The following is a 57,299-nucleotide window of genomic DNA, read 5'->3' as shown; positions in this document are numbered from 1 at the left end:
CCGCGGGCAGCCGTCCGCCGATCACCCCGCTGAAGATCACGTCGGTCGCGCGGCCGAGCAGCTTCGGCCCGATGACGGAGAGCACCACGCTGACCACGGCGAGGGCGATCACGGCCATGATCCTCGGCCGTTCCGGGCTCAGCCGCCGCAGCAGCCGCCGGGCGGAGGGGCCGAAGTTCAGCGACTTCTCCGCCGGCATCTGGCCGCCGCCGAAGGGCCCGAAACCGCCGCCTCCCGCGGGGCGGGGCCGTGCAGGTGCCGTGGGCCGCTCGCTCATGCCGCACTCCCCGCGGTCAGTTGGGACTCGACGATCTCGACGTACGTCGGGCAGGAGCCGAGCAGCTCCTCGTGGGTGCCGATGCCGGCGACGACGCCGTCGTCCAGGACGACGATCTGGTCGGCGTCCGCGATGGTGGAGACCCGCTGGGCGACGATCACCACCGCGGCGCCGGCCGTGTACGGGCGCAGCGCGGCCCGCAGCCGGGCGTCGGTGGACAGGTCGAGGGCCGAGAACGAGTCGTCGAACAGATAGATCTCGGGTTTGGCCACCAGCGCCCGGGCGATGGACAGGCGCTGCCGCTGCCCGCCCGACACGTTGGTGCCGCCCTGGGAGATCGGCGCCTGCAGGCCCTCGGGCATCGCCTCGACGAAGTCGCGGGCCTGGGCGATCTCCAGCGCCTCCCACAGCTCCTCGTCGGTGGCGTCCGGGTTGCCGTACCGCAGGTTGCTCGCGACGGTGCCGGAGAACAGGTACGGCTTCTGCGGCACCAGGCCGATGCGTGTCCAGAGCATCCGGGGATCGAGCTCGCGTACGTCGACCCCGTCGATCAGCACCGCGCCGGACGTGGCGTCGAACAGCCGGGGGACCAGGGAGACCAGGGTCGTCTTCCCCGATCCGGTGCTGCCGATGACGGCGGTGGTCTGTCCCGCGGTCACCCGGAAGGAGACGCCGGACAACACCGGCGCCGCCGCGCCCGGGTAGCGGAACCCGACGTCGCGCAGCTCCAGGTCGGCCCGGCGGTCCACCTGGCGCACCGGGCGCTCGGGCGGGCGCACCGACGACTCGGTGTCGAGCACCTCGACGATGCGCTCCGCGCAGACGGCGGCGCGCGGGATCATGATCGAGATGAAGGTGGCCATCATCATCGACATGAGGATCTGCAGCAGGTACATGAGGAACGCGGTGAGGGCGCCCACCTGCATCTCGCCGCTGTCCACCCGGGCGGCGCCGAACCACAGCACGGCGACGCTGGAGGCGTTGAGGATCAGCATCACGGTGGGGAAGATGAGCGCGGTCAGCCGCCCGACGCGCAGCGCCGTACCGGTCAGCGCGTCGTTCGCGGCGGCGAACCGGCGGGTCTCCTCGCGTTCGCGGACGAAGGCCCGCACCACGCGGATGCCGGACAGCTGCTCGCGCAGCACCCGGTTCACCTCGTCGATGCGGGTCTGCATGGCACGGAACTGGGGGACCATGCGGAAGACGATCAGCCCGATCGAGACCAGCAGCACCGGGACGCAGACCAGCATGAGCCACGACAGCCCGACGTCCTGACGCAGGGCCATGATGATGACGCCGACCCCCATGATGGGCGCGGCGACCAGCATCGTGCAGGTCATCACCACGAGCATCTGGACCTGCTGGACGTCGTTGGTGTTACGCGTGATCAGCGAGGGCGCCCCGAACTGGGCCACCTCACGCGCGGAGAAGCCGCTCACCCGGTGGAAGACCGCCGACCGGACGTCCCGGCCGAACCCCGCCGCCACCCGCGCGCCGTAGTAGACCGCCGCGATCGAGCAGGCGATCTGCACGAAGGACACGGTCAGCATCCAGCCGCCGGTGCCCAGGATGTAGCCGGTGTCGCCGGTGGCCACCCCCTGGTCGATGATGTCGGCGTTCAGGCTCGGCAGGTAGAGGGAGGCGATGGTGCCGACCAGCTGGAACAGCACCACCGCCGTGAGCGCGGGTGAGTAGGGCCGCAGGTACGTGCGGAGAAGCCGGGTCAGCACGGCTGTGGTCCAGGGCGGGCGGCGCGTCGCTGGAGGGGCAAAATCATGCGGAACACGGTATATGAGCAGCTAGCTTGCTCACCCATGATTTTCGGGTCAGCCGCGGTGGCGATGCCGCCGTCCGGGAGCGTGCCCCCGGCGTGCGGTTCAGCGCGGGGCCGGAGCCGGCACGGGTTGAACGGCCGGGTCCGGGGCGGGTCGAGCGCCCGGGTCCGGGGCGGTGGTGCGGCCGGGAGCGTGGCCGGTCAGGGGATGTGGGGCGAGGTCGGCTGTGCGGCCGGTCGGCAGGCCGGGAGCGTGGCCGGTTGGGGAGTGTGCGGCGCGGCCGGTTGCGGGGTGTGGGGCGAGCTCGGTCGTGGGATGTGCGGCGAGTTCGGTTGTGGAGCGTGGGGCGAGCTCGGTCGTGGGATGTGCGGCGAGATCGGCTGTGGGGCGTGGGGCGAGGTCGGCCAGGGCGACGACGCCGACCGGGTGCCCGTCCACCACCACGGGGAGCTGCTGCACGTCCTTCTCGCGCATCAACCGCGCGGCCTCCACCACGTCCTGGTCCGGGCCGACGGTCACCACGTCACTGGTGCACAGCGTCGCCAGCGGAGTGGTGGCGAGGTCCCTGCCCTCCGCGACCGCGCGTACGACGATGTCCCGGTCGGTCACCAGACCGCGAAGCCGGCCGTCCTCGACCACCAGTACGTCGCCGATCCCGCGGTCACGCATCAGCTTGGCGGCTTTCACCACGGGGGCCTCCTCCGGCAGAGTCACCGGATCGCGCGTCATGACCTCTTCCACCTTGTGTGGCATCACGGCCTCCTCAGGGGTCCGGGGGACGGACCGGGTTCGCGGCGGGTCTCGCGGGAGGGGCTCCCGCGAGACCTTCGTACCCGTCGCGGCCGCGATTCGGTAGGGGAGAAAGGCTGATGGCGAGAGGGCCGGGGTCAGCGACGGACGCGTCCGCCGCGCCAGCCGCCGCGCCAGGAGTTCACCCCGGCGGTGCCGACACCGGCCTGGTGCAGGGCGAGCAGGCAGAGACCGAGGGCGATCAGCGCGGTCATGCCGATGCCGATGCTCGCGTTGAGGAGATCGAGGAGGAAGGCGATCCCGAAGACGACCGCCGCGGCGATGGCGAGCATTGTTACCTCACTTCCGGGTCAACTGGGCTAGTAACGCGTGGTACTCGTGCAGGGCCAGGCGCAGCGCCTCGGTGTCGCCCCGCTCGTTGTCCTTCCACTGGTCGAGCAGCGCCTGGCGGCGGGTGGTGAAGGCCGACAGGGCCTCCTCCACGAGCGCGTCCGCCTGTTCGATCGAGTGACGGGGATCGTCGACGAAACCCGACTTGATCTCGCGCCACCGGCCTTCCAGCGTCTCGTCCAGGACGGAGGCCGCGCCGGAGGCCGCGGTCGTGGTGGTGGCGGGGTAGGCCACGGGGCCGTCCACGGAGGGAACGGCAGAGGTGCCGGCGGTGGTGTCCGTGGTGGTGTCCGCCGTGGTGCCGGTTCCGGTGTCGCCGTAGGCCGTGGTGTCGGCCGTGGTGTCGGCCGTGGTGTCCGCTGTGGTGTCCGCTGTGGCGTCCCCGGCCGCCAGGCCGTCCCGGGCGTACCCGGTGCCGGCCGTTCCGGCGTCGGCATCCCGGACCTCGTACGCGCCGTCGGCGGCGTTGTCGTAGGTCCGGCCGCCCTCGTCGTCGTCGTCCACGCGGCGGCCCGCGACGAGGCGGTCGCCGTCGGCCGTGTGCCCGCCGCCGGTCCGGGGCGACGTGAGGACGTCGTCGCCCGCCTGGCCGTACGGCTCACGGAAGCGGCGGCCGTCGCCGTCCGCGTCGGCTGTTGCGTCCGCGTACGCCTGGTCGCCGGTGTCCCGCGCCGTGGCGTCGGCGTAGCCGGCGGTGTACGCGTCGCTGGCCTCGCTGGGGGAGTAGACCGGGCCGGGACCCTCGTGCTCGTCCCGCCCGGCGTCCGCGAGAGCCCTCTCTCTGCGCGCCTCCTCCTCGAGAGGCTCGGGGGTCTCGGGAGTCGGCTGCTCGGCGACCTCGCCGCGCTCGTGGTGCCTGTTCATCCGCATCGTCATCGCCTCGCCTTCCGCACGTCCGCGTGGTGACCGTTCATCGAGGCGCCGTCGTAGCCGTCGGCGGTGTACGCGGCGCCGTTGACGTGGTCGTCGGGAGAGACCTCGGCGCCGTCACCGAGAAGCTCCTGGAACAGCGCGCGGTAATGGACCATCGCCTGACGCAGCTCCTCCGTCGTGGCGTCCTGCCGGGCGGCGCGGCTGCTGATGTCGTGGGCCTTGCGGTAGTGGTCGAGCGTGGCGGCGTGGGCGACCGACAGGTCGCTCAGACGCTGCTCGAACTCGTCCGTGGGGTAGCCGCGCTCCGCCATCACTGCGGTGACCAGCGCGTCCGCCTCGGTCACGGCGAAGCCGGGAGCGTCCACGAACCGCTCCTGAACCTCGGTCCACTTCCTCGCGTACTGGTCCCGGGTCTGCGGGGCGAGCGGGCGGATGTCCAGCTTGGCGTGGCGCTCCTCGCGGGCGAGCAGTTCCTGCTCGGCCTCCCTACGGCTGTCGCTCTCCCGCACAGTCCGTTCGTATTCGGGCCCGAAACGGTCGCGCAGGTGGCGCCGGCGGTTGCTTGCCGACACGAGGTAGCCGACTGCCAGGATCACCAGCACGGCGACGATCACGACGGCCACCCATGCTACGGCGTTCATATCTGCCTCCAGGGGTGAGTGCGTTGTTCATCCGCACTGCCCGGGAATGCGGCCTTCACGCCTTGCGTAATCGTGGATTCTGGGGGTAAAGGGCGGTTGACCAGCAGAGGAGGTAGCCATGGGCTTCGGGGCCAGTCTCGCCTTCATCGCGGTCGGCGCGGTTCTCGCGTTCGCCGTCAAATGGGACGTTCCTGGAATCGACCTACAAATGATCGGCTGGATTCTCATGCTTGTGGGAGTCGTCGGCATGGTGCTGACTACTCGCTACACGCGCCGTCCGCGGACGGCCGAGGAGACGGTGGAGACGATCGAGCCGGACACGATGTACACCGTGGACCCGGCGGCCGAGCCGCACGTCCACGTCCAGGAAACCGAGTCGCACACCGCCGTCCATCCGGGCGAACGCCACGTGCACGTACGCGAGGAGACCAGGCCAGTGCCCCGCGACGGTGTGTGAGCCGTACGGTCAGGGACTGGTGCCCGCCGCGTCCGTGGCGGCACGGGCCTCGGCGAGGACCCGGGCGACGTGAGAGTCGTCCCCGGCGGGCACCTCATGAAAGCCTTGCTCGGGGTCGTAGGCGATGTCGAGCCCGTTGTCGACCAGCCGGCTCGCCCACCGTAGGGCGGTGTTGAGCCTGTCCTTGGGGACCCGGCGGCCCTGGGACGCGGCGGAGAGGTTCCGGAGGTTGGTGGCGGGGCCGCTCTGGCTGTGCTCGCGCCGGAGCTTCCACGGCAGGGCGCGGCTGTGGTCCGTCATCGGCTTGGACAGACCGGCCGCGCGCTTCGCCTGCAGGACGCCCGACTCCGTGACGCCGAAGTGCTCGGCGAGGCGGGCGTTGGTCCATCCCTCGCCGGCCAGCCGGACGAGTTCTTCCTGGTCGATCCGCGCCTTCCTGCCCATGATCGCCAGCCTAGGCCCACCGGCGCGGTTCGTGTACGCACGAGAGCGGAAACTGCGCTAAGGTTTGGATGTGCCCCGGGAGACCAGGGCAACGGGACGTAGCGCAGTTTGGCAGCGCACTTGACTGGGGGTCAAGGGGTCGTGGGTTCAAATCCCGCCGTCCCGACACTGTTCTAGCAGGTCAGAGGCCTGATCACTCTCCAAGTGATCAGGCTCTTTTGATGTCTGACCGTCGTTTGACCGTGAAGCGGAACGTGCCGACCGCTCCCGACCGGTACCCATCAATACCGGAGCTGACCAGGGGATCCACGGTCAACGAGGGTGCGCTGCTGCGGTGTGTTCAAATGACCTGCCCGAAGCCCGGTCATTTGGTCACGGGTCCTCCGGTTCGCTTGAGTGACCGTTGAGAAATCTACGGCGTAAAGGACGTGGGTTGAGACATCCGCAGACAGCGCCCCACGCGCCGCCACCGTTGAAGGTAGGTCCCCCGACGTGGGGCCGACTCGGGGGTTCACCTCCCAGTACAGGTAACCAGTCGAGAACAGGACCGGGGCGGCAAACTACTTCGTCCACCATGGAGCGATCGCAGCGAGGTGGGCGCGAACGGCATCGGTGAAGGCCTCTTCTAACGGCGTCAACGACGAGAGGTCGATGACCGCCGGCGGAATATTCATCGCCGCGTCGTCGATGATGGGCTCGGCCAACCACGCCTCGCGCATCGCGCCCCCAGCTACCTTGCGCAGCTCACGCACGAGCGCGGCATAGGCATCGCCCACGGCTCCGGACTCGGCGGCGGTCCACACGGCGAAGTAGCTCAGCTGGCTCTGGATCTCCCGTGTGGTCTCCGACAAACGGATGCGCTCAGCGGCCGCGTCATCATGGCGGCGTCGACGGATCGCATACGGCATCTCCTTGTACGCCGCGTACGCCTGGTACGCCCTGGCGAACAGGTCGCGTTGCCGGGCGCGTTCCTCCTCGCGGCTCTTGCGCCGCGTGGTCCACACCGCGGTACAAGCGGCGACTGTCGCGCTGATTATTGCCGCAATCACCGCCGCGGACAGCACTGCCGCCGTCACCGAGTTCGAGGCCGGCGACAGCTGTGCGCCCGGAGCCGCCGGGACCGGTGAGGCAGTGCCGGTCACTGACACGACGGTTGGGTTGCTCGTCGGCATAACCGGAGGCGCGGCGCTGGATGGAGTCGATGCGGGGCTGGCCGATACCGTCGGCGATGGGGTAGGGATCACTCGTCCTCCTGACCGTCCTGAGCAGCGTGGGGCGCCTCCTCGCCGACCCACTCACCGGTGCGCCGCCACCATTCTTCCCGCACCAGATGCGCGACGATCTGGCCGAGCAGCGCCGCCCCGCCGTCGCGGCGTAGCCACCGCCGCTCCGGCCCGTCGAACGGCCACCACATGCACAGCTCCCCGCCGGAGTAGCGGTGCGGCGACTCTGTCGGTCCGTCTGCGAACACGCGGGGGACCTCCGGTGAGCCGACGGAGAACACGATCGTCACCTGGCGCGGTTCGACACCCGGCGGGATAACGGTGCACCGAACGGCGAATCCGCCTCGGAAACGCTGAGGCGGGCGGATCACCCGGACCGGCACACCGGTCCCGGCGAGCTCGGAGACGAACCGCAGGCGGAAAGCTGGCCTGGCGAACCAGGCCGGCTCCCGCCGGGGGACACGGGTCACAGCAGCGACCGGCCACCGTACGCGCGGGTCGGCACGACCAGCGCCGCCGCGCCGCCGAGGCCCAGCGCTGTGGTGGGCACCGGTCGGCGCTGCCGCAGCAGGTCTGCGGTTCTGGCCAGCCCACCGCCAGTCGGGTCGTCGATGTACTTCCAGAACATCTTGTGCAGCGCCATCTGCACTGCGACCTCGTCGGTGTCGTGCTCGATCGCTTCGGCGACCGCGTCGGCGGCCTTGCGTAGCCGGCTCGCAACGATTTCGCGGCCGAGCAGCAGCTTCAGCGGAGCGGATACTCCTGCCGGATCCGGCGTGGCGTACCCGCGGCTGATCCGCGTGGCGGCTCGGTCGAGCACCGTGTGCAGGGCAGTCGGCACGCCCAAGCCGCTGACTATGAACTCCCAGGCGAGAGCCGACAGGTGGAAGGAGGACATACCGGGGCTGCTGTACTGCTTGTTCCAGGCCTTCAGTAACCGGATCACAATGCGGCGGGTCTGCCGCAGTGAGGCCGGGCCGGCGTTGAAGAGGGCGACATGCCCCTCCGGATGCGATGCCTCCCACCTGTCCTTCTCCAGATTGGGGATCCAGAGGCCGTCACCGTCGCGGCGGGTCAGCGCCACAACCAGATCCACCGTCGGGTCCTGGCCGTTGACCGGCGCGTTGAACCACAGCTTCGGACCGCGCTTCGAGGTGCCGCATCGCGCCTTCGGGTACATCTCGCGGATCGCCGGGCCCAGCAACGCGCAAAGCTCCCCGGCCACCTCACTCGGGGTTTCGTTTCCACCCTCCGGGCCAAGCCTCGGATAGCAGCGGCGGTCCAGCACCAGCCCGCCGTCCCCATCGGTCACGGGCCGGTTCATCGTGTGGTGGGCCAGCGAGCCGCTGGCGTAGGTGCGCAAGGAACCAGGGAAGCCCTCGGCGACATCGCGGACCAGTTGAAGCCGGGTGCGGGCTTCCTTCAGCGGTACGTCGTCGGCGTCGATCTGCGTACGGACGCTGGACAAGAGATCGGCAGTGTGCCCCATGTAGTGGCCCCCCATTCCCGCGCTGGCCCCGGCACAGCGCATCAGTGGCAGCACCCTGGCCGGGTGCCGTAGGACTGTCGGTAGCCCTCACCAACCCCTGACGACGCATCCCGCGATCTGTCCAACAGGCCAGCGGCGGCAGGTCAGAGGCAGTCCCGGCAGATAGCCCCGTTGCCCGGAAACATCGCGGGACCGTACGTCAACTTGCACCGCTCGCAGTGCCGCTCTCGACGCAGGCTGCACTCGCAGTGCCCGGACGGGCAGCGCGGTTCACCGCAGGTGCCGCAGATGTCGGTCACCTCGTAGGAGTTGACGCACACCTGGCACTCGGCCCACTGCGGCTGCCGTGACGGGATGATGTCCCGGGGTGGGGAGAAGGTCCGCCACGGTGCGTGGTGCTCCACCAGGACCGCGACCAGATAGCCGTCACACCAGGTGGCCTGCCCGTAGAGCGGGCCGCTGGCGTGCCCGGACCGGTACCGGATCCTGGTGTCATCGACGGTGAACGGCATCCCGTCCGCGCGGCTCGGGTCGCGCAACGCCGCCGCGACCAGCGCCGTCTGTGACTGGTCGCTGCCGCGGGCCGGCGGGTAGACGCTGCCCCTCGCGGCGGCGAACGATACAACACCGGCGGCGTCGTAGAGCACGACCGCGCCGAAGCTGCTGAGGTGTTCGGCCGCCCGGACCATGCACGCGGCTCGTGAGGCGCTGGACTTGCGGTAGAGCGCGACGATGTCGCCCGGTATCGGCGTGCGGTCGTCGAAGCAGCTTGCGACCAGAGAGTCGGGCAGCAGCACCCGGGCGGCGAACAGGTCGCAGGCGTCGTCCTCGAACCGATCCCCGTCCGCGAGCACGACTGCGGTGCCGAGATCCAAATCGGTCCTCTGTAGATGGTGACCGAGTTCGTGTAGCACGGTGAACTGGCGGCGACGCGTCGACGCCGACCGGACCACGCACAGGGCCGGCGGCTGCTCTTCGTCCCCGTAGCTGCCTGCCACCGAGCACCCCTCGGCGGTAGGCAGCGCTTCGGTGACCAAATGCACCCGCACCTCCGGCCAGGTCTGGAGTTCGGCAAGGGCGTCGGTGCGGAGCCGGTCGAGCATGCCCGGCCGGTCGCGCTCCAGCAGGTCCAGCATCGCCGTGACCTGCATCTGTACCGCCTCCGAGGCCCTACTCGTCATGCTTCACTCCGCCGTCTCGTCCTCACGGGCTGCAAGCCACTGGCTGATTCGGCTGCGCCAATCCGGTGCCGTACCTCCGGTCTGACGGAACGCCGTGGCGAACGCGCCGTAACCGGCCTGCAGCCGTGCGGCGTACTCGCTGACCCCCAACCGGCGGCATAGTGACCGCCACGTCTCCCGCCAACGCGGCTGTTCCAATTCGGTCGCCAAGCCCAATGGCAGTCCGCCTGCCGCCATCATGATCTCTTCGGCGGCGTAGCCGAACAGCCCGGCCAGGACATGGGCTTGCTGTTTCGTCACTGGGTGCTTGCCTTGCACAATCTTCATCACCGTTGGCTGCGGGAGTTGGAGGGCGGCGATCACAGCGGCTAGGCCCACACGGCCGGTGGCGGCCTTCAGATCTACGGGCGTCGATGCTTGAATCGGAACCAACGGCGCCGCGACCAGGACGTCGAGATCGTCTGCCAGACTGGCGCGGACTGTGGCGCTGGCGCTAAAAGGATCGGTTGCTGGGCCTCCACGGCGGGTCCCGGCGGGTGGTTCGTGTAAGGTGCCGCCCGCCGTGTCGGCACACCAATTGGTGATGTCCCTGCTCCAGTCGTCGATGACACGGCTGAGTGTCCCAGTCGGGATCAAGGCGGACAGCCCAGCCCAGGCCGTGACCTCGACCGCGAACGCCGTGTGGCTTGTGTCGACGACGAGGCTGTGGTCGTCTTCACCAGTGGGCTCGACCGACACGGGCACAACCCGCCAATGCCGTTCCTCGGCCGCGAGTAGCAGCACGAGCCGCGACACGTCGTCCCACTCAGCGCGCCATACCTGGCCAACTGCCGGTTCAAGGTGGTCTGGGTCGCCGAATCGGTCGCGCAGCCCGGCGGAGGTTAGCGGTGCGGGCACCTGCATCGCGGCGGCCAGTCTCTGCAAGCGGTCAGGCACATCAGCCGTCACGACTGACCTTCTTTCTCTCCGGACGGGACGCTGCACTGGGGACTGACGGCGCATCGGACAGATTGTCCAACACATTTGACACGCCAGTTGTGGCACCGCCTTCGAACCGCCCCACTGCGTCGAGCCGGAGCGCGATCAGGAGGTACATAGCGCCAGCACCTCCAGCACGACCTGTTCTGGATCATCGCAGGCACCCGCGAGCTCTCGAATCAGGGCCTTCAACTTATTGATCCGGTTGTAGGCAGTGCTGCGCCCACAGCTGAGATGTGTCTCCACCGCCTTCCCATCGAGGATTATCGGAAGCAACTGCCGTTCGTCGTGCGTCAGCTGGGCGAAGATGTTCGCGGCGATGCTCGCCCGCTCGGACGCCACCTGGTGGGCCTCCCACGCCAGGTCCGGGGTCGGCTCGGTGGCGGTGATCGCGTCCTTGTCCGCGTCGATAGTGCGGGACTCCGGATCCATCGTCGCCGGGAAGCGCTGTGTGATCACCATCACGAGTTGCTGCAGGTCTAGGCTCTGATGACCGGCAGCCGTCATCACCTCCCGCAAGATGGCGGTGAGGTCGGTGGCACAGGCGATCGGGGGCCGCCGTGTCGGATCGCTCCACCGAACCGCCCTGGCAGGCACCTTGTAGGCCGCGGCTACCAGATCCTCCATGCGGCCACCCCAGGGCGGACCGTCGCTATCGGCCAGGCGCCACCGGCCTCCGCCCGCCTCGTGGTCGGGCACCACTTCGAATGCCGGATCCTCGGCCAGATGATCCTTGATGCGGCGCAGAACCGACCCGCGGTCGGTCTTACGGACCTGGTCGATGAGCCAGGAGCGCACGATTCGGTGCAGCAGCCGTTCCAGCGATTCGTCGTCGGTTGCCTCGGCCAGGAGCGCGGTGACCGTGCGCTCCCAGCGCTCCGTGACAAAGTCCTGCATGAAATCGCCGACAAGATCGTTGTCCAGACGTCGGTCCGTGTACAAGATCGGAAGGCGCCGCAGTTGCATCCGCACAACCGTAGTCAGCAGGTCGAGGAAGTCTCTGCCGACCTGGCCGTCATGCAAGTCCGCCAGGATGGAAATTCTGACCTCCTGATACCCGCAAGCCGCCGATGAAACGGCGCCTACGCCCCGCCATGTCATTGTTAGCGGCCACGACGACTCCGTTCGTGCCATCGGTGTGAGTACGGTACACCGCTATGGTGTCGTAACAACCGCCACAAAACTTGTCGATCCGATGACCCGTTCTGCGCGCTCGATCGCGACTAGTTCCCTCACTGCGGGCTTCCTGCTGGCCGTGCTGCTGTAGATGCCGCCGCAGGATTCGTGCCATGTCAGTTCACCGCTCTTTGTCGGATGTACGTGGCTGCAGATGGGCCTGGATGGCTTCATGAGTAGGTGCCGCCGGCGCCCAACCAGCCGGGCAGGACCTGGTTGTGCGCCGCGACGACCGAGACGGCCATGAGTTCGGCGCGCAAATCGGCGTCGGGGGTCCCGGCCAGCCATTTGTCGATGCACGCGGAACAGCCGCTGGTAGCGGGCGACGCTGGCGTTCTCCCGGTGGCGGAGGGGCGGGGACGCGGCCGACGAGGCGGTAGCGGTGCAGCGACACCTCGGCGTCCGCCACGTTATGCGCCAGCACGATGCGGACCGCGTCGGACACCGCGACGATCGCGGTTGGGTGATCGACCCCTGCGGCGACTCCTACTACGTCGAGACCCTCACCCGGCGACTCGCGGCCAAGGCGCAGCAGCACATCGCCGAGGTAGAACAGGTCGACGGCACGGCCAGGGCGATCGAGGCCGGGCTGCCCAAGCTCCGTATCGAGGAAACCGCCGCCCGCACCCAGGCCCGCATCGACTCCGGCGTCCAGCCGGTGATCGGCGTCAACAGGTACCGTACCGACGCCGAGCCGGAGGTGGAGGTGCTCAAGGTCGACAACACCGCCGTACGCGCCCGTCAGATCGAGCGGCTGCGGGCTGAACGCGACGGCGAGACCGTACGCGCCGCGCTGGAGGCGCTCACCCGCGGGGCGGCCACCGGCGGCAACCTGCTGGCCCTGGCGGTGGACGCGGCCCGGGCGCACGCCACGGTGGGGGAGATCTCTAAAGGCTTTCGAGAGGGTGTTCGGGCGGCATCAGGCAAACGTGCAGACCATCTCCGGGGTGTACCGGCAGGAGATGGGCGCCGGTGCCGACGCCGTCCGCGAGGCCGGCGACCGCTTCGCCGAGGCGGAGGGGAGGCGCCTGCGGATCCTGGTGGCCAAGATGGGCCAGGACGGCCACGATCGGGGGCAGAAGGTGATCGCCTCCGCGTTCGCCGACCTGGGCTTCGACGTGGACGTCGGCCCGCTGTTCCAGACCCCGGCCGAGGTTGTCCGCCATGTCGCCGAGGCCGACGTGCACATCGTGGGGGTCTCGTCTCAGGCCGCCGGGCATCTCACGCTGGTGCCCGCGCTGCGCGAGGAGCTGGCCGCGGCCGGCGGCGACGACATCGTGATCGTGGTGGGCGGCGTCATCCCGCCCGGCGATGTGCCCGCGTTGCTGGACGCCGGGGTCACGGCTGCCTTCCTGCCCGGCACGGTCATCACCGACGCCGCCCTCGACCTCGTGCGCGAGCTGTCGGTTCGGCTGGGCCACGATCTCGCGGCCTGATGCCCGAATGCAGCGGGAGGCCCGGGAACCCGGGCCGTCGTCCGTATTGGCCGTCACCTCTTGATGCCTTGTGAAGTGGAGAAACTCGTGCTCTGGGTAGCGAATGTGGGGCTCGTCATGACCACCGCGGCGGTGGCGGGTCGTCGCGTGCTGTTTCTGTTCCGGCTGGCCCCCAGGGGCAGCCGACCACGGAGCGGATTGAGTATGCCAAGGCGAACGTCGGCACCGAGATCAAGACGCAGCTAGTGGAGGTGTTCGGGCAGCGCAAGCTGCTGAAGTGGGCCGGCTCAGCCGATGCGCAGCAACGGTGATGTGCTGGATTTCGAGGAGGCCGACCCCGAGGTCGATGTGTTCGGCCGGGGCAAGATTTCGGACACCACGTGGAAGGAGTTCCTGGACTTCTACACCTGCACCGAGTGCGGGCGGTGCCAGTCCCAGTGCCCGGCGTGGAACACCGACAAGCCGCTGTCGCCCAAGATGCTCATCCTCGACCAGCGCGACCACGCCCCGGCGGTCGCACCGTACCTGCTGGCCGGTGAGGACAAGCGGGACAGCTATCCGGAGGATGTGCTGGCGCTGCTGGACAAGCCGCTGGTGGCCGAGGACGGGGGCATCCACCCCGACATGTTGTGGTCGTGCACCAACTGCGGCGCCTGCGTGGAGCAGTGCCCGGTCGACATCGAGCCCATCGACCACATCCTCGACATGCGCCGAGTCGTCCTTCCCCTCCTAGGCCGGGGTGATGCTCAAGAACCTGGAGAACAAGGAACCCCCGGGCATGCCGGAGATGAAGCGCGCCGAGTGGATCGAGGAGCTCGACTTCGAGGTCCCGATCGTCGACTCAACGATGTCCGAGGACGTGGAGTACCTGTTCTGGGTGGGCTGCGCCGGCGCGCTGGAGGACCGGGCCAAGAAGACCACCAAGGCCGTCGCGGAACTGCTGCACATCGCCGGGGTCAAGTTCGGCGTGCTCGGCCCGATGGAGGCCTGCACCGGCGACCCGGCCCGGCGCCTGGGCATGGAGTTCCTGTTCAACATGCTCGCCCAGCAGAACATCGAGACGCTCAACCAGGCGGGGGTGAAGAAGATCGTGGCGACCTGCCCGCACTGCTTCAACACCCTGGCGAACGAGTACCCGCAGCTCGGCGGCACCTACGAGGTCGTGCACCACACGCAGCTGCTGGCGCATCTGGTGGAGGAGGGCAGGCTCACCCCGATCATGCCGATCGAGGAGAAGATCACCTACCACGACCCGTGCTTCCTGGGCCGGCACAACAAGGTGTACGCCCAGCCGCGCGACATCATGGCCAAGGTGCCGGGCGTCCAGGCCCAGGAGATGCACCGCTGCAAGGACCGCGGTTTCTGCTGCGGCGCGGGCGGCGCGCAGATGTGGATGGAGGAGCGGATCGGAAAGCGCATCAACACCGAGCGCGTGGACGAGGCGCTGACCACCGATCCCGATACCGTCTCCACCGCCTGCCCGTTCTGCCTCGTGATGCTCGGCGACGCGATCAACGAGAAGAAGAACGCCGGTCAGGCCAAGGAGTCACTGGAGGTCGTGGACGTCGCCCAGCTGCTCATCAAATTCATCAAAGGGGAGCCGACACCCACCAGCTGATCGCTCATTGTGACTTGACGGGCAGGGGCACTGCCTGCCCGCGCGAGGCAACCCTGCCGTCCGCGTTCACGGTCTCGTCGCAGACTCCAGACCATGCCGGAACGACATGTGCTACGGATGCTTGAAGTACAAGATCGAATACTTAGAGTGGGGACGGCTGTCAAGGATCGACGGGGGAGACATGGGATCGAAGGCAGGGATGTCCATCGCGCTGCTGGCCGGGGCGCTGGTTGTGGGGACGGTCGGATCGGCCTGGGCCGGCGCGCCAGGCTGGAGCGATGCTTACGGTGACGGCCGCGTGAGCGTTCCGGCGGATCGTTCGATGATCAAGGTCTGCGACGGAAGGAAGGACAACGTGGCCTACAAGGCCGTGTGGCACAACGACAATCCCGTCGATGCGCGAAAGCCGTTCGAGGTGCGGGCGCCGCAGGGCGGCTGTGCTACCGATAGTTCCCTGTTCGGTTCGGTCAAGGTCTTCAAGCTGTGCCAGGGGCAGATCGGTACGGACAAGCGTGTCAGGTGGGGTGCCTGCAGAGCGGCGGTGTGGCCGGGCGGCCGCTGACCGAACCTGACGTGGGGGCGGCGCGACTGTCGTGGGCGATCGGTCAGCTGCCCGCGCCGCCCCCGAGCGTGTTCTGAATCTCGCCCTGCCTCTGCTCCACCACTGTCTTGATCAACGTGGCCAGGCCTAGCGCGACACCCGCGATGATGGCCGTGATGATCACCCATTCAACGGCTGAAGCTCCACGCGTTGGAGCTATTCGCGCGCGCTGAATCCGAACACCCAGGTACGCCCGCAGGTAGATGGCCCAGGGATGGTTCACTCCGCCTCGACACCCTTCATAGCAGTGTGGGGTGAGGCAGCGCGGAGCCCACCCTCTGTCGCTTACTGCAACCAACGATGTGCAGATTGTCGTCGACGTGGGGCCTCTCTGGCAGGCAGAACCAGCTCGGAATCTGGAACTCCACCCCAACTTCCGCCCATCGCGAGAGGTAGCCTCGCGCGGCCGTTTCGCGCCCCCGCCTGGTGTTAGTCCTACTGTTCGCGCGGGAGAAAGCCCTTTCTGTCCCCACTACAGATCACAGGCCAACACCTGCTGAAGTACCGCGGTGTGCCCGAGGCGTTGGAATGGCGGCAGTCGGTGCACGGCGCTGCACCCCCAGTCTGAGGCCCGCAGGGCGGGAGCAAGATATTCGTAATGTCCCATTACCGCTGCATCCGGCGGGATGCAGCGGGGGACATTCGTGATCAGAGCCACCCACTTCCGCCGCTACTGCGGGGGCGGGTTCTGATCGATTGCGACCGGGCGCGGTCGTCGGGGGAGCGGTCACGAGCATGTCCGATGGGGGAGAAGACACCGGGTCCAGCACGGGGTCCAGGCAGGTGCGGCAGCGGCGGCGTCAACGCCAGGCGGTGCCGCGGCCGCACGTGGTGAAGTTCGTGCTGACCGAGGAGGAGTACGCCGACCTCCGCACAGCCGCCGAACGCCTTGGGCTGGCGCACGGGGCGTACGCGGCAGAGGCGGCCTTGGCGGCGGCGCGGATGGTGAACCCGCCGATGCCCGACCCGCTGCGCGAGGCCCTGATCGAGCTGATGCACGCCGCCGGCCAGGTGCGCCGCATCGGGGTCAACCTCAACCAGGCCGTCGCGGCGCTCAACGCGACCGGCGCTGATCCCGGCAACCTGGTTCCGTACGCCGCCGCGTGCTTGCGGGCGGTGCAGCGGTTGGACGGAATCGCGGAAGGCGTCCGGAAGGCGATCCGTTGATCGGAAAGGTGATGCGCGGGCGCCGCGTCGGCGGGTTGCTGTACTACCTGTACGGCCCGGGCCGGGCCAACGAGCACGTCAACCCGCACATCGTCGCCGGGTGGCGGCATCCGGCCGAGCTGGAGCCGTCGCTCCGCCCGGAAGGCGGGCGGGATTTCCGGAATCTGATCGGATTGCTCAACCAGCCGCTCGCCGCGCTGGGGGAGCGGGGTTACGCGGAGCCGGTGTGGCACTGCGTCGCCCGTGCCGCACGCCAGGACCGGATCCTGAGCGATGACGAGTGGGCGCAGGTCGCCCAGGAGATCATGACCCGCACCGGTCTCGCGCCGGCCGACGATGACGACGGCGTGCGCTGGGTCGCCGTGCGGCACGCCGACGACCACATCCATATCGTCGCCACGCTCGCCCGCCAAGATGGCACCAAGCCCCGGACCTGGAACGACTTCTACCGGGTACGGGAGGCCTGCCAAGCCGTCGAGCGCCGGTACGCCCTGCGCATGACGGCCCCGGGGGATCGGACGGCGGCGCGCCGGCCGACCCGCAGCGAGACGGAACAGACCCGGCGGCGCGGGTGGGACGAGGTGCCGCGGACGGTGCTACGGCAGCACGTCGTCACCGCAGCCGCCGCAGCGGCCTCGGAAGAGGAGTTCTTCCGGTCGTTGGACGCCGCAGGCGTGCTGGTGCGGCAGCGACTGAGCCAGCGCAATCCCGGCGAGGTGACGGGGTACGCGGTGGCGCTGCCGAAGCATCGCAACCGCGCCGGCGAGCTGGTGTGGTTCGGCGGCGGCAGGCTCGCCGCCGACCTCACTCTTCCGAAACTCCGTGCGCGGTGGAGCAGCGGAAGCGATCACCACCCCGACGGAACGGGCGCGGACGAACGCCGGGAGATTTGGGAGCTGGTGACGGCGGCTGCCCGGCAGGCCGCCGCGCATCTGCGCGAGGCCACAGCCGGAGAACCGGGCGGCGCGGCGGACGTGCCGGGCGCCACCGCTGACCTGCTGCATGTCGCAGCGCGCCTGCTGAAGGACCGGCGGCTGCACAACGCCGCAGAGGCCTTCGACCGCGCCGCGCGGGAGCCGTACGCGCGGATTCCGCCCCCCACACGAGCAGGGCTGGAGCTGCGTAGGGCTGTGCGAAGGCTCGCTGCCGGGACGCGCGGGTCCGGGGGATCGCTCGTCGCCGACATCGCGGCGCTGGTCGCCGCCGTGGCCGAGCTCCGTACGGCGCAGGGCAGGATGGCCCAGGCGGTCGCGGCACGAGCGGCCGCGCAGCACCTCGCCGTGGCCTCACCTGCCGCGGGTTCCCCGGTACGGCTAGCCGCGGCGGACTTCCCGCAGCCCGTCGCCAGGCCGCTCGGCGCGGATTCCGGTCAGAATCCGCGCTCGTCCGGGCGCTCTGCCGGTCCTTCGGCACCGTCTGCGTCACCTCGGCATAGGTAGCTGGAAGATCGTTATTTTGCTCGTGCGACTCGGCTCTGAGCTGCGCTGTTGCACCGGCGTAGCTGCCTATCGTGGTTGATCATCTTCGCTTCGTGATCGACCCGGGGGTGCCGTCGTGACAGCCAGCAATCCGTTCCGAGGCCGGACGGCGATGTGGCGGTCGGCTGCCGCAGGCGTGCTGGCAGGCGCCGCAGCGCTGGCCGTGGCGGGGACGGCTCAGGCGGACCCGCCGCCCGGGTGCCCGCACCTGACCGGTACGGCAGGCCGGTACGTCGACAACACGAAGTTGTGTGCGGCCATGCAGCGCGAGGTGCAGAACTGGCTCGCAGGCAACAGCATCGACGTGGGCCGCGCCGTACAGGACTCCTGGCGCGGGCAGGCCTCGCAGCCGGCCCCGGAGCAGCCCGGACAGGTCGTACGCCCTCCGCAGGTCCCGCAGCAGCAGGCAACTGCTCCAGCCGCCGCACCTTCTTCCATGGCTACACAGAGTTCCGAGAAGCTGGAGGCGGCGGCACCCGTAAGCCGTGACGGTGAAGCGGAGGAGCATCACGTCCGGAACCGGCCCCGGCGCGATCACCGGCGGACGCCAGGCCATCCTGCGGCGAGCCCGGCAGCAACGGCCACAGGGGAGAAGCCGCAGGCGATAGAGCAAGTGGCGGCGAGACGCGGGCTGGGCCACCGGCCAACGGCGATTAACCCTCGGACACCTTCAGCCAAGCCTTCGACACGGCCAAAGAGGGGCCCGGCACCACGGCCGACGCTCACCGAAAAGCACGAGCCGGCTCCCTACACAGCCAATGCCGCTCTGGAATCGTCGGCGTCGACGATGCCCCTGACGATTCCCGCCGGCCTCGCCGCGCTGCTTGTGCTCGCCATCGCCTACCACCGACGACGTCAGTGCGTCGGCGCTGCGGTGATGTGGTGGCGGCGTACCCGTCTGACCAGGCAGGGCGATCGGCTGGTTCGCCACAGCGAAGTGAGGGACACGTTGCCGTTCCCGCCGGTGGAAGCCTCGGCAGAGTCGGTCACCGTAATAGGGGCCGACGATGAAACGCCCGTCTCAACGCTCGACTCCATGCTCGAACAGGAGTCGACGAGTTTGGGCTACCTCGTCGCGCTGGCGGCCATGAACGGGACGGGACTCACCGGCCCGGGCGCGGAGAACGTGACGCGTGCGATGGTCTTGGAGTTGCTGGCCGGGCGTCATATGGCGGCTCGCGTACTTGTGCCGCGCGAAGACGCGGTGCGCCTGTTCGGCGAGGAAGCGCTACACGCGGCGAACCCGCGGCTCGTAGTGCTCGACACCTTGCAGGAGGTGGTGACCGAGCTGGAGGTGGAGATCGTCAGGCGAAGTGGGCAGCGTACGGACGCGGGAGTCCCGGAGGGCCAGTCATGGTTGTTCGTCATCGCCTCGCCGGGTGCCGCAGCTGAGCGGCTGCACCGAATCGTCGAGGGCGGTACGGAAGATCTGATTCTGGGGGTCTTCCTCGGCGACTGGCCGTATGGCATCACCTCCACGGTCGACGAAAGCGGCGTCATCCTGAACCTGGAAGGACGCTCGGCCCCCGCCTGGACCGCGCATCGCCTGGCGATCTGCAGCCAATCCGACGCGGTTCGGCATCTGGTCGGCGGTGATTGACGGACGCTATTGGCGGTCATGGCGCGTGGGCAGCGCGAAGGCCAGGAAGAGTGCTGCCGGCCAGCCGATGCAGGTGAGTCCGCCGAAGAAGTTGAACGCGATCAGCAGGAGGACATTCTCGACGCCGCGTAAGAGCCCGATCAGCGTGGGCAGGAGGTACAGCACAACGAGCAGCAGGATCAGGCCGATCCAGAACAGGTAGCTGTGCGCGAGGGCGTCCACCTCTCCTATCCTTCCGTAATCGGTCGATTACGGAAGGCGATTGACTGTAGCTGTCCGCGCTGGCTTCGCCGTAGCTCCTGCCGTCGCCTTGACGCTGCCGCCGGCTTCGACGACCTTGTCGATGGTGTGCGGGAAATCCTCCTGCGCGAGCCTTACGGCCGGAGGTAGCTGAGGCCGAACGGGCGCTGGATATCCAGTTCGCGGGCGTGGCTCTCGGCCGAACAGCGGGGCGACCTCCCGCATGGCCGCTTCGGGAGCATGTCCTTCGACCCGAAGCCGGTCATAGCGGTTCATGGCGTACGGATGGAGCTCGCGCAGCCGGCTCTCGCACCTCAGCAGTGCGCGCTCGGCGCCCGGGTCGCTCGTCGCGTACGGCAGGGCGGCTCCCCAGGCGCGGCTCACCTGCAGCACGTCAGCGGTGCGCAACCATGCCGGGTCGTTGGCGGGCAGCCACTGCAGGCGTGCCGCCCGGTGGGCGGCACGCTGCTTGGCTCGGAGGGCGTCTGCCGTCTGGCGCTCCCGCTCGGCCTGTTCGCGTACGCGCTGAGCCTTCATGTGCAGCCACACCTGAACTGCCGCCGCGGCAGTAGGGGCGACCTGCACCACCTTCTGCATTCCGTGGGCGGCTGCCTCACGGAGTGGGTCCGCGTAGTGGTCGTTCACTTGCTCTCCTTTCGCCCGAGCGTGTGGTCGTGTTGCCGGATGTGGGTGCTGTCGGGAAATCGGCGAGGGCCAGCCGGGCGGTCACCGAATCGGTGGTGGTCTCGGTGACGGTCGCGTGGTCGAAGTTGAGCTGCGCGGCGACACGGGCGACCTGCCGGGCGACGTCACGGGGTGCCATCGTGGCGATAGCCGCACCGGCGGCGCGAAGTGCGCCGACACGCCCTTCGGCGTACTGCAGGGAGCCGTGCCAGGGCTCGATGGCGGCGTCGGTCACCAGGTCGGCCAGGGGCCGTACCCGCACGCGAAGCAGTGCCGTGAGAGTTTTGGGGCCAGCGTCGCTGAGCACCGCAGCCGGATCCCAGTCCGATGGGAGCACGAGGGCTTCCGCCGTACCGGCGTCTTTGAGCAGAGAGTAGGACCGCGCTGCGGCTTGCTGCCCGGCGCGGTCGCCGTCGAAGGCGACCAGCACACCGCTGGCGCGCAGGTCGGCGGCCGCAGCGAGGGTTTTGACCTGGTTGGGGGTGAGGCTGGTGCCGCACAGGGCGAGTCCGGCCAGCTCGCCCCGGCCAGCGGCGGTGATGGCGATCGCGTCCAGGGGGCCTTCGGTGATGACCGGCTTGGCTCCGGCGCTGAGCGTGTGCAGGCCGAACAGTGCCCGTCCCTTCGCGTAGATAGGGGTGTTCGGGCTGTTGAGGTACCTGGGTTCGCTCGTACGGCTGCGACCGATGAAGGCGATCGCTGTCGCGTCGCGCTCGGTGATGGGGAACATCGCCCGGTCGCGGAAAAAGTCGATGAGCATGCCGCGGGTGGTCCTCCGGGCCAGGCCGGAGGCCTCGATTGCGGTGTCGGGGAAGCCGAGACCGCGCAGATGTCTGGTCAGCGCTCGCCATTCGTTCGGGGCGTAGCCGATGCGCCACTGACGGTGAACGTGGTCGTCGAGTCCGCGCTGGCGCAGGTAGCCGGGGACCCAACTGGTGGAGAGGTGGGCCTGGAAGAAGCGTTCGGCGTGCTCGTGGATGGCGAGGAGCATGAGGCCGCATCCTTAGACCGGCTCGCGGCGGAGCCCGATGGCGGTGGCCAGCCAGCGCAGGCGCTCGTTGGCGATGCGGTGGCCCTGAGCACGGAGCTGGGCGGCCAGGTCCATCTGGCTCAGCCGTATGCCGCGCTGCTCGGCCCTGGCGACGATGGCCTGAGCAGCCTGGATGAGCTGGTCGTCGGAGTCCTGCTGCTGTGGGATCTGCGGAGTGGGAAAGGCCGCGCCAGCGAGTTGGAGTCGTACGGCGGTCCGTTCGGACAGGGGCGCCTTCCATCGCCACAGCCAGCGGCCGTGCGCCTCGTGGAGCGCGGAGACGGCCTCGAGGTGCAGGTATTCGAGCTGGAGGCCGCGGGGGTAGCTGGTGACGTTCCACAGCACCATGCGCCGCCAGAGCATGAAGCTGGAGATCGGGGCGAGGAGCCAGCGTGAGAAAGGTACCCGCTCACGCCGGGTGCCAGTGGCCAGGCCGACCCAGCGGCGGATGAGGTGGCGGATTCCCTCGATCACCGTGACGAACAGGACGGGCATGGCCGCGTGCATGAGGCCGGCGATCGGGTCGCCGTGTGCGGCGGCGATGTTGAGGATGACGGTGGCGGTGATGAACGTCCAGGCGATCCAGTGCAGGACCGGCCAGGGCAGGTCGGCGAACTCCATTAGGAGGTCCCAGGCCAGCAGGGCGAGGATGCCGAGGTCGATGCCGATCGGGACGATCCACGCCTGCGGGCCGAACCATGGCTCGGCGAGGCGGCGCAGGGTGGCGAAGGAGCCGACCCCGCCCAGTACGGCCAGGGCTACCACGAGCGGAGCCACGACGCAGGCGGCCAGAGCGACGGCCTGGGTGAGGTTGCGGGTCACTGGCCGCCACCTGTGGCAAGGTGGGTCGCGGCTTGGGCGAGGCCCTCGTCGTTCGCGGGGGAGAGGATCAGGCCGTGATGGGTGACGTAGGCGTAGACGCCTTCGGCGCCCGCGCAGTACACAGTCTCGGTGCCGACGGTGAGGGCCCACTGGCCGTTGCGGCGGCGGATCAGCCGGGCCGGTCGGTGGCGGCTGACCTCAAGGCCGAGGCGGACGAGTCGTTCGTGACGAGCTTTGCTCTCGTCAGGTGCTCGCATAGGTGTGGCTCGCATCGGTAACCTTCGGGCGTGGAGAGGCGGACTCCATCAACTAAAGTTGATGACGAGAGCAGGATAGGCACTCTCCGTCACCGACTGTCAACTAAAAGCGATGAAGCAGGGCGTGTGTCGCTCCAACTTGATGTGGTGAGCAGTGGCTGACGACCGAAGTGCGGCGAACACCACGCGGTCCCTCGCAGACAAGATCGAGTGGTTGATCCAGAACCGCTGGCCGGCGGGCAGCAGGCCGCCGAAGAACAACCTCGAGGCGGCGGCGGCGATCTCGGAGGCGACGGGCGGGGAGCTGTCCTCGACGACGATCTGGAAGTTGCGGACGGGCAGGTCGGACAACCCCCAGCTCAAGACGTTGAAGGCGCTGGCGAAGTTCTTCGGCGTGCCGATCGGCTACTTCGGCGACGAGGAGGACGCGGAGGCGACGGCCGACCAGGTGGCGGCGTCCTCGTTAATCGGCGAGTCCGGCCTCAACCGCGAGGCGCTCCGAGCCCTGGTCGAGATGTCTGACGGCGGCCGTCAGCTCGTGGCTGACTTCATCATCAGCGCCGCCCGTCTCGAACGCGGCCAAGGACACGACGGCCGCCAAATTTGAGCTCCTGTAGCTTCTGTTTACGCCAACGGAGGGCAAACAGGGAAACGATCGGGCGCCGCAGGTGAATCGTTGCGACCAAGGCATGAGGGTCAAACTTGTGCTGCTCGCGTTGACCAAGTGAAAGCGAGTTCACGACAATTAATCTTGATCCCTTGTATTAATCACCCGCCCCTGTCCGAGGTAGCCGGCCTCGACGCCGACCATCTCGTCTCATTGGCAGGGACCTGAGGCTCCAGCGCCTACTCCTGGACGGCACGGTGGCACTGGAAGCGCGCGTAACGAGACGTGACGAAATGCCCGCCCCTCTCCGCGAAGATTCACCGTCTCATCCCGACTAACACGATTAGGTATGAGGCGTGGCTGGCAGGAAGCAGCTTGCTGTAGCAGAAGCTTCAGGCCGTGACGACGCGTTGGTCGAGGACTCGGATCGGATGTGCACGCAGTTATGGCCTTTGGAGAACAGGCGGGGACGGTGTCGTGCCGCTGGGACGGAATGCGGATCGTGACCTTCTCGGCTAGGTCATGACGCCGTTGGCAGTCAGGACCTCGATCAAGTCCCAAGGCACGAGTTGCGGTCTAACCGTGCGCCGCCTCCGACGAAACCGATGACAGTCCGCTCCGCACGCAACGGTCGATGCTCGCGGCAGCGATATCCATCTCCGCACCGCCTAGGTGAAGATCATGGTCATGGCTACTTCGGGTGAGTCTGGAACTGATTGTCCGGAATCGAGTCAATTGTTCCCTTGGAGTGCATGTCTCGTTGATTCAAGTTGTTATCGGACTGCAACTTCCCTTATCTTGTCCTTCGTGTGGACATCAGCGTCTTATGTAGGAGCACGTTTCTCCAAAGAAAGAGAGGACCGAATCATGCGTACCTGGATTTGCGGCTGCGGTCAGGTCAATCACAGCACAACCACCTGTGCAAACTGTGGCGGTAAGAAAGGCGAAGACTAATTCGAACCTCATCCCTCCACGGGCTCCTGGAGAGGGAAGAGAGCAAAACGCAGCATATTTTGTGTTGCGGAAATAGGTGTTGGATAAGGTGCTCCGCCACGACCCCGTCAAGTAGGAGGCATGTGTTGAGTTCGAAGCCGTGCTACTGGTGCAAGGAACCTGTGATCGACTGTCCCACGTGCTGGGGCGTTTACGGGCAGATGGAAACGTGCGGGAGGTGTCAGGGGACAGGATGTGTATGCCAGAATGGGCACGGGGCGACTTGGCTAGGCAGCGTCAACTGCCCCGCGGAGGTCCAAGAAAATATCGACAACTGGCTGAGACGTAATCTTCGAGAAGAACCATGGGAGCTTCCCTCGGTCCAAAGCCTTCCCGTCAGCAACAGAGACGCTCTTAGCTATATTGCGTTCATGGCAGACATGAACGTGCTCTTTCAGCACGGCCTGGATGCGGACAGCCTTGCGCGCATTCGATGGCTAACGCAATGCCGCAATGTAGCCATCGAAGCGGGAGGGCGTGTTCCGAGTGTGCTTCGTGCTGGCCCCCTGCCAGACTCCTTGAATCAGAGGCAAGAGAGTTCGCACGGGCGGACTGGAACGCATGGGCCTGTCGACGAGTTTCTTCGTGGCGCGTTAGATCATGCCTATCCAGGCCAGTGGGACAACCCCATGCCCTTCGTGGCGTCGCTGGTCGCCGATGGCGTGGGCATTGCAGTCTTCTATTTAGGGGAGTACATCCATATCTGCGCAGGTGTGCTGGAATCCCTTCGCCTCACTGGTGATCTAGTCGGTGTGCTAGGCGAGGTCAACGAGGCTACGGCAATTGGCTCTTTCCAGTTGCGGCGAGGTGCAGACGAGGAGCATTGGTGGATCGTCTATTCATTCAAACTTTTAAAGGTTTGGATCGATCCAGAGTCCACAGCTTCTGCCCAGATGCTTGTCGACGTAGTGTCTAACATGCCGAGCCTGATCAAGGCCAGGATTGATCACATGACAGGGAAGGGCATACCCGCAAATCGATGCACGACCGACGGTCCCTGGTGGCTTGTGCTTATGTGATCTTAGCCCCGACCGGGTCGGTCTGCTCTGGGTGTTGGGTTGCCGGGCTGCGGTTCCGCTCATTGAGCCTTTCCTTTCAGTGCGAGGGGTGGTGGGGATGAGGAAGGGGCGGCCTTCCGGCCGCCCCTTCGAGGTGGACTGATTGCTGCCGCTCTGTGGATGGCCAAGATGCGGGCCCAGAGCGGTGGACTCATTCTGGATCTTATGCGTAGGGTTTCCGGCAGACCACGCAGCGCGTAATTTCCCAGTCCGAACGTACTACCGTATGGCAGCGCGAACAGGTGTACCGATGACGCAAGGACGACCGTCGGACGAGGCTCCAGCCGATCACCGAAGCCAGGACGAGAGTGATCCCCCTTGCGCCAGCGCGCATCATGACCATGGGCTACTCCTTCAGACTTTGGGCTTGACAACAGGCGCGCAGCTCTTGCTTGCATCGCCAGGTCTTTCCGCGCTCGCGAGCCAGCCGGGTATCCATCCATCCCAGAGCTGCGCTGCAGCGCACTCCCTGCACGACCATGCCGATGAGCAGGCCGGCTGCGAAGATGCACAGCATGAGCATCAGGTCATTCACGAAGAAGCCGCTCATACACCTCCTCTGTTAAGTCTTCAAAGCTCCGAGCCGTCCAGTGATGCGGCATGCGGCTCCTGGCAGCTTGCGCTGTGCGGCAGCGCCCCACCAGGTAAGCGGGCCGGGCACAGGTGATGACAGGTACGAAACCTCGGCCACTTTCAAGATCGGGAGTAAAATCCATGGTTGAACCCCTAGATCGCTTGCGGCTGTCAGACCAGCTCAAGAAACTGCGCGAGCGTCAAGGCCTGGCGGATGAGGGCCGCCTCGCGCGTACGGCTCCCTTGCTCCTCCAGCTCGCGGAACGCGTGCTCGACCTCGCAGGGGCTGAAGAGCGAGCCATCATCCCCCAAGCGCTACGACTGCTTGAGGATGCTCTCCATGATCTTTCGCCAGCCTCTCAGGAAATCCTTAAGGCCGGACTCAACTGGGATCGCGATCCAATGAGTAAGAGGAAGGAGGGTCGGCTCAGAGCGCTTGCCGATAGATGGGAATACAACGAATCCCGACCGATTGAGGAGCGAGAAAGAGAACTTTATTTGCCTCTTGCCGATGCACTTTTAGAGCAAGTTTCCATTATGCGCAGAAGGAAAGCGCATGAGGCAATGGTGGATGGCGATGGTGACCAGACCGCCGCAACTCTCTTTGTCGCTAAAACCTTCGGGCATTGCTTCCGAATCTTCTCACCTATATCTGGTGTTGGATATGACCTAGAGGCCTATCTGATTTATCGATGGCGCAATCCAGCGGCCAGTCCAGATATTTTACTCGATACTGCCATATGGCAGTACGCTCGCATGCTCCGAAGAGTCGATGAATTCGTTGTTTCTGATCTTGGAGGTAATTGGATTGCAAGCGATGCGGATACTGAAACTGAGATTGTAACGCACCTGGACATGCTGCAACGCTTGTTGCCGTTCAGCGATCAGGACTGCTCGTCGCTTCGTATCGCCTTGGTTCAGGCCCCTGAGCAAGAGTTTCAGCCGTTTAGGGCCAACCTGCGTCAAGCTAAGCTAGATCGGCGCTTTCGGCAGCGGCTCAAGAACTGGGTCCAGAAATGCGACTGTAATGTGCGTCGCCCAAAGAAGAAATGTGAGCCACACCAGGCCATCGGGGCGGCCAGAGAATTCTGCATTCTGATCGAGCGGGAATGGTATCGACTGTCCAATTGGTATCATTTGCCTGCTGGCGCCGTAAGTGCTGAGCGCAATAAAGTTATAGATTACTTCTTGAGGGCTGATCCAGAGAATTATAACCTTGCCCATCTCGATCGATCAGATACTCCTTAAACTTCACCGAATAGCCTGACTTCCTCAGAGTGCAAGGAGGTGTCGTCCTTAGGCGTCAACTAGGGCTCTTAGAGCGTCTTCCCCGGCCTTCGGTAAGAGCCTATAGCCCCTCTTCCTGGTCTTGCTTAGCACCGGTTACCAGCATGGCGCCGAACGGCTGATCCATCTAATGATGGAGCAAGGCCGTATGTAAGGTAGTCGAGCGGAACAGCAGATCGGTCTCCGATATCGGCGTGGCAGAACTCACTTCAGCTGGATGAAAAGTCGATGTCCCCTCGTACGGCTTGCAGCGCTTCGTGTAGATCGTCCCAAGGGAAGGAGACCGCTCCTGGTGCACCTGAGTTGGGTGCGGGGAGACGCTCCCAATCGAGGATTATCCGTACGCCCCATTCCTCGAGCCGGGCCACGCTGCTGGGGAAGGCGGGGTGCCTCGCGAGCGCGTGGTTGGGCCAGGGGACGGCGACGATCGGCAGGCCGAGGCCGATGGCTTCGTTCAGCAGGCCCAGGGCCAGGGTGTCGCTGATCCCCTGGGCCCACTTGTTGGTCGTGTTGAATGTCGCCGGAATGATCGCCATGGCGTCGGCCTTCGGCAGCACGTCCGGTTCCTCAGGCCGCTTGTAGTCGTGCCGTACGGGATAGCCGGTTAGCTTGCTGAGCCGCTCGGCGTCGACGAACTTCGTTGCTGACGGCGTCGCGATGACGCAGACCGTCCAGCCGTCCGCCTGAAGGCGCTCGACGAAGGCGGGGAGGTCGCCCGCCGGCCGACCTCCGCACGCGATCACATACAGAACCGGCTTGCCTTCTGCCATATCCCGCCGTTCCCCATTCCTCTGCGATCACCATCGGTTACTATCCGCTGACCCACGGGCACGGTTACCGTGGTCGAGGCGAACACTACGTCCCCAACGTGAGGTCGTGCCATGGCGACTGAGCACGTGGAAAGTGGAGAGCTGGACCGGCGCATCGGCAGGCGCGTCCGAGCGCTTCGGTTGCGCCGAGGGCTTGGTCTGCGTGCGTGCGCTGAGCTGTGCGGACGGACCGAAGAATGGCTCCGCCAGGTCGAGCGCGGTGAGCAGCGCCTGGACAAGCTCTCCACCCTCGTCGCCCTGGCGAACGTGCTCGGCGTACGAGATCTCAGCCTCATCGTCGAAGACCGGCTCCAGGGCATGACGTGCACCGTCACCGAGGGCGGCAGGATCCGGCACGAGGCCGTTCCCGCCATTCGTCAGGTGCTGTCCACGCCGATCTATCCGCCGCAGCCCGTGGACGACCTGCCCGCCGAGAGCGAGAAGCTGCGGCGCCGGCTGGCCGTCGCCTGGTCGGCCTGGCACGGGTCGGCTCGGCCGTACACCGCTCTGGGCGCGGTGGCGCCCGGCCTGCTACAAGACGCACTGAACCTGCACAGAGCGGCCGCGCCCAGCATGCGGCGCAGCACCTGGGCGCTTCTCGCCGAGACCTTCCAGCTTGCGCAGCGTTTCCTCTACTGCGTCGGGGAGGCCGAACTGGCGGCCCGCGCAGCCGACCGCGCGATGGTCGCCGCCGAGGAGACCGACGATCCGCAACTGATCGCGATCTCCGCCTGGACTTCCACGATGGCCGCACTCGGGCGCGGACAGACTGACGAGGCCTTCGAAGTGGCGTCGACCGCGGCGACTTACCTGGAACCGAGGTCGAGCTCCTCGCAAGCCGTGCTGTCGGCGTGGGGTTCCTTGCACCTGTTCGCCGCCATCGCCTGCGCGAAGAACCACCGCGGCGCCGACGCCTGGCGGCACTGGGACCTCGCTCACAGGGCCGCCTCCGCTCTCGGCCCTGCTCACCACAACCCTCTGACAATGTTCGGCCAGGCCAACGTCGCCATCTACGGCGTCGCGATAGAGGTGGAGACAGGGCGCTCCGGCGCGGCGATCGACCGGGCCAAGGCCATCACCGTCTCCGCCATCCCTTCGACGAATCGGCGGGCCCAGCACCTCCTCGACCTGGCGCGAGGGCATATGCGGCAGCGGGATTTCGACGCAGCCCTCACCTGCCTTCGGATGTCGGAGACACAGTCGACGGAGACCGTCGTCTTCAACCCGCTCGCACGTCAGACCATCAGCGAGATGATCGAGGCGAGGCGCCGTCCTCCGGCTCTGTTGCTGGACCTCGCGACAAGAGCCCGCGTCATCGCCTGAATGCCACCCCCAATTGCTGGTTGGGTCTGCCCACGTGAGCCGGCCGTACGGTCGCGTCATGAGTACGCAGCTTGCCGATCCGGCGGTGGTCCGCGACGCGCTCCAGTCGCTCGCCACCGCGCTCGAAGTTCGGGGCTTCGCCGCGCGGCTCCGTAGCGGTGAGAGGTCCTCGCTCCACCTCTTCGTGATGAACCCTGAGGCTCCCGTCCTCACGGAACACATCATGATCGCGCCGGATGCGGAGGGGGAGTGGAGCTTCTGGTTCCCCTGGCCCGAACGGATCGCCCTCGTCACGAACGTCACCGAGGCCGCCGACCGCATCGAGCGTGTGCTGGCCGAGGTCGACCGTTAGCCGGAGCACACCCGTATGGTCTCGCACGGTGCGACTCGCGGCGCTCCCAAGGACATGCAGCTTCCCGCGCCGTTCCATGGTGTCCACGTCGCGCCACCGCAGACAGGCTGCGAAAGGCTCGTGTGGAGGAAACCGACGGCGCGGTGCACGCACCTGCGGGTGCGACGGCACACCTGTGACTGCCAGCCGGTGGTCTACGAGCTGTGCGTTTCCGGCGGCCTGGTGTTCATCCGCCGCACTGTCCGCAAGCCGACCGGTCTGTCCGTACGCGAGACGGAGTGGTTCCTGACGGCCAGAGCCATGGAGCTCTGGCAACGCCTGCTCACTGGGCAGGCCCGATAGCTCCCCCTCCACCAGCAATCCCACGTCAGAAGGAGAGTGCCTCAATGACCCTGAGCGCCCAGCTCGACGCGTTCGCCGTCGACCTGCCGGTCGCCTTCGACCCGCGCTGGAACCGCATCCCCGGGATCACCGTGGACGGAGCCACCATCACGGTCGACCCCGAGAAGTACTTCTTCCGGTTCGAGAACTCCACCTGGCTCCTGTGCGACTGGAACCTCGTCGCTGGCCAGCTTCTCGGCATCGAAGAGTCCGCGGAGACCGCCGTCGAACAGCTCGCCCTGGAGTTCGTGCAGGAGCACGGCTACTCCACCTCCGACGCCGGCCGGGTGCTGGCCACGGCCTGGGAGGTCTACAGCTACCTGTTTCGCGAGGAGCACCTGCCCACCCTCGGCCTGCCCCAGATCACCGCCGACCACCTGCGGATGCTCCGCGAGGCCGCCACCTTCATGGCGCTCAACAAGGTCGAGCTGGACGGCCACATCTCCAACGTCGGCCCGTGCTGGTTCTTCCCCGCCGCGACCTCCGTCGTCTATGAGCTGGACGAGGAGGAGGGCGGCATGCTCGACGAGGTCTACCACGGCACCTGGTTCAACGAGTACCGCCGCATCGAGTCGATCAAGGCGCACGCCGCGCTCGGCGGGCGGCTGGTCCACGGCTGCCAGTCCGTGCCCAACCAGTCCGGCGGCGCCTGCGTGCCGTACGGCGCCTCGATGCAGACCTTCCGCACCGAGCTGACGAGCTTCCGCGAGGAGTGGCTCGCCACGGTCTACGCCTGCCGCACCGCCAGCTGACCCTTCCTGTACGGCCCGCGCTTCGGTGAGCGTGGGCCGTACGCCCCAGATGCCGAAGGAGAAACCCTCGTGGACGAGCTGACCGTCACCCGGCTGTGCGCCGAGCTGTGCGCCAAGGCGAGGTTCCCGGGTGAGCCGAAACGTGAGCCGATGCGTGCCTGGTCGCTGTCGGCGGTGGAACGCCTGCACTTTCCCGACGGCTCCACGGCCATCTTCAAATTCGCCGCCGAGCCGTTCACCGAAGAGGACCGGGCCCTCAAGCTGGCCGCTGTCCATGGCGTGCCCGTCCCCGACCTGTACGCCTCCGCCGTCAGCGGCGGCATCCTCGGCATGCTGATGCAGGACCTTGGCGAACCGGTCCGGGAGGCAGCGGACGACGACGGGGTCAAGGCGGCGGTCGTCCTCCACCAGGTTCGCCCCTCGGAGATCCTGCCGACGACCCTCGACGCCGACGAACTGGGGGCCCTGCCTTTGCGCGCGCTCGCACACCTGGACTATCTGCGGCAGGTCCGGCGCTGGAAATCCACTCTCGACATCGCCGAGATGCTCTCCGCCCTGGACAAGGTTGCTCCCGCTCGTGCTCAGGGGGCGGAGCTGGTGCCGTTCGGGCTGTGCCACTCGGAGTTCCATCCCAGCTCGTTGCATGTCGGGCGGGCGGGATGGCGGCTGCTCGATTTCGCCCGCGCCTTCAACGGCCCCGGCCTGCTCGACCTGGCATCCTGGCCCGGAACTCAACAGCCCCCCAACGTGCAACGGGTCCGTCGGCTGATCGAAGCCTATGTCGCCGCTGGCGGATCGCAGGAGGCCTTGGCGCCACGGGGTGGACTGTCCGCCGAAGCATGGGCCCTCGGCTGGCACCGGGTCTGGATCGTGGAGTGGTTCATGGACCAGACCGTGCACTGGATCAACGACCCGACCAGCGATCCGGTCTACATCAAGGCGGTACGGCGTCACCTCCGCGAAGCCGTACGACTGCTCGCGTCATGAACCGCCAGGCATGGCAGGAGCACGCCCGGCAACGTCAGGCCGTCGAGCCGGCACTGCCGGCGGCGGCTCCGTCTCGCATGTACTGGACGCCGGAGCCTCGCGGCGGGCCAGGCGCCGAGATCCTGGGACACCTCGCCTGTGCGCGCGTCCTCGAGTTGGGGTGTGGCGCGGGCCATCACCTCGCTCACCTCGTCGGAGTCCATCGCTCCACCGGGGTCGGCGTCGACATCTCGGAGAGACAAATCGAACGGGCGCGCACGCGCTATGGGCACCTGCCGGGGATCTCTTTCGTCGCCGACGACGCGGTTGAGTTCCTGGCGACGCCGTGCCATCCGTACGACGTCTGCTACTCCGTCTTCGGCGCCGTGGGACTCACCTCGCCGAATGTGCTCGTGCCGTTGATCGCGCGGGCGCTGCGGCCTGGCGGAGCGTTGGCCTTCGCCGTTCCGCATCCCAGACGCAGTGACCGGGACAGCACGTTGTTGTTGCCGTCCGGCGGCAGAATGCCGATCCGCCGCTGGGAGCCGAGTGCGCTCGGATGGGTCGCGCTGATGTCGGCAGCCGGTCTCCGGGTCAAGGACCTCCAGCACCTGGGTGAGTCGCCGGCAGGCCCGAACACCTTGCTCGTTGTTGCCCGTAAATCATGACGGTTCGAGGAGGCTGTCGTGCCCGAGGTTTATCTGCTCATCGACGTGGATGGCGTGCTGATCCCGTTCCCCGACAGCGAGGAGAACGGACCGGCTACTCACGTGAGGCACAGCGTCGTCCCCACCGGCTATGACGCGGGCTCACCCGTCCCCATATGGCTGAATCCCACGCACGGCCCCATGCTGGCTGAGCTGGTCAGCGAGTTGGCTCTGACACCGGTCTGGTGCACCAGCTGGCGTGGCGACGCCAGCCCCTTGATCGGCGCCAAGCTGGGCCTGGAGCCGTTCCCGCATGTCGAGCTGGCGCGTCAGGACATCACGACGAGCCACCCCAACGGCTACCTCTGGAAACGGGACGACGTCTCAATCTGGCTCGGCACCGCTCAGGCCGTCTGGATCGACGACGACTTCACCCCTGCCGACCACGCCTGGGCCGCAGCCCGGACGGCAGTGGGTATCCCCACCTTGCTCGTCCAGCCGGCTCCCAGGGTCGGGCTGCTGCCGGCGCATCTGGAGACGATCCGATCGTGGATGACCGAACTCGTCAGCATGCCCTCCGGCCCTTCATAGCTCGAGGCCTGCGCGATTGATACGAGCGTCGCGTGACCAGGGCGAAGTGCGTCCAGCAGCCGGGCTCGCGGTACTGGAATACACGCAGCTCGTATCCCGCCTCCGCGCCGTCACCGTTCTACCGATGAGTGAAAGGTGCGCCACCCTGGGCCAAGCAAGTCCGTGGCTTGGTCCCGGGTCTTGCGCACGGCGACAGCATCGGCCGCGGCGCCGTGCCCCCGTTGGCCCATCCGGGCCGCGGTGGGTGACCCTACTTCTGATGACCGGGGTGGAGGAGCAACTCGGCCAGTTCCCGGACGCGGGCGGAAGTAATGCCGGTCCGCTGCTCGACGGCGAGGGGATGGCCGGTGGGCTCCAACTCGACGGCCGGGCGCAGCCCGACCGGACGAGTGTGGAGGTTGGCCTTGAGGTTGAGCGTCGTCGGTTCGTAGACCGGCAGCTCGGAGGAGAGCCAGCCGAAATAGGGAGGCTCGGACTCCCGGCCCGGGGTCTCCCACATCCGGCTCATCCGGGCGAAGTTGTTCCGGCTCAGTGAGACCCATACGCCCCAGGTGAAAGTCTCGTCCGTGTCAATGACGGGGATCTCGATGAGGCCGTGGACGAAGAAGTGCTCTCCTTCGATCACACACTGGTCGGAGGAGAGCACGCTGTCGGGCACGCCGGTCATCTCAGGGCTCCAGTAGGCGGGCGCGGGCATGTGGTAGCTCAGCGGGAGCTCGTCGTGGTGCCGGCCGCAGCAGGAGCAGAGGAAACCGGAATCAATCGACACGGGCGTCAGCGTAGCGAAACCGCGGGATCGGAAGTCTCCTCTATGCCATTCGCGAGGTGGTTTCGGGTTCTGGCGAGCGCGGCCCCGGTTAGCCGGCACACGAGAGTTATAGGCCAGGGCATGCCGTTCCCGTACTGCCGGAGACGGACTGTAGTGGGAAAAATCCAAGGGGTATCGATCTTCAGGGGAGCTTATGTTGTGACGGTCATGGGATGGGTGTACTTGGACCGAACTGGGCCGTCCGAGGACTTCACCAGCGGGCCGGCCGATATCGGTTGTCGGTGGAGGCACCGGTCATGCAGGCCGTGGAAGTACTCGTGCCTGGCGTGTCCACCGTGACCCGACACCGGCCACTGCTTCGACCAAGAAGCCCCGGACATATCCGCAGTTCACAACCGCAGACGGAGTATTGGCACCCTTCAACCTTGCGATGGTCACAGCCGCCGCTCTGATCGCGTAGCAACAGAGCGCGAAACCGTATTTCCGAGCGGGACACCATCGTTCACGGGGCGATTCGCGGTTTCTGGGTTAGCGTGGGGGAACTCACGTATGGCCGATCGGAGCCGCAGATGAGCCGCAGGACACTGGACGAAGCCGGTCCGGAAGACTCGGATCCCGCTGGCGTGGCCGCGCGGGTGGAGGCGGCGCTGGGGCGGGCCCCGGTCAACAGGGGCAGCGCGTGGTTCCCGGCCGGCGCGGAGGACGCGCCTGGTCACGAGGCATGTGACGGCTGCGAGTCGGCCACGGGCCCCGCCGCCTACCTGTCCGATCTGCTCGACCTGCTTCTGGACGCATTCACCGACACGGTCGGCTTCCATAGCCTGGAGGAAATCGAGCAGCGGTTCGCGCGCCCCTTCGGCGATCTGGTCATCGGGTGCCCCGACGCCGTCGTGCCACAGGTGGAGATTGCGGTCGAGGTGCTGGAGAGGCTGGTGACCAGGCCGCCGTTCCCCGGGTACGACCGCGCCACGATCTATGGCTTCTTCGACACCGCCGATCAGCGCGGTCGGTGGCTGTACCCGTTCCCGCACGTGCTCTCCGACCTGCTGGACGCCTACCTGGCCGAGTTGGGGATCTCCCGCGCCGACCTGGACAAGGCGATCACCAAGGCGTACCCACTGCCCGGCGACTCGCCCGCCGACCTCGCCCCGCTCGGCGCGCTGCTCGGCCCGCTGCACCTGACCGAACCCGAGTTCAAGGCTGGTCTCGGCATCGTGAACCGGAACTGGCGGCCCGGCCTCGCCGCCGTGGACTGGCTGGAACGGCAGGTCGCCGCGCTGGCGACGTACGGGCTCGACCCGGCGGACCCCGAGCGGGCGGCCGGCTTCCGCGAGGCCGCCGAGCGGGCCTCGGCGGCGGTGAGGAGGGTCAGGGGCTTCCTGTTTCCCGCGGTCCGCGCGAACCTGATCAGGTACGCGCTGCGCCATCTTGAGGCCCACCCCGACCCGACCCTTCCGGTCGCCGACGCCGACCAACTGGGCGACTTCCTGCACATCGATCTGTCGGCCGATCCATGCGTGAGCACGACCCGCGTCCGGGACGCGATCGAGTCGCTGCAGTCCTTCCTCATGGCCTTCCAGCTCGGCAGGGAGAATCCGCTGCTCACCAACATGCTCGGCGACGACTTCGCTGAGCGCTCGCGCTGGCTGCGCGGTTACGAGCAGTGGCACGCGGCACAGAGCGTGTTCCTGTACCCCGAGAGCTTCCTGCTGCCCGGCCTGCGGCCGTCCGCCGGCGGGCCGTTCGGCGAGTTCCTCAGCACGGTGAGCACAGCGGCCGTTACCTCGGAGTCGGTCCGCGCGGCCGCGCACGCCTATCGGGACGCGACGGCGCCGCTGCTCGCGGGCCCGCCCGCGCGTTTCCTGCTCGACCACCCGCTTGACCAACCTCAGGGGTTCGCGCTGGAGGACTTCAGAAGCTTCCAGGCCGCGCAGTACACGGCGGTGGCCGAGCCGGTGCGCGCCGTGCTGGACGAGTGGTACTTCTGGCTGCCGCTCGCCGGCGCGCGGGCGCTGGCCGAGGCGGGCTGGCACGAGGACGCCGCCGCCTGGCTGCACACCGTGTTCTACCCGTACGCGGGCGCGTTCGCGTCGGTCCCGGGGCGGAACGTGCCGAGGCTGGTCTGGGTTGGCCTGACCGAGCCGGGCGACGAGTCTCGGCGCACGGAGGAGTGGTTGCGTGACCCGTTCTCGCCCTTTGCGGTGGCGGCCACGCGCGACGGCGCGTACCTACGACACGCGGTGTACCAGTACGTGGAGAACCTGCTGGCCTGGGCCGACGCGGAGTTCGCGCAGGACACCGGCGAGTCGGTCAGCCGGGCCAGGGAGCTGTACGAACTGGCTGGCGACGTGCTGGCGGCGGGCGAGCTGCCGCCCGAGGACGCCCGCGAGCGCGCCTGGCGGGCGCTGGAGTCGGAGATCCTGGCCGCGTTCGCCGCGCCGGAGCTGCGGCGGCTGCGGCCGGTGCTCGCCGGGCTGCGCGCCGACGGCGTCGTGCCAGAACCGCCCGACTTCGACGACTTACGCGACGCGCTCCACCGTGACGTGCCGTTCGAGAGCGCCTACGCCGACGTCCTGGCGGTGTCGCGGCGGATCCTGGCTCGCGCCCGTCCGTCCCGTACGCTCTCCCAGGCGCGGGCCGAGTCGGCCGCGCCGATCGCGCGGGTGTCCGGCGCGGCCGAGCTGGCCGTCGCGGCGGCGCGCCGGCTCGGCTTCGGGTTCTGCGTTCCGCCGAATCCCGCGGCGAGCGCGCTGCGCTGGCGAGCCCTGAGCAACCTGGACAAGATCCGCACCGGCCGGAACATCGCCGGTGTCCGCAGAGAGCTGTCGGAGGACGTCCTGCCGACCGCGCCGCCGCCGTTGTACCGCTTCAGCCATCTCATCGAGCGGGCCCGCTATTACGTGTCGGTCGCCCAGCAGCTCCAGGCCCAGTTGCTCGCTTCCTTCGAGCGGGGCGACGAGGCACGCTACACCATGCTCAAGGCCAAGCAGGATCTCCAGGCGGCGCAGGCGGCCCTGCGCCTGCGCGCCCTCCAGCTCCAGACCGCCGTCCGCGAGCGGGAGCTGGCCGTACGCCAACGCGATAAGGCGGCCGACCAGCAGTTTTACTACGCAGCGCTGCTGAACGCCGGGTGGAACCTCTTCGAGCAGCGGCAGGTCTACTACGAGCACTCCGCCACCTCGGGTTACGACACGGCCGCCGCATTTGCCTGGGCGGACTGGCTCTCGCTGAACGCCTCCTCACCCTTCTCTCAACGCGCCGCCTCCGACGCGGCGATCGCCACCGAGTACGGCACTGTGGCCGCCTACGAGCGGCGCGAGCAGGAGTGGCGGCAGGCTCGCCGCCAGGCGGAGTACGACCACAGACTGGCCGCCGAAGGCATCCTCGTCGCCGGCGACAACCTGGGCGTGGCCGACCAGCAGTACCGGATCGGCCGGCTTGAGGAGCAGTTCGCGACGCAGGGGCTGAACTTCCTCAACGAGAAGTTCACCGGCCGCGAGCTGTACGACTGGATGGCGCGGGTGCTGGCCGGCTCCTACCGGCAGCACCTGGACCACGCGACGGCGCTGGCCAGGATGGCGCAGCGGGCGCTGGAGTTCGAGCGCCAGGAGTCCATCACGATCATCGCTCCGTTCTACGGCAACAGGGGGAAGCGCGACCTGCTGTCGGCGGAGCGGCTGCTCGGCGACATCACCCGGCTCGACCAGCACCGGCTGACCACCGAACAGCGCAGGCAGGAGCTGACCAAGACCATCTCACTGGCCCGCTCGGCCCCGATCGAGTTCGAGAGCCTGCGCCGCGACGGTGTGATCACATTCGCGACGCCGATGGCCTGGTTCGACCGTGATTTCCCTGGCCATTACCTGCGGCTGGTCAAGAGCGTGAGCTTGACGGTGGCCGCGCTCACCTCACCGGTCGAGGGGATCAGGGCTACTCTGTCCAACACGGGCGTCTCGCGGGTGATGACCGGCCCGCCGTTCACCGAGCCGCGAACCGTCCACCGGTTCCCCGAGTCGATCTCCGTGAGCGTGCCCGTGAGCGGCACTGGGCTGTTCGAGCTGCGGCTGGATGATCCGATGCTGCTCCCGTTCGAGGGCGGCGGGGTGGACACGGCGTGGACGTTGGAGCTGTCGCGGACGTTCGACTTCGACACGCTCTCCGATGTGTTCCTGACCATCAGATACACCGCGCTGGCCGACGCTGGCTACCGGCGGCAGGTCGTGGCTGGCATGGGCAGCACGGCGGAGACGACCCTGGTGAGCCTGCGCCACCGTCAGCCGGACGCCTGGTACCACTTCCACAATCCGGTGTTCGGGGGGGACGAGCGGCCGTACGAGCTGCGGTTCGAGGTCGGGACGGAGGACTTCCCGCCCGCTCTCGACCTGACCGGGCTGCGCCGGCTGACCGTGGACTTCGCGCACACCGCCGCCGTGACAGCCCCGGTGGAGCTCGAGTTCGCGCCGTACGGCGAGCAGGTCGCCTATCTGGCCGACGCGGACTATAAGTCGCAGCTGGCGGGCTCTCCTGCCCCGGCCGGCCACGGCCCCCTGCCGTTCGGCGCGTTCACCCACCGGCGCGACGCCGGGGGCGCGGTGACCGAGCAACGCACGGCGCTCGGCGACCTCCGCCCGTTCGGGTGGTGGATGATCCGGTTGAAGAACGGCGGGGCCAAGCTCAGCGGCAAGCCGATCCTGCCGGCCGACTACCCCGGCTTGTTCCTGGACGCCCAGCCCGTTCCCGGCCAGTACCTGCTGGAGACGGGCCCACTGCGCAACGTGACGCTCGCCTTCAGCTACGACGCATCGCTGCGCCACACGTTCAGCTGAGAGGAGAGCGGGCGTGGCCGGATCCGGTGTGGCCGAGCAGGTGCTTCCGCTGCCCCGAGGGGGCGGCGCCGTCCGGGGAATCGGCGAGACCTTCCAAGCCGACGCGCAGAAGGGCACGGGACGCTTCAGCGTCCCGATCACCTTCCCCGCCGGCCGCGGCGGCTTCCAGCCGAGGCTCGCCCTGACGTACGGCACGGGCGAGCCGAACGGCCCCTTCGGCTTGGGCTGGAGCCTGAACACCGCGGCGATCAGCCTGCGGACGGCCAAGGGCATCCCGCGCTACCGCGGTACCGACGAGTACCTGCTGTCGGGTGCGGAGACCCTGGTCCACGTGGGCGACGAGCCGCGGGGCCGCCGCTACCGGCCGCGCGTCGACGGGCTGTTCGCCCGGATCCTCCAGATCGGCGATCACTGGGAGGTGACCGCCAGGAACGGCCTGACCAGCCTGTACGGCACCGACGACACCTGCCGGATCCGCAACGGCGACCGCCCGGACGAGGTGTTCGCGTGGCTGCTGAGCGAGACCCGCGATCCCAACGGCAACCACGTCGGCTACGCCTACCGGCGCGAGGACAACCAGCTCTACCTGGTCGCGATCCGCTACGCGCGCTACTCCGTCGAGTTCGAGTACGGCGAGCGCCCCGACCCGTTCTCCACCTATCGCAGCGGATTCGAGATCAGGACGACGCGGCGCTGCGAGCAGATCCTGATCAAGGCAGACGACGTTCTGATCCGCTCCTACCGCCTGCGGTATGTGACGGACGACATGCCGCTCAACCTGGTCTCACTGCTGGCCGGGATCACGATGACCGGTCACCGGACGGACTCGCGGGGCCGGGTGCTGACCCGGTCCATGCCGCCGCTGACGTTCGGTTACACCGCCTTCCGGCCGGGACACGCCAGCTTCGAGACGTTCAGCGCGGACGGCGGGGACGGGCCGGACCGGGCTCTCGACCATGAGGAGTACGAACTGGTCGATCTGCACGGCGGCGGGCTGCCCGACGTGGTGCACACCTCCGCCGAGGGCGTGCGCTACTGGCGCAACCTCGGCGAATGCCGGTTCGCCCGGCCGCGCCCGATGACCGACGCCCCAGCGGGAATCACGCTGGCCGACGACGGCGTCCGGTTCGCCGACATGGACGGGACCGGCTCGGCCGACCTGCTCGTCACCAAGGGCCCGCTCAACGGTTACTTCCCCACGGAGTTCGAGGCCCGCTGGGCGACGATGGTCCGCCCCCGCCGCGCCCCGGCCATCGACCTGACCGACCCCGCAGTGGCGCTCGTCGACATGGACGGCGACGGCCGGGTGGACGCCCTGGACACCGGCGGCCACCACATGGTTGTCGCCTACAACCGGGGCGCCGACGGCTGGGCCGAGGAGGTGACCCACGTCGCCCGCGGCCCGCTGCCGGACTTCACCGACGTCGTGCTCTCTGCCCCGGACCGGCGCGTGCGGCTGGCGGCCATGAGCGGAGACCTCCAGGACCTCGTCACCATCCACGACCGGCGCGTCGAGTACTGGCCCAACCTCGGTTACGGACGATGGGGCCGGCGCATCACCATGCGGGGGTCTCCCGAACTGCCGCGCGACTACGACCCCGCGCGCCTGTTCCTGGCCGACATCGACGGCGACGGCTACGCCGACCTCATCTACGTCGGCTTCGACGAGGTGCGCTACTGGATCAACCAGAGCGGCAACGGGTGGAGCGAGCGCCAGGTGGTCCGCGGGACGCCGGCCGTGCGTGACATCGACGTGATCAGGACCGCGGACATGAAGGGGACCGGCACCGCCGGGTTGCTCTGGACCGCGGATCGGCAGGGCGGCGGCTACCGGTATCTGGATTTCACTGAGGGGACCAAGCCGTACCTGCTGAACGTGGTCGACGGCCATGTGGGGGCCACGACCAGGATCGAGTACGCGCCGTCCACAGCGTACTTCTGCGCGGACCTGGCAGCGGGGTGGGCGTGGGCGACGCGGCTGCCGTTCCCCGTGCAGGTCGTGGCGCGCGTAAAGACGGTGGACCGGCTGTCTGGCGGGAGGCGGACGATCGCCTACCGCTACCGCGACGGCCACTGGGACGGGCGCGAGCGCGAGTTCCGCGGGTTCGCGCGGGTCGACCAGACCGACAGCGAGACGTTCGAGGAGCACCCGAGACCCGGCCCGCAAGCGGCAGCGGACGGGGTCCCGCGCGAGGCCGGACGCCACTTCTCGCCGCCCACGATGACCAGGACCTGGTACCACGTCGGCCGCGGCTCCGGGCGGCCGGCCGAGGCGCGCGCGCTGTGGGGCGCGGTGCTGCGGACAGAGCTGGCCGAGCTCGGCGCCCCCGACCGTCCCTATGTGATCACCGAGCACCGCTATCAGGTGCGGACGGTCGCGCCAGATGTGCACGTCCCGGTGCAGGGCGAGAGCGTGACCCGCCAGACCGAGCGCTCCGACACCGCCAGGGTGACCCGCCTGATCTTCGAGCACGACGATCACGGCAACGTGACACGCCAGATCAGGGTGGGCGACGCCGCGGACCCGCTGGTCGTCGTCACCGACACCGCCTACGCCGATTCGCCGGGCGGCCACGTCAAGGACCGCCCGGCCGAGACGCTGATCCGTCTGCCGTCGGCCGCGGACCGCGCGATCCTGCGGGACTATCTGGACGGCGGGCGGGAGCCGGACTGGACGGCGTTCTGCACGGTGGACGCCGAGGTGCTGGGCCGCACGAGGCACCACTACGACGGAGTTGACTACGTCGGACTGCCGGTCGGCGAGGTGGAGCGGGGCAATCTGACCCGTACTGAATCGCTGGTGCTGACCGACGCCTCGATCGCGGCGCTCTACCCCGACCCGGCGTCGGGCGGCCACCCGCGCCCGCCGGAAGCGCTCGCGGACCTGGCCGGGCTCGGCTACGCGCGCGAGGCCGACGGCTGGTGGGCGCGTACCGTGCGCAACCGCTGGGACCGGCGGTTCGGCCTGATCGTCGGCGTGCTGGACGCGATGGGCAACGAGACGACGATCGACTACGACGAGGACCACCACCTGTTCCCCGTCCGGGTCACCGATGCCGCCGGTCACGCGGTCTCGGTGGAGTCGATCGACCTCCAGGCGCTCGCGCCGCGGCTCGTGCGCGACGCGAACGGGAACCTGACGGAGTACGCGTTCGACCCGCTCGGCCTGCTCACGGCGACGGCGGTCAAGGGCAAGCCGCTCACCGGCGGCCGGTGGGAGGGGGACACGCTGGGCCGGCCCACCACCCGGTACGCCTACGACCTGCACGCCTTCGACCGCGACGGCTCGCCGATCGCGGCCGCGGTGTGGCAGCGCGCCGAGCACGGCGGCGACCGGCTGGTGCGGAGCCTGGAGTACTACGACGGCATGGGCCGGTCGTTGCAGCGCAAGGTCACGGCGGAACCGGCGGCGCCGGGCGGGCCGGCGCGGTGGGCGGTGAGCGGGCGGCAGGTGTACAACGACAAGGGCTGGCTCGTGGAGCGGTACGAGCCGTTCTTCAGCACGACGTCCGCCTACGAGCCGGTCACCGGTGCCGGCGTGCCGACCGTGCTGGGATACGACCCGCTGGGGCGGCCAACCGTCCAGGTGAATCCGGACGGCTCGTTCCGCCGGGTGGTCATCGACGGCCCGTGGCGGACCGAAAGGCACGACGAGAACGACACCGGGGCCCGGCGCTACGAGGCCGACGGCAGGCTGGTCGAGCGGACGAACGCGGAGGTGGCCGCCCTCAAGATCGGCGATCACTTGGACACACCCAAGGTCGAGATTGCCGACGTCTGGGGACGCCTGACCGAGTCGATCGAGGACGGCCAGCCCACCCGGTACGCCTACGACCCGCTGGACCGGCTCCTGACGGTCACCGACCCGTACGGCAGGCAGGTGCTGAGCTATGGCTACGACCTGCTCGGCCGCCGGGTGCGCACCCGGCACCTGGACGCGGGGACGCGGATCGTGGTTCTGGACGCCGCCGGCTCCGTGGCCGAGTCCGGGGACTCCAAGGGAGCGCGGACGATCACCTCGTACGACGTGCTCGGCCGACCGGTCCAGGTCAGGGCGCGGGACGGCGCCAGCCGCCCGTTCACGCTGCGCGAGTGGCACCTCTACGACCGACTCGATGGCGTCACCGCCGAGCAGGCGCGCCGGGCCAACCAGCTCGGCAGGCTGGTGCGCAGCTACGATGGCGCCGGCCAGATCACCGTCGAGAGCTATGACCTCAATGGCGAGCCTGCCAGGAAGAACCGGCGGATGCTCCCCGCCGCCCTGTTGCCGGCGCACTGGCCAGACAGCGGCCAGGAAGACCTGCTCGAACCCGGCCCCGGCTACCCGGTCGGCACAGGCTACGACGCTATGGGCAACCTTACCGAACTGGCCTACCCGGACGGCTCGGTGGCCCGCTACGCCTACAACGAGGCCGGCCTGCTCGAACGGATTACCCTCGGCGATCGCGTGTGCGTCGCCGGCGTCGACTACAACGCCCGCGGCGAGCGCACCGTGATCCGCTACGGCAACGGCGTCGTCACCGGCTACGCCTACGAACCGCTCACCTGTCGCCTGCTGCGGCTGACCACCCGCGACGCCCTGGGCGGCACGATCCAGGACCTGGAGTACGCCTACGACCCGATCGGCAACGTCATCGGCATCATCGACCACGTGCCGACCGGCCCGGGACACGTGAACAACACCAGGGAGCACAGCTACGACGCGCTCTACCGGCTCACCTCCGCCGAGGGCGCCTCCTACCGGCGGCACTACGACTACGACCGGGTCTCCAACATCGTCGCCGAGTCGAGCCTGGATCCGCCCTGGACCAGTGTCCACACCTACAGGCCGGGCACGAACCTGTTGCTCACGCGGGACGCCACCGCGTTCGACCACGATGCCGGCGGCAACATGACCCGGATGGGCACGCTGCGGCTGGACTGGGACCACGCCGACCGCATGGTGGGTGCGGGACAGACAAGCTACGCCTACGACAGCGCCGGCCTGCGGGTGCGAAAAGTCGCCGAGGCACGCGAGACCAGATACCTCGACGGCGTCTTCGAAGAGCGCACCGACAGGACGGTCGCCCACGTGGTCGACGCCGGCCGGCGGATCGCCGTGGTCACCACGACCGCCGGCCATGCGTCGATCACCTTCCACCACGGCGACCATCTGGGTAGCACCAACGTGACCACCGGCGAGGACGGCAGGCCGACCGGCCAGGAGGAGTTCGCCCCGTACGGGGAGACCAGCCTGGGCGCGGGCGACACCTACCGCTACGCGGGCAAGGAATTCGACGAGGAGACCGGCCTCTACTATTTCGGGGCGCGCTACTACTGTCCCCGCCTCGGCCGGTGGATCAGCGCCGACCCGCTCGCCCTCGTGACGCCCGACGCCTCGAACCCGTATCTGTACGTGCGCGCGAACCCGATCAAATTCACCGACCTGATCGGGCTGGAGGAGAAGAACTTCACCATCCTGCTCTCGCCCTCCGCCCTGCAGCGCAACGACAGCAAGAAGGAACGCCGGGTCGCGGAGACCATCGCCCAGCTGTCGACGTCGTATGCGGAGCGCCACCTCTCCGACGCGGCCATCATCGTGGTGGACGACCTGCCCGGCGCGGTCGCCAAGCTGGCCGGGCAACTGGGGCCCGACGACACGATCGGCCGGGTGGTGATCATCACCCACGGTCTCGAACTCACCAACAGGCAGGGACGCACGGTGGAGAGCCGGGTCTGGTTCCCGCTGAACTCTGGCAAGGAGCATGCCTGGCAGAGTCCGCAGAGCCTGGCGGCCGCCGCGCGGTCACCCGACCTCCGCTTGGACCTGCGCACGTTGCAGCAGAAGAGCACGGACCAGACGACGATCTCCTTCATCGGCTGCAATATCGGAACGTCGAAGCCCACCCTGACGGCCGTGGGACGGTTCTTCGGCGGGCGCGGAGTGTGGGTCGAGGCGCCGGCCACGGGCGCGGCGCTGGAGGAGCGGACCGCTGACACCGTGTTCCGGCTGAAGATCGGGACGAAGACGTACGTGGACTACGACAGCGTGGAGGGACGCCGGCTGATGACGAGAATCCAGGTGGATGACGCGCCGCTGGACACCCGGCCGGCCGTGTCCGACTCTGTGCTTCGCAAAAAGGACGAGGAGGTCCAGCTCCCTCCGTGACGGGGCGCCGCCGTCGCGGGCGCGCCTGGTGAATACCCGCAAACCGCTGCTGCGGGCTCAGGCCTGTGCCTACTCTGGTCTCGATGATCAATCGTGGAGGAACCAGCAACATGGGCAGAGCGCGCGGGAAGAAGCCGGCACGGGCCGGCCGCGCCGGCCCGGCCCAGCGGCCGGAGGCGCCGAGGCGTCCGATCACGGCCGGTCGAAGGGGCTGGCAGGCATCCTCAGCGCCGTGCTCCTAGGGCCTGTATCACAGTCGGTCAGAGCCATTCGTTGATCGCGGCGATGAGGACCGTGGCTTCGTAGCGGACGGCGAGTTTGTCGTAGCGGGTGGCGACAGTGCGGTGGCGTTTGAGCCTGTTGATGCCGCACCCCCTGAATCCCGTTTCTCCTCGGCCGACATTTCCTCCGCTCCCGGCCTCGTCGGCAAGGCGATCCACATGAGCGAGGCGCCTCTCGATCGCGCGCGCCAGGTGTTCGCTGACTGCGGTTTCGATCCGATCGAATTGCGAGAGCGCATGCTACGGCAGCAGGCCTCTTGATCCGAGGTGACCTCTGGTGTTTCTCGGAGGCCACCTCAGGACGTAGTGGTTCAGGACAGTTGTTGCTGGAGGCAGCCAGACAGACCGGCGTCCTGATGAGGCGGCATAGACCGTCGCTCTGAAGCGGTTATTTGCTTCTGTGGCGGATGGTGCGAACTGGACGTGTGGACGAGGAGGATGTCGATGACGGAGTACCGCTTCAACGCTTTCCGATAGGCCAGTCCCGCCCGCGGGTTACGCCCGCCTCACAGGTGGCAGCCGGACCCGTCCTGACTTCGGCGCCGCCCGGCTGGCAGTTCTATAGTGCCCGCGAGTGCGCCCTTGGGATGCGCATCTCGGCGATGACTGAGACCCCGGAGGGGCAGCGGGCGTCGCTCCCTGCCACTACCTCGCTGGCTTGCTTCCCTGCCGCCCGCCGTCCCTATTGGATCTTGAGGCTGCCGTTACCACGCTGAGGGGAGCGCCCGGAATGTTCGAGGTGTACTGCGATGCCGTCGCTCTGTTGACCACGGTGTCGTCGAAGAGTGCCGAGACCAGGGCGGGATTTCGGCGGCGGTCGAGGATGGACAGCGCGACCATGACGCGCGGACGCTCCGCAGGAGTGGCCGTATCGAGAGCGGCTCGATTCAGATCCGCAAGCACCGCGTTCGTGTAGCCGATGACGTCTCGGTATGAGCTCACAAGAGTTCGTACCCCGGAGGCTCCCACCTGGCCGTTCACGGCAGCGGTGGTTCTCGACATCGTGTGGATTGTTTCGATCTGGCCAGGGGCGGTGACCTGAGCCAAATCGCGTTGGCCGAGTACGGCGAGGGCTTCTGCGGCGTGCCGGATGGAAAGCAGAATCTGCGACATGTCCGCGGTTGTCGGCGCGAGCTCGGCGGGGGACTTCAGCGTCGGCAGGTTCCGCAGCTCGAAAGTCCACTCCGGGTTGGTCGAGATGAGACGGCCCATGCGGATGGTCATCTGGTCAAGGTGATCCGCGGGGCCTGGACGCCGCTGGTCGAACAGGAGCCGCTGCCAACGGTGCCGTACGGCCTGCCAGCGGTCGAGCACACGGTGAAGGCCTTCCGCGGACAGGCGTAGCGTGCGGCGGACAAGTAGTTCGCGAGCGGGATGCAGTTCGGTGTGCCGCCGGGTCAGCATTGTGACGGCCTGGTAGGCGCAGTGGAGGGCCACGACAGCGGCGGTGGCGTTGCGTCGACAGTCCGCGGACGACAGCTGTCCTCCCGCCTCGGGCTGGGCCGTGCGTATGCCCTCGGCGTTCGTGGTGATCCCGGCGCAGAGCTGCTCGACGGAAGCGGTCGTAGGTAGCGCCGAGGGCGGCTGGGTCGCCCTGAGGGGTACGGCGGCCAGCGTCTCGGTGGCTCCCGGCGGCGTCACCCGGAAGGCGATGTCGCCCGCGGTCTGCAGGGCGGTCACCAACCGGTCGAGTCGCACGCTGTCCAGGCCCGCCCTGCGCACTTCGGCTCGGGCCGCCTTCATGACTCGGCCGAGGAGCTGTGCCTGGCGTGCCACGGTGTCCAGCACCGCGTGCCGGACGCCCATGTCCTCAATCGCGTTCGCCCAGTCCGATCGCGGGTTGTAGTGCGTCTTCAGCAGGTCATGGCCGGTGCCGAGGGCGAGCGCGGCGCCGGCGACATGGACCGGGACGGGATGCGCGGTGTTGCGATTCCGGTCGGCGAGTTGCCGGTCGAGGTCGCGCAGGATCACGTCGGCTTCCTGAAGCAGGACGCGCGGATGGTTCACCCGGTCCCACAGGTGGGACAGCCGCTCGTGCGCGGGGGTGCGTTCGGGCGCGAGATCGTTCAAGTATCGGAGCAGGACCGTCGTCATCCGGCGCGCCGGCTCGATCGTCGCGATGGCGGCGACACCGGAAATAGAGCGCTCAGCGCAATAGACGGCGGTGTTCATCTGCTCGGACGCCTCACGCAAGAAGTCGCCGAAGACCGTTGCCATGGCCGCTCACCCGCCCAGGAAAAGCTGAATGCGGGTGCCGCAACGTGAGGCGGTCAGCGCGGCAAGCCGAGCGTCCGGGGTCTTCAGATCGAGAGCCCTCTCGGCCATCACCTCGCGGAGGAGCCCGCCCAGGGCAGCCATGGCTTCTGTGACAGCAGACCGGTCGTCGGCGTCCTTGAAGACCAACGGCATGTCGTAAGCCGTGGCGGGAACCGACCTCAGCGCCGACGCGCCCTCGAACGCGGCGCTTCCGGCCGAGACCCATGCCGGAAACTCCTCTGGGGCGCTCGCGCCCTCCATAGCCCGGGCCGCCTCCGATGCGACCAGGAACGCGTGCAGAGCGGTGTCGACGTCGCGCCATGCCTCCAACTCGGCATGCGCCTTGGACAGCTCATCGATCAGGGACACGAGACCTCCTAGTGATTCAGACATGACTGTCGAGCTCGGGCTCATCCGCCGGACCATCCGAAACGGATTCTGTGGAAGACCCCCACCAGCCAGGTGGGGCGGGTTCGACGTTGGCCAGGTGGGGTTCGAGGTGCTCGTCCTCGCTGCACTGGTAGAAGGGGCCGCGGGCACCAAGCAGGATGGGCAGTTGGTGGTCAAGGTGGTCGCGGTACCACACGCCCATGCCGGTGCCGGCTTCCAGGCGCAGCGCCTCCCATGCATGCCACAGCGCCGTGAGCCGGGAGATGGCCTCGGCGTGCCTCCACCACTGGGGGCACCAGCGGAACTCGCCGCCGAGTGTCCGCCGGTACATGGGGACGAACCGCTCGGTCACCCATTCTTCGACGGTCTCGTAGACCGGTTCGGTCATCGTGCCGCTCCTTCCGCGATGAGCCGTTCGAGCCGGTCGCGGCAGGCCTGGATCCGGTCGGCGTCGCGGCTCTCGTACCAGGGGAGCAGTGAGATCAGGGCGGGACGTCCGCCGGTGGCCAATAGCAGCGCGGTCCCCGGCGGCAGCGCGCGGATGGCGGCGGGTTCGAGGATGTCCTGTCGGCGCAGCGAGATCTGCTCCGAGGCCCGGCCGTCGGCGTACGAGACGGAACGGACGGGCACGTCGTGCTGGCCGACGAGCGTGGCCAGGTCGCGGGCCAGGCGCGGGGAGTCGACGCCCGCGCCAATGACCTTGCGGGTCGCCGCGCCCCACATCGCGGCCATACCGGCTTCGCCCCACACCGTGACGCCCTGCTCGTACGACTGGAGGATCGTCACCGGGACGATGCCGCGCGAGCCGAGGTGGCTGTACAGCTCAGGCAGGTCCGCGATCCGGCAGATGTTGGCCGCCTCGTCGAGGGAGACGACCATCGGTGGGTCGAGCCTGCCGCCCATGCGTTCGGCCCGGCGTTCGGCGGACCGCATCGCGGTGTCGGTGAGTGCGGCGATGAGCGGCGCGGCAGCCGAGCGCGACTTCGACAGCAGGTAGAGGGTGTCGGTTCCGGCGGCGAAGGCCTTCGGGTCGAAGACCGGCAGGGCCGACGGCGTGACCCAGGAGATGATCGCCTCGTCGCGCAACGCTTTGGCCGCCGTACGAGCGGTCTGGTAGATGCCGTCGCGCGTCTCGACCGCGCCGTTCTGTGCGCCGCGCAGCGACGAGGCGAGCAGGGAGAAGCCTGCGGCCTCCAGCAGTTCGACCGGCGTGGGTACGGCAGGCGTGTCGAGCCATTTGGCGACATCGCGCATCGTGCGGCCGGAGGACGCGGCGGCCAGGAACAGCGCGCACAGCAGGTCCTGCGCGGCAGGTCCCCACAGGTCACGCTTGGTGCCGTCGTCGACGGTGAGGACGAAGTGCCCGGCGAGGCGGTGAGCGTCCTCCACCGTCGAGAGCCCGCGCAGCGGGTCCCACCACCAGGTCTGCGGCTGATAGGTGATGTGCTGCGGGTCGAACAGCCACACCGTCCCTTCGGCGGCGCGAAGGGTGGCGGTGGCCGCCCATAGATCGGACTTGTTCGACGTTGCGATAACCGGTCCGGGAGCCGAGAGCACATACGGAATGCTCAGACACGTCGTCTTGCCCGACCTGGGGGCCATGAAGGCCACGATCGTGTCCTCCCACGAGGCGTACAGCGTGGGTCCGCTGCGCATCAGGTCGCCGAGCGCCAGCCCGATGTCGCAGGCCAGCACCGGTCCGGACAGGGACGGCCGCAGCTCCCGGGCCTTCTTCCCCGCCGCCTCCGGCTTCAACGTGGCGAGGCCGGGATTGTCCGCGAGCGCGGCCACCGGATCCACCGGATCGGGCAGCCGACCGATGACGAACCACCAGCCGGCCACGACAAGGGCGAGCGCAGCTGTGACGAGGACGGCGGCAACGACCACAACGCCAAGCGTCGGGGTGCCGGGCCACGCGGAAGCCGTACGGCCTTCGATCACACGCCACGCGAAGTCGGTGCCGAACTCGCGGACCCGCCCGCCGAACAGACTGGCCGCGACGTGGGCCGCAATCCAGATGAGACCGAAGAGGGCCACGACGCCCCACCCCGCGAAGAGCGCCACCCATGCTCCGGTCGCGCCGTGCGGAGTGAACCCGGTGCGCGGTCCCACCGCCCTCGTCATCGGACCGCCTGATCGGTGTCGTAGAGCTCGTGCTCGACGCCGACGAGCGCGAGCTCGACCGGGATGCCGAGCCGGTCGCCGGTCTTGATGAGGTACTTGCCGCGCCCCGGGTGCCGGGCTCCTGGCTGCCAGGAGTCCGGTGCCGACCAGGAGGCGACCAGCTCCTGCTCCGGCCCGGTCAGCCGGGTGATCTCACTGACGCGGGCCAGCTCACGCGGAGGCAGCCCGGCCAGCACGGTAATGGCGCTGCGGTCGATGAAGCCGCGAGCCTTTGCCCGGTCCTCCTCGGTGGGCAGTGCCTCCAGATCGGCAAGCGAGTGAGTGATCATGATGGAGGCCATGCCCTTGGCACGGTTGACCCGGGTCAGGCTGTCGGCGTACTCGACCAGGCCCGGCGCCCCGCGCAGCGCCCGCCACAGCTCGTCCATCACCGCCATATAGGAGTGGCCGGTGGTGCCGTCGACCATGGCGAAGCCGTACGCCCAGGTGCACAGCATGGCGGCGGTCAGGAGCTTGTCGCCGGCCGCGCCGACGCGGGAGATGTCCACGGAGACCGCAGGCGCGGTCAGGTCGATGGGGCGGGTGGTAGGCCCGTCGAAGACGCCCGCGAGCGAACCCGTGCAGAGCAGTTCGAGGGTGAAGACGAGGTTGCTGACCCGCTCGCGGTATCGCTCCGGGTGGTCGGTCCGCGCGGCCGATCGCAGCGCTTCGGGGCCTTCTTCGAGTACGGCGAGTACGTCGGGCACGGTCAGTGCGGCGAGGCGTTCGTCGAGCAGATCGATAGCCCGGCCGAGGATGACCTCTTCGGCGTTGCCGACCGGCGCCTCGCGGATGAGCGTGCACAGCGCCATCAGCAGCGAGAGCCGCCGTCCGCGCAGCTCCCAGCGCGTACGCTCGGCTTCGGCGCCGCGCTGGGTCCGTATGGCGGCGCCGAGTGGGCCTGCGTCGAGGGGGTTGATGCGGTCGAGGCCGCGACCAACGCGGATGACCTGCCCGCCGACGTACTCGACGAGCATCGTGTAGTCGGGCTTGGTGTCGCCGAGGATCAGCGCGGTCGAGCCGGACGCGATGGCCCCGACGATGAGGCGCTTGACCAGGGTCGACTTGCCGGTCCCCGGCTGACCGAGGACGAACACGCCCGGGTTGGTGACCAGCCCGGCGCGCAGCCAGGCCAGCGGGTCGAGGCAGACGACCTCTCCGAACAGTTGGTGGCGGCCGATCGGTGTGCCGATGGCGGGGGAGCCCGAGCCGGCCACGAACGGGAACAGGCCGCACAGCTGTGCCGTGGTCGCCTGGAACTCCGCGCCGGCCTCCACGTGCACGGCGCATCCGCCGTACGGCTCTCGCCAGCCGCGTGCGGGAGTCTTCACCATGACCTCCTGTTCAGCTCGGCCGGGCAGACGCCGCAGGGCAAGGTGGTGGCGAACCCGGTGGACTGGCTGCCCCACAGCCGGCGAAGCCGGATCCGGGAGGCTTCTGCGGCGGCCTCGGTGATGGCGACGGCCTGGGCCAGGTCCTCTTCGTGAGTGACCGTGGTGGTGACGTACAGCGTCACGAGCGTGACCCCGGCCCCGGTTGCCTCCTCGGCGGCGGCCTGCCGGGCGCGGGCCTGGTCGTAGGCGTCGCGGGCGGTCTCGTCCCGCCCGGTCCGGCGGCGGTACTGCTCGCGGAACGCGGCGGCGTTGACCTCGTCCTCAAGCACCCGCGTGGCCTCGGCGGCGGGCAACGGGCGGTACTGCAGGCTGACCCGCTTCGGATATGGACCCGGAGCGACCAGGCGGCTGAGCACGTCGGCGGGGACGTTCTGCCGTGGTGCCTCGTGCCAGGCCCAGCTCACGCTGATGCCGCTGTCGTGCCGGTAGTGATCGGGGTGCTCTTCGGCGCCGATCGGACCCGCGTCCGCCCACGTCAGGTCATCGGCGCGGGCGGTGTCGGCGCTGGCGGCGGGATCGTAGGCGGCGCGGACGATTCCGGCCAGCTCGGCTGCGGTCGCCCGGCCGGTGACGGTGACGCCACACGAGCCGAGTGCGGAGGCCAGCGCCTCGGTGGTGCGGCCGAGCTCACCGATCGCCGTGCTCATGTCGCCCTGTCCGGCAGGGGAGCGGGCCGGGTCGAATGTCACGCTCACGTAGGTGTTCACGCGGGCCGCCGTACGCGGTGCCGTACTGACCAGTTGCCGCATGAGCAGGGCCGCCGCCTCGGGAGCCGTGGAGGACAGCGCGCGGCCGACGGTGTCGGCGAGGGCGGAGCCGGGCTCGGGGGCGGTGTCGACGGTGACCGTGACCCAGCGGACGGCCGGCATGTGCCCGAGCGAGGCCAGCCATGCACCCCAGTTGGCCACCCAGGTGTCTGCGTCCGACCGTTCCGCCAGCCAGGTCGAGGCCGGCGACACCTTCAGCGTCGCGGTGAACAGCCCGGCGCGGCGGTCCCACACGATGCCGTACGGCCGACCGAAGGCGTCCTCGGCTGACATCAGCCGAGTCGCGGCCAGAACCCCGGGGAGCTGAAAGGCGCGGGGGTGCGCGACGACGACTCCGGCGCGGTAGCGGGTGTGACCACGGGCCTTGCCGTACGACCAGCGGATCCGACGCGTGATGAGGTGGGCGATGGGAACGCCGCTGACCCGGATCAGCACCAGCGCTCCGGCCAGGGCAGCGGGCGGACCGGTATAGAGCGCGGCACGAAGGTCCACGGACACGGTGAGGACCAGCGCGGTGAGCGCACCCAACGCGACGAACGTCCCGGTCGTGCCCAGGCCGAGCAGGCCGAGACCGCGCCGCCGGCGCCAGCCTCCATAGGTACGGATGTCCGTCATCGCTGGTGGTCCTCTCGCACGGAGTTCGCCGCGGTCTTCACACCGGATGCCACGCCACTCACCGCGGTCGCCGCCGCAGCGGCGGCCGGTCCCGCCGCTTTGGCTCCTGCTCCTGCCGCCGTCGATCCCGCGGTCGTCGTCCCAGACGATGAAGGGGCGCCAGTTGCCACTCGTGTGCCCCCGAGCTGGGATGACAAGTAATCGGCGTGGCTGCTCGCGCCTGTGGGGGAGGAGGACGAAGACGAGTTGCGGAAGGAGCTGAGGGCGACGGCTCCGGCGACGCTCGCGCCGAGGATGCCGCCGCCTCCACCGGCGGTTGCCAGCGAGCCCGTCGTCCAGGTGAAGAACTTCATCAGCACTGGCATGGCGATCAGCGACAGGAGCATCATCGCGAACCCCATGAGGATGGTCCGCACGTCCTTGCCTTCGCCGACCATGGTGAACGTCGTAGCGAACACGGCGGCGACGGCGGGCTTGTAGAAGATCAGGGCGAGCATCCAGCCGGTCACCTTGCGGAACCATGGCTTGGTCATCACGGTCATCGACCCGGCGGCGGCCAGGGGGAGAAGGCCGGCGAGGACGACCAGGGCCGCCTCGCGGAACAGCATGAGCACGGCCTGCACCACGCCGATCAAGATGGCGACGATCCCGAGCACGATCACCACACCGGGTGCCGCGCCGGTCAGAGCCAGGATTTTCGTGAGGCGCCGACCGAAGTCGTGGTGCGAGACGGTGTCGAGGACCCAGGTGGACCAGGCGTCGCCGGCTTTGACGAGCATCGAAGCGGTTAGCACGCCGATGGTCGAGGTCGCCGCGATGACGACCAGGCCGGAGCCGACGTCGACCAGCGGGCTGCCCTTCCGGGTCAGCGCCATCTTGCCGCCCGCGCTGAGCACGCCGAGCACGGCGACCGCGATCGCGATCGGCAACGTCCACTCGCGCAAACGGTCCACGGCTGATTCGGTGGCCAGGTCGGGTGAGGGCACCCTGACCCACCAGGAGATGCTGTTGCCGACCACCCACGCCACGCCGTCCTGGATGGCCTTGGCCATCTCACCCAGGACTCCGTTGGCGGCCCCGGCGGCGACCTTGCCGACGACGTACTCGGTCACCGAACAGCTTGGAGACAGCAGGCTCTCGCACGGCATGACCGGTCACTCCTCGAAGCGGGTGTAGCCGTCGAGGGACTTGAGCTCCGTAGCAGCGTTGCCCCAGTCGCCGTCCAGCGGTGCGACCACGCGCCAGTCGCCGTCGCGCCAGACGACCTGGATGCGGGTGGTGGCTCGGACGGTGGTGCCACGTGGGTCCGGGCCGGCGCTGACGATGTCGACGGTGGCGGCGTCGGTGGCGTAGGACTCCCAGCGGTAGGCCTCCTCGTCCACGTAGGCCTTCCCGAGTGGACTGCCTTGGGGGAGCCCGGCTTCCTGCCTGCTCTCCTCGTATGTGGTCCGCGTCTGCTCCAGGAGACGACCTGCGTCCGGACCGACCACCTGCTCGGTGATGGTGGGCTCGAACACGGTCGGGCCCCACCGCGAGTTCGCCCGTACACCGATGTGCAGCGCCGCGAGCAGCGCACCCTCCCGGGTGTGGGAGAAGCCCTTGGCACGGTCGTAGTCGAGCACGCGCGGGCCGTCGAGATCCGACAGCGGCAGCCGTACTCCATGGAAGTCCTGCCAGGTGATGCGCGCCTGGCGGGCCGGGGAAGCCGGAGTTGTCGATGTGCCGCAGGCGCACGCCGTCAGCAGCACCAGGACGAGGACGGGTGCCTTCACCGGAGAAACATCCCCACGATGCCGGAGGCGGTCGCGGCCAGGCTGAGCCCGCCGAGCACCCAGGGGATGCCGGAGGCGCCGTCGGCGGCGAAGGAGGAGCGGTTCTTGCGGCCGATCGCCATCTGCGCGCCGCAGATCAGCAGGCCGGCGACGCCCGCGACGATGACGCCCCACTTGCCCCAGCCGAGGATGGTCGTGATCGGTCCTTCCAGGCCCGGCGGTGCGACCGGTGCCGGATTCGGCACCAGCCCCGCCTGAAGCATGTCGGCAACTGCGCTGACCAGCATGGATTGCCCTCCCTTTGCTGACATGGGGTCGATGGATTGTCGCAATCGGTAGCGTGACTGTCACGCTCCGTGGGTATTCCAGAGCGCAAGCAGTCTCAAACGGCTGCATCCGTCTTCAGGTATTCACAAGACGTGCTGTCGCAGTCGCGTGGGGGACACTGAACGGTGACCGCCGACCACGAGGAGTGACGATGACCGATCCGCTTGGCCGTGACCCGGACGTGCTGACCACCAAAGAACTGGCCGCCAAGCTCGGGCTGTCGGCGCAGACCGTCCGCCGCATGGCCGGCGCAGGCCAGATCCCGGCGCTGCGGACCGGCAAGGACTACCGCTACTCGTGGAACGCGGTCCTCGACGTGCTGCGACAGCCCCATCCGATAGCGGGGGGCAGTGGGAATGAGGAGAGCAGGCCAGGCGCCGGACGGCTGGCGACGCAGCAGGCTCGGGACCGAGCTGCGCGGGAGTTGTGACACCGGTCGGTCTCGATGACCGTGCGGCTGCTCGTGGCGGCCGCCGGACTGCTCATCGCGATACCGCTCGGGCTGATCCTGGCGTTCACCGCCATGAGCGGCTCCGCCGGCTGCGGTCAGGGACAGGACGGTGACATCCCACCGGACTACCTGCAGCTGTATCAGCAGGCTGGGCAGAGGTACGGCATCCCTTGGCAGGTGCTCGCGGGTATCGGCAAGGCCGAAAGCGACCACGGGCGCGGTACCGGCGTCGGTATCCGGGACGGTGCGAACCACGCCGGCGCGATGGGGCCCATGCAGTTCCTCGGTTCGACCTGGGCGGTGTACGGCGTAGACGGGAACGGCGACGGGCGGACCGACGTCTACGACCCGGCCGACGCTATCCCGTCGGCGGCGAAGTACCTGAAGGCGAGCGGAGCGCCGGCGGACATGTACCGGGCCATCTGGCGCTACAACCACGCCGACTGGTACGTCCGCCGGGTCCTCGACTTCGCTCGCGGTTACTCTTCGGGCTCGGCTGGCGTGGGGGAGGAGCTGTGCGCGCTGCCTGCGGCGCCGAGTGCCGTGGCCGGCCGTGTCCTCGCTTACGCGCGGATGCAGCTTGGCAAGCCGTACGCGTGGGGAGCTGAGGGGCCTGGCGCGTTCGACTGCTCCGGGCTGAGCATGCGCGCCTATCAGTACGTCGGGATCCTGCTGCCGCGCGTCGCCGCCGACCAGTGGCGCCAGGGCCCCGCTGTTGCTCGCGGCCAGGAGCAGCCAGGCGACCTGGTCTTCATGCACTCGGGAGCCGGCGGGCCTGGGCATGTCGGGATCGTCGTCACTCCCGGCCAGATGATCCACGCGCCGCACACCGGAGACGTCGTGCGTTACGCGTCCTATTCCGCTCGTCCTGACGTGGTCGGGTTCACTCGACCGGCAAGCTTGATGGAGAAGAAATGAAAGGCCTCACCCTGGCCGAGCTGCAGCAACTGCCTGCCACGGTCGACCTGCTCACCGCCGCGCGGGCTCTCGGGCTCGGGCGGACCAAGGCGTACGAGCTGGCCAAGCAGGGCGAGTTCCCCTGCCGCATCATCCGCGTCGGCGTCGCCTACCTCGTCCCAACCGCCGAACTGCTCAAGCTCCTCGGCGTCGAGCTGCCAGTCGACAATAGGCGGACATAGCCACGGCTTCACGCGACTTGAGCTTCCGCGAGGGTGTCTCCGGTGGTTTACGTAATTGGAATCCAGCGATGTCGCACCCCCGTGAATGGCCCTGACCTGATGAAACCGCTCGATTCGGCATTGAGGGAATAGAGCGGTCATCGCTGTAAGGCCGTCTGTGGTCTCAATGGGCACTTGTATCACCCATTGCTACCCAGGCCACAGAGATTGCTGGATACCGGGGAAATGTCAGTCCCCTTTGAGAGAGTAGGGGTAACTTCCTCTCCTCTCCCCGGAGGCTCGCCATGCCGCGACGTACCCCAGCCAAACGACGACGAGGTAAGGGCAAGGGGGGCGACGGAGGCTGGTTCCTCTGGTTGGTTGCCTTAGCTGTCGTCATCCTGGCTCTCCGGTGGCTTATCGACGTCATCGCCGCCAACTGGTTGCTGGCGCTTGGAGTCACGATCGTGCTTGTCGCTGCTGTAACCGGAGCGCTGGTGCTTCGCTATCGAGCACTCGAGGCGAGACGGCAGGAGTGGATTCGGGAGAACGCCCGTCTCGAACAGGTCGACCGAATGTCCGGCAGTCAGTTTGAAATCCTGGTCGAGGCCCTGCTCGTGCGCGAGGGCTTCCGCAAGGTCCACCGGGTCGGAGGCAGCGGTGACGGAGGCGTAGACGTCATCGGAGTCGCTCCCTCCGGACATAGATTCGTCATCCAGTGCAAGAGATGGAGCAACTCTGTCGGTGCTCCCGAAGTACGCAACCTGCTCGGTGCTTTACACGCCTACCCGGGTCACCGAGGTGTCCTTGTCACGACTGCACGCTTCACTGCTCCCGCCACCCAGTGTGCGTCCGGCACAGATCTGATACTGATCGACCGGGCTCAACTCGCCGCCTGGCTCACGGGGTCCTTCACTCTTGCTCCGGCAGCAGGCCTGCATGACCGGCCACGACTCTGGCGCCGTTCTGCACCCCCTCCCACCGATGGTCAACTTGGACTCGGAGGAGTGCTTGGAGATTGAGCCAGGATAGTAGGCCGACAATCACAGCCACTACCGGCCCATGGAACGAGGAAAGTTCTCGCCACGGAGCTGGA

Annotated in this window: 53 protein-coding genes, 1 tRNA gene and 2 pseudogenes (1 of these 56 running past the window's edge); 24 read left to right on the top strand and 32 right to left on the bottom strand. The window is 68.2% G+C overall.

Going from position 1 to position 57,299, the window contains the following annotated elements:
- The 6 genes from AAH991_RS29920 to AAH991_RS29895 all read right to left on the bottom strand — a co-directional run.
- A protein-coding gene (locus AAH991_RS29920; protein ID WP_346229261.1) for an ABC transporter ATP-binding protein crosses the window boundary here: on the bottom strand, positions 1–277 show its start. It extends 1,712 nt beyond the left edge of the window; 277 of the gene's 1,989 nt are visible here — the first part of the coding sequence; the start codon lies at positions 275–277; its stop codon lies beyond the left edge, outside the window.
- The gene (locus AAH991_RS29915; RefSeq protein WP_346229260.1) at positions 274–2,007 is read right to left on the bottom strand and encodes an ABC transporter ATP-binding protein; all 1,734 of its coding nucleotides are present in this window, start codon (positions 2,005–2,007) and stop codon (positions 274–276) included. The genes AAH991_RS29920 and AAH991_RS29915 overlap by 4 nt, the downstream gene beginning before the upstream one ends.
- A gap of 147 nt (positions 2,008–2,154) precedes the next feature.
- Entirely contained in the window at positions 2,155–2,805 is a 651-nt protein-coding gene (locus tag AAH991_RS29910) for a CBS domain-containing protein (RefSeq protein ID WP_346229259.1), read from the bottom strand.
- A 134-nt stretch (positions 2,806–2,939) separates the two neighbouring features.
- Positions 2,940–3,134 carry a hypothetical protein gene (locus AAH991_RS29905; RefSeq protein WP_111700666.1) on the bottom strand — a complete coding sequence of 65 codons (195 nt, stop codon included), beginning with the start codon at positions 3,132–3,134 and terminating at the stop codon, positions 2,940–2,942.
- A gap of 7 nt (positions 3,135–3,141) precedes the next feature.
- Positions 3,142–4,068: a hypothetical protein gene (locus tag AAH991_RS29900; RefSeq protein WP_346229258.1), complete on the bottom strand. Its 927-nt coding sequence runs from the start codon at positions 4,066–4,068 to the stop codon at positions 3,142–3,144.
- The gene (locus AAH991_RS29895) at positions 4,065–4,706 is read right to left on the bottom strand and encodes a hypothetical protein (RefSeq protein ID WP_346229257.1); all 642 of its coding nucleotides are present in this window, start codon (positions 4,704–4,706) and stop codon (positions 4,065–4,067) included. Before AAH991_RS29895 ends, AAH991_RS29900 begins: the two co-directional genes overlap by 4 nt.
- 118 nt (positions 4,707–4,824) lie before the next feature.
- Between AAH991_RS29895 and AAH991_RS29890 the strand changes: the two genes are divergently transcribed.
- Positions 4,825–5,163 carry a DUF6458 family protein gene (locus AAH991_RS29890; protein ID WP_346229256.1) on the top strand — a complete coding sequence of 113 codons (339 nt, stop codon included), beginning with the start codon at positions 4,825–4,827 and terminating at the stop codon, positions 5,161–5,163.
- 9 nt (positions 5,164–5,172) lie between these two features.
- On the opposite strand, the gene AAH991_RS29885 is transcribed toward AAH991_RS29890, so the two are convergent.
- Positions 5,173–5,607, bottom strand: a complete 435-nt coding sequence (locus tag AAH991_RS29885) for a hypothetical protein (protein WP_346229255.1) — start codon at positions 5,605–5,607, stop codon at positions 5,173–5,175.
- A 92-nt stretch (positions 5,608–5,699) separates the two neighbouring features.
- Between AAH991_RS29885 and AAH991_RS29880 the strand changes: the two genes are divergently transcribed.
- Positions 5,700–5,773: transfer RNA gene (locus AAH991_RS29880), tRNA-Pro, on the top strand.
- Positions 5,774–6,167: 394 nt separating this feature from the next.
- Here the strand turns inward: AAH991_RS29880 and AAH991_RS29875 are convergent.
- From AAH991_RS29875 to AAH991_RS29850, 6 genes are all read right to left on the bottom strand, one after another.
- Positions 6,168–6,749, bottom strand: a complete 582-nt coding sequence (locus AAH991_RS29875) for a hypothetical protein (protein ID WP_346229254.1) — start codon at positions 6,747–6,749, stop codon at positions 6,168–6,170.
- Positions 6,750–6,847: 98 nt separating this feature from the next.
- Positions 6,848–7,111, bottom strand: coding sequence for a type II CBASS E2 protein (locus tag AAH991_RS29870; RefSeq protein ID WP_507185158.1), 264 nt, complete (start codon positions 7,109–7,111; stop codon positions 6,848–6,850).
- A gap of 185 nt (positions 7,112–7,296) precedes the next feature.
- Positions 7,297–8,319 carry a hypothetical protein gene (locus tag AAH991_RS29865; RefSeq protein ID WP_346229252.1) on the bottom strand — a complete coding sequence of 341 codons (1,023 nt, stop codon included), beginning with the start codon at positions 8,317–8,319 and terminating at the stop codon, positions 7,297–7,299.
- Positions 8,320–8,462: 143 nt separating this feature from the next.
- Positions 8,463–9,500, bottom strand: coding sequence for an ImmA/IrrE family metallo-endopeptidase (locus tag AAH991_RS29860; protein ID WP_346229251.1), 1,038 nt, complete (start codon positions 9,498–9,500; stop codon positions 8,463–8,465).
- Between the two features lie 3 nt (positions 9,501–9,503).
- A complete protein-coding gene (locus AAH991_RS29855) occupies positions 9,504–10,448 on the bottom strand; it encodes a hypothetical protein (RefSeq protein ID WP_346229250.1) in 945 nt (314 codons plus the stop codon).
- 135 nt (positions 10,449–10,583) lie between these two features.
- Positions 10,584–11,501 (bottom strand): hypothetical protein, encoded by a 918-nt coding sequence (locus tag AAH991_RS29850; RefSeq protein ID WP_346229249.1) that lies wholly within the window; start codon positions 11,499–11,501, stop codon positions 10,584–10,586.
- 616 nt (positions 11,502–12,117) lie between these two features.
- Here AAH991_RS29850 and AAH991_RS29845 point away from each other — a divergent pair.
- From AAH991_RS29845 to AAH991_RS29820, 6 genes and pseudogenes are all read left to right on the top strand, one after another.
- Positions 12,118–13,090: pseudogene (locus AAH991_RS29845) on the top strand (methylmalonyl-CoA mutase family protein); the annotation flags it as partial.
- 279 nt (positions 13,091–13,369) lie between these two features.
- A pseudogene (locus AAH991_RS29840) lies at positions 13,370–14,708 on the top strand ((Fe-S)-binding protein); the annotation flags it as partial.
- A 121-nt stretch (positions 14,709–14,829) separates the two neighbouring features.
- Positions 14,830–15,270: a hypothetical protein gene (locus AAH991_RS29835; protein ID WP_346229248.1), complete on the top strand. Its 441-nt coding sequence runs from the start codon at positions 14,830–14,832 to the stop codon at positions 15,268–15,270.
- 774 nt (positions 15,271–16,044) lie between these two features.
- A complete protein-coding gene (locus AAH991_RS29830; RefSeq protein WP_346229247.1) occupies positions 16,045–16,476 on the top strand; it encodes a plasmid mobilization protein in 432 nt (143 codons plus the stop codon).
- A complete protein-coding gene (locus AAH991_RS29825) occupies positions 16,473–17,915 on the top strand; it encodes a relaxase/mobilization nuclease domain-containing protein (RefSeq protein ID WP_346229246.1) in 1,443 nt (480 codons plus the stop codon). Before AAH991_RS29830 ends, AAH991_RS29825 begins: the two co-directional genes overlap by 4 nt.
- A gap of 826 nt (positions 17,916–18,741) precedes the next feature.
- Positions 18,742–19,554 carry a hypothetical protein gene (locus AAH991_RS29820; RefSeq protein WP_346229245.1) on the top strand — a complete coding sequence of 271 codons (813 nt, stop codon included), beginning with the start codon at positions 18,742–18,744 and terminating at the stop codon, positions 19,552–19,554.
- A gap of 6 nt (positions 19,555–19,560) precedes the next feature.
- On the opposite strand, the gene AAH991_RS29815 is transcribed toward AAH991_RS29820, so the two are convergent.
- The 5 genes from AAH991_RS29815 to AAH991_RS29795 are packed head-to-tail and all read right to left on the bottom strand — an operon-like array spanning position 19,561 to position 22,587.
- Positions 19,561–19,776 carry a superinfection immunity protein gene (locus tag AAH991_RS29815; RefSeq protein ID WP_191910053.1) on the bottom strand — a complete coding sequence of 72 codons (216 nt, stop codon included), beginning with the start codon at positions 19,774–19,776 and terminating at the stop codon, positions 19,561–19,563.
- Between the two features lie 27 nt (positions 19,777–19,803).
- On the bottom strand, positions 19,804–20,439 hold the full coding sequence (locus AAH991_RS29810) for a hypothetical protein (RefSeq protein WP_346229244.1): 636 nt from the start codon (positions 20,437–20,439) through the stop codon (positions 19,804–19,806).
- Positions 20,408–21,469 carry a toprim domain-containing protein gene (locus AAH991_RS29805; RefSeq protein WP_346229243.1) on the bottom strand — a complete coding sequence of 354 codons (1,062 nt, stop codon included), beginning with the start codon at positions 21,467–21,469 and terminating at the stop codon, positions 20,408–20,410. The genes AAH991_RS29810 and AAH991_RS29805 overlap by 32 nt, the downstream gene beginning before the upstream one ends.
- Positions 21,470–21,481: 12 nt before the next feature.
- Complete coding sequence (locus tag AAH991_RS29800; RefSeq protein WP_346229242.1) at positions 21,482–22,330, bottom strand: DUF2637 domain-containing protein; 849 nt, start codon at positions 22,328–22,330, stop codon at positions 21,482–21,484.
- Entirely contained in the window at positions 22,327–22,587 is a 261-nt protein-coding gene (locus tag AAH991_RS29795) for a hypothetical protein (protein ID WP_346229241.1), read from the bottom strand. The genes AAH991_RS29800 and AAH991_RS29795 overlap by 4 nt, the downstream gene beginning before the upstream one ends.
- Positions 22,588–22,741: 154 nt before the next feature.
- On the opposite strand from AAH991_RS29795, the gene AAH991_RS29790 reads away from it, so the two are divergent.
- Together AAH991_RS29790 and AAH991_RS29785 are read left to right on the top strand one after the other, a co-directional pair.
- Positions 22,742–23,194, top strand: coding sequence for a helix-turn-helix transcriptional regulator (locus AAH991_RS29790; RefSeq protein ID WP_346229240.1), 453 nt, complete (start codon positions 22,742–22,744; stop codon positions 23,192–23,194).
- 1,364 nt (positions 23,195–24,558) lie between these two features.
- Positions 24,559–25,206, top strand: coding sequence for a hypothetical protein (locus AAH991_RS29785; RefSeq protein WP_346229239.1), 648 nt, complete (start codon positions 24,559–24,561; stop codon positions 25,204–25,206).
- A gap of 385 nt (positions 25,207–25,591) precedes the next feature.
- On the opposite strand, the gene AAH991_RS29780 is transcribed toward AAH991_RS29785, so the two are convergent.
- Complete coding sequence (locus AAH991_RS29780; protein ID WP_346229238.1) at positions 25,592–25,795, bottom strand: hypothetical protein; 204 nt, start codon at positions 25,793–25,795, stop codon at positions 25,592–25,594.
- 164 nt (positions 25,796–25,959) lie between these two features.
- Here AAH991_RS29780 and AAH991_RS29775 point away from each other — a divergent pair, with 164 nt between their 5' ends.
- Positions 25,960–27,066: a hypothetical protein gene (locus tag AAH991_RS29775; RefSeq protein WP_346229237.1), complete on the top strand. Its 1,107-nt coding sequence runs from the start codon at positions 25,960–25,962 to the stop codon at positions 27,064–27,066.
- Positions 27,067–27,314: 248 nt separating this feature from the next.
- Here the strand turns inward: AAH991_RS29775 and AAH991_RS29770 are convergent, their stop codons facing one another.
- Complete coding sequence (locus AAH991_RS29770) at positions 27,315–27,875, bottom strand: flavoprotein (protein WP_346229236.1); 561 nt, start codon at positions 27,873–27,875, stop codon at positions 27,315–27,317.
- A gap of 111 nt (positions 27,876–27,986) precedes the next feature.
- Here AAH991_RS29770 and AAH991_RS29765 point away from each other — a divergent pair, with 111 nt between their 5' ends.
- The 7 genes from AAH991_RS29765 to AAH991_RS29735 all read left to right on the top strand — a co-directional run bounded on the left by AAH991_RS29765 (position 27,987) and on the right by AAH991_RS29735 (position 32,926).
- Positions 27,987–29,237: a helix-turn-helix domain-containing protein gene (locus AAH991_RS29765; RefSeq protein ID WP_346229235.1), complete on the top strand. Its 1,251-nt coding sequence runs from the start codon at positions 27,987–27,989 to the stop codon at positions 29,235–29,237.
- A 58-nt stretch (positions 29,238–29,295) separates the two neighbouring features.
- Entirely contained in the window at positions 29,296–29,589 is a 294-nt protein-coding gene (locus AAH991_RS29760; RefSeq protein ID WP_346229234.1) for a hypothetical protein, read from the top strand.
- Positions 29,590–29,748: 159 nt separating this feature from the next.
- The gene (locus tag AAH991_RS29755; protein WP_346229233.1) at positions 29,749–29,931 is read left to right on the top strand and encodes a hypothetical protein; all 183 of its coding nucleotides are present in this window, start codon (positions 29,749–29,751) and stop codon (positions 29,929–29,931) included.
- 44 nt (positions 29,932–29,975) lie between these two features.
- Complete coding sequence (locus AAH991_RS29750) at positions 29,976–30,722, top strand: hypothetical protein (RefSeq protein WP_346229232.1); 747 nt, start codon at positions 29,976–29,978, stop codon at positions 30,720–30,722.
- A 69-nt stretch (positions 30,723–30,791) separates the two neighbouring features.
- On the top strand, positions 30,792–31,709 hold the full coding sequence (locus AAH991_RS29745; RefSeq protein WP_220504420.1) for a phosphotransferase family protein: 918 nt from the start codon (positions 30,792–30,794) through the stop codon (positions 31,707–31,709).
- Positions 31,706–32,356 (top strand): class I SAM-dependent methyltransferase, encoded by a 651-nt coding sequence (locus tag AAH991_RS29740; RefSeq protein ID WP_182908076.1) that lies wholly within the window; start codon positions 31,706–31,708, stop codon positions 32,354–32,356. Before AAH991_RS29745 ends, AAH991_RS29740 begins: the two co-directional genes overlap by 4 nt.
- 18 nt (positions 32,357–32,374) lie before the next feature.
- Positions 32,375–32,926 carry an HAD domain-containing protein gene (locus tag AAH991_RS29735; RefSeq protein WP_346229231.1) on the top strand — a complete coding sequence of 184 codons (552 nt, stop codon included), beginning with the start codon at positions 32,375–32,377 and terminating at the stop codon, positions 32,924–32,926.
- Positions 32,927–33,176: 250 nt separating this feature from the next.
- Here the strand turns inward: AAH991_RS29735 and AAH991_RS29730 are convergent, their stop codons facing one another.
- Entirely contained in the window at positions 33,177–33,695 is a 519-nt protein-coding gene (locus tag AAH991_RS29730) for a DUF2199 domain-containing protein (protein WP_182908078.1), read from the bottom strand.
- 569 nt (positions 33,696–34,264) lie between these two features.
- On the opposite strand from AAH991_RS29730, the gene AAH991_RS29725 reads away from it, so the two are divergent.
- Complete coding sequence (locus AAH991_RS29725) at positions 34,265–38,521, top strand: Tc toxin subunit A-related protein (RefSeq protein ID WP_346229230.1); 4,257 nt, start codon at positions 34,265–34,267, stop codon at positions 38,519–38,521.
- A gap of 13 nt (positions 38,522–38,534) precedes the next feature.
- A complete protein-coding gene (locus AAH991_RS29720; RefSeq protein ID WP_346229229.1) occupies positions 38,535–44,669 on the top strand; it encodes a SpvB/TcaC N-terminal domain-containing protein in 6,135 nt (2,044 codons plus the stop codon).
- A 260-nt stretch (positions 44,670–44,929) separates the two neighbouring features.
- On the opposite strand, the gene AAH991_RS40550 is transcribed toward AAH991_RS29720, so the two are convergent.
- From AAH991_RS40550 to AAH991_RS29670, 10 genes are all read right to left on the bottom strand, one after another.
- A complete protein-coding gene (locus tag AAH991_RS40550; protein ID WP_428834046.1) occupies positions 44,930–45,109 on the bottom strand; it encodes a hypothetical protein in 180 nt (59 codons plus the stop codon).
- Between the two features lie 486 nt (positions 45,110–45,595).
- Complete coding sequence (locus AAH991_RS29710) at positions 45,596–47,167, bottom strand: hypothetical protein (RefSeq protein WP_346229228.1); 1,572 nt, start codon at positions 47,165–47,167, stop codon at positions 45,596–45,598.
- Between the two features lie 6 nt (positions 47,168–47,173).
- On the bottom strand, positions 47,174–47,575 hold the full coding sequence (locus AAH991_RS29705; protein ID WP_328854076.1) for a hypothetical protein: 402 nt from the start codon (positions 47,573–47,575) through the stop codon (positions 47,174–47,176).
- A gap of 16 nt (positions 47,576–47,591) precedes the next feature.
- Positions 47,592–47,984: a DUF4913 domain-containing protein gene (locus tag AAH991_RS29700; protein WP_346229227.1), complete on the bottom strand. Its 393-nt coding sequence runs from the start codon at positions 47,982–47,984 to the stop codon at positions 47,592–47,594.
- Positions 47,981–49,720 (bottom strand): type IV secretory system conjugative DNA transfer family protein, encoded by a 1,740-nt coding sequence (locus AAH991_RS29695; RefSeq protein WP_346229226.1) that lies wholly within the window; start codon positions 49,718–49,720, stop codon positions 47,981–47,983. The genes AAH991_RS29700 and AAH991_RS29695 overlap by 4 nt, the downstream gene beginning before the upstream one ends.
- On the bottom strand, positions 49,717–51,093 hold the full coding sequence (locus tag AAH991_RS29690) for a putative type IV secretion/conjugal transfer ATPase (protein ID WP_346229225.1): 1,377 nt from the start codon (positions 51,091–51,093) through the stop codon (positions 49,717–49,719). The genes AAH991_RS29695 and AAH991_RS29690 overlap by 4 nt, the downstream gene beginning before the upstream one ends.
- On the bottom strand, positions 51,087–52,535 hold the full coding sequence (locus tag AAH991_RS29685) for an SCO6880 family protein (protein WP_346229224.1): 1,449 nt from the start codon (positions 52,533–52,535) through the stop codon (positions 51,087–51,089). Before AAH991_RS29685 ends, AAH991_RS29690 begins: the two co-directional genes overlap by 7 nt.
- Positions 52,532–53,683 (bottom strand): TrbL/VirB6 family protein, encoded by a 1,152-nt coding sequence (locus AAH991_RS29680; protein WP_346229223.1) that lies wholly within the window; start codon positions 53,681–53,683, stop codon positions 52,532–52,534. The genes AAH991_RS29685 and AAH991_RS29680 overlap by 4 nt, the downstream gene beginning before the upstream one ends.
- A gap of 6 nt (positions 53,684–53,689) precedes the next feature.
- On the bottom strand, positions 53,690–54,307 hold the full coding sequence (locus AAH991_RS29675) for a DUF8175 domain-containg protein (protein WP_346229222.1): 618 nt from the start codon (positions 54,305–54,307) through the stop codon (positions 53,690–53,692).
- On the bottom strand, positions 54,304–54,594 hold the full coding sequence (locus AAH991_RS29670) for a hypothetical protein (RefSeq protein ID WP_346229221.1): 291 nt from the start codon (positions 54,592–54,594) through the stop codon (positions 54,304–54,306). The genes AAH991_RS29675 and AAH991_RS29670 overlap by 4 nt, the downstream gene beginning before the upstream one ends.
- A gap of 191 nt (positions 54,595–54,785) precedes the next feature.
- On the opposite strand from AAH991_RS29670, the gene AAH991_RS29665 reads away from it, so the two are divergent.
- Genes AAH991_RS29665 through AAH991_RS29655 form a run of 3 tightly spaced genes read left to right on the top strand, consistent with a single transcriptional unit; the run spans position 54,786 to position 56,224 of the window.
- The gene (locus tag AAH991_RS29665; protein WP_346229220.1) at positions 54,786–55,064 is read left to right on the top strand and encodes a helix-turn-helix domain-containing protein; all 279 of its coding nucleotides are present in this window, start codon (positions 54,786–54,788) and stop codon (positions 55,062–55,064) included.
- A gap of 15 nt (positions 55,065–55,079) precedes the next feature.
- A complete protein-coding gene (locus tag AAH991_RS29660) occupies positions 55,080–56,003 on the top strand; it encodes a C40 family peptidase (RefSeq protein ID WP_346229219.1) in 924 nt (307 codons plus the stop codon).
- Positions 56,000–56,224, top strand: a complete 225-nt coding sequence (locus AAH991_RS29655; protein WP_346229218.1) for a helix-turn-helix domain-containing protein — start codon at positions 56,000–56,002, stop codon at positions 56,222–56,224. The genes AAH991_RS29660 and AAH991_RS29655 overlap by 4 nt, the downstream gene beginning before the upstream one ends.
- A 365-nt stretch (positions 56,225–56,589) precedes the next feature.
- On the opposite strand, the gene AAH991_RS29650 is transcribed toward AAH991_RS29655, so the two are convergent.
- Complete coding sequence (locus AAH991_RS29650; RefSeq protein WP_346229217.1) at positions 56,590–56,907, bottom strand: hypothetical protein; 318 nt, start codon at positions 56,905–56,907, stop codon at positions 56,590–56,592.
- Between AAH991_RS29650 and AAH991_RS40545 the strand changes: the two genes are divergently transcribed.
- On the top strand, positions 56,821–57,225 hold the full coding sequence (locus AAH991_RS40545; protein ID WP_428834049.1) for a restriction endonuclease: 405 nt from the start codon (positions 56,821–56,823) through the stop codon (positions 57,223–57,225). The genes AAH991_RS29650 and AAH991_RS40545 overlap by 87 nt on opposite strands.
- Positions 57,226–57,299 lie beyond the last annotated feature (74 nt).

Source organism: Microbispora sp. ZYX-F-249, from assembly GCF_039649665.1.
In the GTDB taxonomy this organism is placed as follows: domain Bacteria; phylum Actinomycetota; class Actinomycetes; order Streptosporangiales; family Streptosporangiaceae; genus Microbispora; species Microbispora maris.
Note: the sequence above shows the minus strand (reverse complement) of the source record. Positions and strands in the feature narration are given on the sequence as shown.

Coding starts and splice junctions, on each gene's coding strand:
- AAH991_RS29740 (WP_182908076.1), top strand. CDS start 31,706: ATGAACCGCCAGGCATGGCAGGAGCACGCCCGGCAACGTCAGGCCGTC.
- AAH991_RS29750 (WP_346229232.1), top strand. CDS start 29,976: ATGACCCTGAGCGCCCAGCTCGACGCGTTCGCCGTCGACCTGCCGGTC.
- AAH991_RS29865 (WP_346229252.1), bottom strand. CDS start 8,319: ATGGGGCACACTGCCGATCTCTTGTCCAGCGTCCGTACGCAGATCGAC.
- AAH991_RS29785 (WP_346229239.1), top strand. CDS start 24,559: ATGGCAGACATGAACGTGCTCTTTCAGCACGGCCTGGATGCGGACAGC.
- AAH991_RS29765 (WP_346229235.1), top strand. CDS start 27,987: ATGGCGACTGAGCACGTGGAAAGTGGAGAGCTGGACCGGCGCATCGGC.
- AAH991_RS29695 (WP_346229226.1), bottom strand. CDS start 49,720: ATGACGAGGGCGGTGGGACCGCGCACCGGGTTCACTCCGCACGGCGCG.
- AAH991_RS29775 (WP_346229237.1), top strand. CDS start 25,960: ATGGTTGAACCCCTAGATCGCTTGCGGCTGTCAGACCAGCTCAAGAAA.
- AAH991_RS29665 (WP_346229220.1), top strand. CDS start 54,786: ATGACCGATCCGCTTGGCCGTGACCCGGACGTGCTGACCACCAAAGAA.
- AAH991_RS29760 (WP_346229234.1), top strand. CDS start 29,296: ATGAGTACGCAGCTTGCCGATCCGGCGGTGGTCCGCGACGCGCTCCAG.
- AAH991_RS29685 (WP_346229224.1), bottom strand. CDS start 52,535: ATGACGGACATCCGTACCTATGGAGGCTGGCGCCGGCGGCGCGGTCTC.
- AAH991_RS29770 (WP_346229236.1), bottom strand. CDS start 27,875: ATGGCAGAAGGCAAGCCGGTTCTGTATGTGATCGCGTGCGGAGGTCGG.
- AAH991_RS29680 (WP_346229223.1), bottom strand. CDS start 53,683: ATGCCGTGCGAGAGCCTGCTGTCTCCAAGCTGTTCGGTGACCGAGTAC.
- AAH991_RS29910 (WP_346229259.1), bottom strand. CDS start 2,805: ATGCCACACAAGGTGGAAGAGGTCATGACGCGCGATCCGGTGACTCTG.
- AAH991_RS29830 (WP_346229247.1), top strand. CDS start 16,045: ATGTCCGATGGGGGAGAAGACACCGGGTCCAGCACGGGGTCCAGGCAG.
- AAH991_RS29710 (WP_346229228.1), bottom strand. CDS start 47,167: ATGGCAACGGTCTTCGGCGACTTCTTGCGTGAGGCGTCCGAGCAGATG.
- AAH991_RS29670 (WP_346229221.1), bottom strand. CDS start 54,594: ATGCTGGTCAGCGCAGTTGCCGACATGCTTCAGGCGGGGCTGGTGCCG.
- AAH991_RS29725 (WP_346229230.1), top strand. CDS start 34,265: ATGAGCCGCAGGACACTGGACGAAGCCGGTCCGGAAGACTCGGATCCC.
- AAH991_RS29690 (WP_346229225.1), bottom strand. CDS start 51,093: ATGGTGAAGACTCCCGCACGCGGCTGGCGAGAGCCGTACGGCGGATGC.
- AAH991_RS29700 (WP_346229227.1), bottom strand. CDS start 47,984: ATGACCGAACCGGTCTACGAGACCGTCGAAGAATGGGTGACCGAGCGG.
- AAH991_RS29885 (WP_346229255.1), bottom strand. CDS start 5,607: ATGGGCAGGAAGGCGCGGATCGACCAGGAAGAACTCGTCCGGCTGGCC.
- AAH991_RS29895 (WP_346229257.1), bottom strand. CDS start 4,706: ATGAACGCCGTAGCATGGGTGGCCGTCGTGATCGTCGCCGTGCTGGTG.
- AAH991_RS29655 (WP_346229218.1), top strand. CDS start 56,000: ATGAAAGGCCTCACCCTGGCCGAGCTGCAGCAACTGCCTGCCACGGTC.
- AAH991_RS29660 (WP_346229219.1), top strand. CDS start 55,080: ATGACCGTGCGGCTGCTCGTGGCGGCCGCCGGACTGCTCATCGCGATA.
- AAH991_RS29650 (WP_346229217.1), bottom strand. CDS start 56,907: ATGTCCGGAGGGAGCGACTCCGATGACGTCTACGCCTCCGTCACCGCT.
- AAH991_RS29820 (WP_346229245.1), top strand. CDS start 18,742: ATGCCCCTGACGATTCCCGCCGGCCTCGCCGCGCTGCTTGTGCTCGCC.
- AAH991_RS29890 (WP_346229256.1), top strand. CDS start 4,825: ATGGGCTTCGGGGCCAGTCTCGCCTTCATCGCGGTCGGCGCGGTTCTC.
- AAH991_RS29780 (WP_346229238.1), bottom strand. CDS start 25,795: ATGAGCGGCTTCTTCGTGAATGACCTGATGCTCATGCTGTGCATCTTC.
- AAH991_RS29905 (WP_111700666.1), bottom strand. CDS start 3,134: ATGCTCGCCATCGCCGCGGCGGTCGTCTTCGGGATCGCCTTCCTCCTC.
- AAH991_RS29860 (WP_346229251.1), bottom strand. CDS start 9,500: ATGACGAGTAGGGCCTCGGAGGCGGTACAGATGCAGGTCACGGCGATG.
- AAH991_RS29805 (WP_346229243.1), bottom strand. CDS start 21,469: ATGCTCCTCGCCATCCACGAGCACGCCGAACGCTTCTTCCAGGCCCAC.
- AAH991_RS29795 (WP_346229241.1), bottom strand. CDS start 22,587: ATGCGAGCACCTGACGAGAGCAAAGCTCGTCACGAACGACTCGTCCGC.
- AAH991_RS29900 (WP_346229258.1), bottom strand. CDS start 4,068: ATGACGATGCGGATGAACAGGCACCACGAGCGCGGCGAGGTCGCCGAG.